The sequence below is a fragment of the Candidatus Poriferisodalis sp. genome (genome assembly GCF_965205175.1).
Classification (GTDB): domain Bacteria; phylum Actinomycetota; class Acidimicrobiia; order Acidimicrobiales; family Poriferisodalaceae; genus Poriferisodalis.
This window is the reverse complement of the sequence record NZ_OZ242038.1, coordinates 1,147,948-1,205,618: the sequence shown is the minus strand read 5'-3', so window position 1 is coordinate 1,205,618 and position 57,671 is coordinate 1,147,948. Positions and strand designations below refer to the sequence as shown.

44 protein-coding genes, 1 tRNA gene and 1 pseudogene (2 of these 46 only partly in view) are annotated in these 57,671 nt (G+C 67.9%); 14 read left to right on the top strand and 32 right to left on the bottom strand.

The annotated features are described in order from the left end of the window. On the bottom strand, window positions 1-177 hold the 5' portion of the coding sequence (locus ACOGI4_RS05360; RefSeq protein ID WP_419842894.1) for an Eco57I restriction-modification methylase domain-containing protein. It extends 1,479 nt beyond the left edge of the window; the window shows 177 of its 1,656 coding nt (coding positions 1-177); its start codon is at window positions 175-177; the stop codon falls past the left edge of the window. 329 nt (window positions 178-506) lie between these two features. On the opposite strand from ACOGI4_RS05360, the gene ACOGI4_RS05355 reads away from it, so the two are divergent. After that, complete coding sequence (locus ACOGI4_RS05355; RefSeq protein WP_419842893.1) at window positions 507-1,010, top strand: hypothetical protein; 504 nt, start codon at window positions 507-509, stop codon at window positions 1,008-1,010. A 58-nt stretch (window positions 1,011-1,068) separates the two neighbouring features. Here ACOGI4_RS05355 and ACOGI4_RS05350 read toward each other — a convergent pair whose 3' ends face one another. After that, the gene (locus ACOGI4_RS05350; RefSeq protein WP_419842892.1) at window positions 1,069-3,732 is read right to left on the bottom strand and encodes a CoA transferase; all 2,664 of its coding nucleotides are present in this window, start codon (window positions 3,730-3,732) and stop codon (window positions 1,069-1,071) included. 46 nt (window positions 3,733-3,778) lie between these two features. After that, window positions 3,779-4,915, bottom strand: a complete 1,137-nt coding sequence (locus ACOGI4_RS05345; RefSeq protein WP_419842891.1) for a serine hydrolase domain-containing protein — start codon at window positions 4,913-4,915, stop codon at window positions 3,779-3,781. Window positions 4,916-4,985: 70 nt separating this feature from the next. On the opposite strand from ACOGI4_RS05345, the gene ACOGI4_RS05340 reads away from it, so the two are divergent. After that, window positions 4,986-6,026 (top strand): LLM class flavin-dependent oxidoreductase, encoded by a 1,041-nt coding sequence (locus tag ACOGI4_RS05340; RefSeq protein ID WP_419842890.1) that lies wholly within the window; start codon window positions 4,986-4,988, stop codon window positions 6,024-6,026. Between the two features lie 418 nt (window positions 6,027-6,444). On the opposite strand, the gene ACOGI4_RS05335 is transcribed toward ACOGI4_RS05340, so the two are convergent. Then, the gene (locus tag ACOGI4_RS05335) at window positions 6,445-9,198 is read right to left on the bottom strand and encodes a fibronectin type III domain-containing protein (protein WP_419842889.1); all 2,754 of its coding nucleotides are present in this window, start codon (window positions 9,196-9,198) and stop codon (window positions 6,445-6,447) included. Here ACOGI4_RS05335 and ACOGI4_RS05330 point away from each other — a divergent pair. Both ACOGI4_RS05330 and ACOGI4_RS05325 read left to right on the top strand, forming a co-directional pair. Next, a complete protein-coding gene (locus tag ACOGI4_RS05330; protein ID WP_419842888.1) occupies window positions 9,179-9,481 on the top strand; it encodes a hypothetical protein in 303 nt (100 codons plus the stop codon). The genes ACOGI4_RS05335 and ACOGI4_RS05330 overlap by 20 nt on opposite strands. A 420-nt stretch (window positions 9,482-9,901) precedes the next feature. Next, on the top strand, window positions 9,902-12,559 hold the full coding sequence (locus ACOGI4_RS05325; RefSeq protein ID WP_419842887.1) for a M1 family metallopeptidase: 2,658 nt from the start codon (window positions 9,902-9,904) through the stop codon (window positions 12,557-12,559). 114 nt (window positions 12,560-12,673) lie between these two features. Here ACOGI4_RS05325 and ACOGI4_RS05320 read toward each other — a convergent pair whose 3' ends face one another. The 3 genes from ACOGI4_RS05320 to ACOGI4_RS05310 all read right to left on the bottom strand — a co-directional run bounded on the left by ACOGI4_RS05320 (window position 12,674) and on the right by ACOGI4_RS05310 (window position 15,873). Next, window positions 12,674-13,564, bottom strand: coding sequence for a cytochrome c oxidase assembly protein (locus ACOGI4_RS05320; protein ID WP_419842886.1), 891 nt, complete (start codon window positions 13,562-13,564; stop codon window positions 12,674-12,676). Window positions 13,565-13,580: 16 nt separating this feature from the next. Then, the gene (locus tag ACOGI4_RS05315; RefSeq protein WP_419842885.1) at window positions 13,581-14,282 is read right to left on the bottom strand and encodes an SCO family protein; all 702 of its coding nucleotides are present in this window, start codon (window positions 14,280-14,282) and stop codon (window positions 13,581-13,583) included. Window positions 14,283-14,556: 274 nt separating this feature from the next. After that, window positions 14,557-15,873 carry a transporter substrate-binding domain-containing protein gene (locus ACOGI4_RS05310; RefSeq protein ID WP_419842884.1) on the bottom strand — a complete coding sequence of 439 codons (1,317 nt, stop codon included), beginning with the start codon at window positions 15,871-15,873 and terminating at the stop codon, window positions 14,557-14,559. A 662-nt stretch (window positions 15,874-16,535) separates the two neighbouring features. On the opposite strand from ACOGI4_RS05310, the gene ACOGI4_RS05305 reads away from it, so the two are divergent. Beyond that, window positions 16,536-18,008 carry an HNH endonuclease gene (locus tag ACOGI4_RS05305; protein WP_419842883.1) on the top strand — a complete coding sequence of 491 codons (1,473 nt, stop codon included), beginning with the start codon at window positions 16,536-16,538 and terminating at the stop codon, window positions 18,006-18,008. 38 nt (window positions 18,009-18,046) lie between these two features. Here the strand turns inward: ACOGI4_RS05305 and ACOGI4_RS05300 are convergent. After that, window positions 18,047-18,119, bottom strand: a tRNA-Ala gene (locus tag ACOGI4_RS05300). 342 nt (window positions 18,120-18,461) lie between these two features. Between ACOGI4_RS05300 and ACOGI4_RS05295 the strand changes: the two genes are divergently transcribed. Next, window positions 18,462-18,953 (top strand): redoxin family protein, encoded by a 492-nt coding sequence (locus ACOGI4_RS05295; protein WP_419842882.1) that lies wholly within the window; start codon window positions 18,462-18,464, stop codon window positions 18,951-18,953. 147 nt (window positions 18,954-19,100) lie between these two features. Here ACOGI4_RS05295 and ACOGI4_RS05290 read toward each other — a convergent pair whose 3' ends face one another. Together ACOGI4_RS05290 and ACOGI4_RS05285 are read right to left on the bottom strand one after the other, a co-directional pair. Beyond that, complete coding sequence (locus tag ACOGI4_RS05290) at window positions 19,101-19,688, bottom strand: GGDEF domain-containing protein (RefSeq protein ID WP_419842881.1); 588 nt, start codon at window positions 19,686-19,688, stop codon at window positions 19,101-19,103. Window positions 19,689-19,902: 214 nt separating this feature from the next. Then, on the bottom strand, window positions 19,903-20,700 hold the full coding sequence (locus tag ACOGI4_RS05285; protein WP_419842880.1) for an SDR family NAD(P)-dependent oxidoreductase: 798 nt from the start codon (window positions 20,698-20,700) through the stop codon (window positions 19,903-19,905). Window positions 20,701-20,955: 255 nt separating this feature from the next. Here ACOGI4_RS05285 and ACOGI4_RS05280 point away from each other — a divergent pair, with 255 nt between their 5' ends. Continuing rightward, window positions 20,956-21,852, top strand: a complete 897-nt coding sequence (locus ACOGI4_RS05280) for an LLM class flavin-dependent oxidoreductase (protein WP_419842879.1) — start codon at window positions 20,956-20,958, stop codon at window positions 21,850-21,852. Between the two features lie 36 nt (window positions 21,853-21,888). Here ACOGI4_RS05280 and ACOGI4_RS05275 read toward each other — a convergent pair whose 3' ends face one another. The 6 genes from ACOGI4_RS05275 to ACOGI4_RS05250 all read right to left on the bottom strand — a co-directional run bounded on the left by ACOGI4_RS05275 (window position 21,889) and on the right by ACOGI4_RS05250 (window position 28,265). Next, entirely contained in the window at window positions 21,889-22,074 is a 186-nt protein-coding gene (locus ACOGI4_RS05275) for a hypothetical protein (RefSeq protein WP_419842878.1), read from the bottom strand. A 26-nt stretch (window positions 22,075-22,100) separates the two neighbouring features. Next, window positions 22,101-22,856: an ABC transporter ATP-binding protein gene (locus ACOGI4_RS05270; RefSeq protein WP_419843093.1), complete on the bottom strand. Its 756-nt coding sequence runs from the start codon at window positions 22,854-22,856 to the stop codon at window positions 22,101-22,103. 68 nt (window positions 22,857-22,924) lie between these two features. Next, window positions 22,925-23,722: an ABC transporter ATP-binding protein gene (locus tag ACOGI4_RS05265; protein WP_419842877.1), complete on the bottom strand. Its 798-nt coding sequence runs from the start codon at window positions 23,720-23,722 to the stop codon at window positions 22,925-22,927. Continuing rightward, the gene (locus ACOGI4_RS05260; protein WP_419842876.1) at window positions 23,719-25,680 is read right to left on the bottom strand and encodes a branched-chain amino acid ABC transporter permease; all 1,962 of its coding nucleotides are present in this window, start codon (window positions 25,678-25,680) and stop codon (window positions 23,719-23,721) included. Before ACOGI4_RS05260 ends, ACOGI4_RS05265 begins: the two co-directional genes overlap by 4 nt. Next, on the bottom strand, window positions 25,677-26,768 hold the full coding sequence (locus ACOGI4_RS05255) for a branched-chain amino acid ABC transporter permease (protein ID WP_419842875.1): 1,092 nt from the start codon (window positions 26,766-26,768) through the stop codon (window positions 25,677-25,679). Before ACOGI4_RS05255 ends, ACOGI4_RS05260 begins: the two co-directional genes overlap by 4 nt. A gap of 168 nt (window positions 26,769-26,936) precedes the next feature. Then, a complete protein-coding gene (locus ACOGI4_RS05250) occupies window positions 26,937-28,265 on the bottom strand; it encodes a branched-chain amino acid ABC transporter substrate-binding protein (protein ID WP_419842874.1) in 1,329 nt (442 codons plus the stop codon). Window positions 28,266-28,303: 38 nt separating this feature from the next. Between ACOGI4_RS05250 and ACOGI4_RS05245 the strand changes: the two genes are divergently transcribed. Beyond that, the gene (locus tag ACOGI4_RS05245) at window positions 28,304-29,179 is read left to right on the top strand and encodes an EamA family transporter (RefSeq protein WP_419842873.1); all 876 of its coding nucleotides are present in this window, start codon (window positions 28,304-28,306) and stop codon (window positions 29,177-29,179) included. A 78-nt stretch (window positions 29,180-29,257) separates the two neighbouring features. On the opposite strand, the gene ACOGI4_RS05240 is transcribed toward ACOGI4_RS05245, so the two are convergent. Together ACOGI4_RS05240 and ACOGI4_RS05235 are read right to left on the bottom strand one after the other, a co-directional pair. Then, complete coding sequence (locus ACOGI4_RS05240; protein ID WP_419842872.1) at window positions 29,258-30,058, bottom strand: rhomboid family intramembrane serine protease; 801 nt, start codon at window positions 30,056-30,058, stop codon at window positions 29,258-29,260. 91 nt (window positions 30,059-30,149) lie between these two features. After that, entirely contained in the window at window positions 30,150-31,292 is a 1,143-nt protein-coding gene (locus tag ACOGI4_RS05235) for a hypothetical protein (protein ID WP_419842871.1), read from the bottom strand. Between the two features lie 893 nt (window positions 31,293-32,185). Between ACOGI4_RS05235 and ACOGI4_RS05230 the strand changes: the two genes are divergently transcribed. Next, entirely contained in the window at window positions 32,186-32,905 is a 720-nt protein-coding gene (locus ACOGI4_RS05230; RefSeq protein WP_419842870.1) for a DNA alkylation repair protein, read from the top strand. A gap of 37 nt (window positions 32,906-32,942) precedes the next feature. Here the strand turns inward: ACOGI4_RS05230 and ACOGI4_RS05225 are convergent, their stop codons facing one another. Both ACOGI4_RS05225 and ACOGI4_RS05220 read right to left on the bottom strand, forming a co-directional pair. Further along, entirely contained in the window at window positions 32,943-34,661 is a 1,719-nt protein-coding gene (locus ACOGI4_RS05225) for a SulP family inorganic anion transporter (protein WP_419842869.1), read from the bottom strand. 49 nt (window positions 34,662-34,710) lie between these two features. Beyond that, window positions 34,711-35,547: a hypothetical protein gene (locus ACOGI4_RS05220; RefSeq protein WP_419842868.1), complete on the bottom strand. Its 837-nt coding sequence runs from the start codon at window positions 35,545-35,547 to the stop codon at window positions 34,711-34,713. Window positions 35,548-35,711: 164 nt separating this feature from the next. Between ACOGI4_RS05220 and ACOGI4_RS05215 the strand changes: the two genes are divergently transcribed. Continuing rightward, entirely contained in the window at window positions 35,712-36,560 is an 849-nt protein-coding gene (locus ACOGI4_RS05215; RefSeq protein WP_419842867.1) for an LLM class F420-dependent oxidoreductase, read from the top strand. Between the two features lie 77 nt (window positions 36,561-36,637). Further along, window positions 36,638-38,053 carry a M18 family aminopeptidase gene (locus tag ACOGI4_RS05210; RefSeq protein ID WP_419842866.1) on the top strand — a complete coding sequence of 472 codons (1,416 nt, stop codon included), beginning with the start codon at window positions 36,638-36,640 and terminating at the stop codon, window positions 38,051-38,053. Window positions 38,054-38,191: 138 nt separating this feature from the next. Here ACOGI4_RS05210 and ACOGI4_RS05205 read toward each other — a convergent pair whose 3' ends face one another. From ACOGI4_RS05205 to ACOGI4_RS05160, 10 genes and pseudogenes are all read right to left on the bottom strand, one after another. Next, complete coding sequence (locus ACOGI4_RS05205; RefSeq protein ID WP_419842865.1) at window positions 38,192-38,884, bottom strand: histidine phosphatase family protein; 693 nt, start codon at window positions 38,882-38,884, stop codon at window positions 38,192-38,194. A 135-nt stretch (window positions 38,885-39,019) separates the two neighbouring features. Beyond that, complete coding sequence (locus tag ACOGI4_RS05200; RefSeq protein WP_419842864.1) at window positions 39,020-40,246, bottom strand: ammonium transporter; 1,227 nt, start codon at window positions 40,244-40,246, stop codon at window positions 39,020-39,022. 154 nt (window positions 40,247-40,400) lie between these two features. Further along, the gene (locus ACOGI4_RS05195; RefSeq protein WP_419842863.1) at window positions 40,401-41,630 is read right to left on the bottom strand and encodes a cystathionine gamma-synthase; all 1,230 of its coding nucleotides are present in this window, start codon (window positions 41,628-41,630) and stop codon (window positions 40,401-40,403) included. Between the two features lie 146 nt (window positions 41,631-41,776). Further along, a pseudogene (locus ACOGI4_RS05190) lies at window positions 41,777-42,733 on the bottom strand (PLP-dependent cysteine synthase family protein); the annotation flags it as partial. A 59-nt stretch (window positions 42,734-42,792) separates the two neighbouring features. Then, window positions 42,793-43,722 carry a phenylacetaldoxime dehydratase family protein gene (locus ACOGI4_RS05185; protein ID WP_419842862.1) on the bottom strand — a complete coding sequence of 310 codons (930 nt, stop codon included), beginning with the start codon at window positions 43,720-43,722 and terminating at the stop codon, window positions 42,793-42,795. A gap of 10 nt (window positions 43,723-43,732) precedes the next feature. Continuing rightward, window positions 43,733-47,257 (bottom strand): indolepyruvate ferredoxin oxidoreductase family protein, encoded by a 3,525-nt coding sequence (locus ACOGI4_RS05180; RefSeq protein WP_419842861.1) that lies wholly within the window; start codon window positions 47,255-47,257, stop codon window positions 43,733-43,735. A gap of 140 nt (window positions 47,258-47,397) precedes the next feature. After that, window positions 47,398-48,654, bottom strand: a complete 1,257-nt coding sequence (locus ACOGI4_RS05175) for an MFS transporter (RefSeq protein ID WP_419842860.1) — start codon at window positions 48,652-48,654, stop codon at window positions 47,398-47,400. A 51-nt stretch (window positions 48,655-48,705) separates the two neighbouring features. After that, window positions 48,706-49,386, bottom strand: a complete 681-nt coding sequence (locus tag ACOGI4_RS05170) for a hypothetical protein (RefSeq protein ID WP_419842859.1) — start codon at window positions 49,384-49,386, stop codon at window positions 48,706-48,708. An 18-nt stretch (window positions 49,387-49,404) separates the two neighbouring features. Next, a complete protein-coding gene (locus tag ACOGI4_RS05165) occupies window positions 49,405-49,851 on the bottom strand; it encodes a hypothetical protein (protein WP_419842858.1) in 447 nt (148 codons plus the stop codon). Between the two features lie 43 nt (window positions 49,852-49,894). Then, on the bottom strand, window positions 49,895-53,011 hold the full coding sequence (locus ACOGI4_RS05160; RefSeq protein WP_419842857.1) for a glycosyltransferase: 3,117 nt from the start codon (window positions 53,009-53,011) through the stop codon (window positions 49,895-49,897). An 89-nt stretch (window positions 53,012-53,100) separates the two neighbouring features. Here ACOGI4_RS05160 and ACOGI4_RS05155 point away from each other — a divergent pair, with 89 nt between their 5' ends. Both ACOGI4_RS05155 and ACOGI4_RS05150 read left to right on the top strand, forming a co-directional pair. Then, on the top strand, window positions 53,101-53,988 hold the full coding sequence (locus ACOGI4_RS05155; RefSeq protein ID WP_419842856.1) for an ABC transporter permease: 888 nt from the start codon (window positions 53,101-53,103) through the stop codon (window positions 53,986-53,988). After that, window positions 53,985-54,740, top strand: coding sequence for an ABC transporter ATP-binding protein (locus ACOGI4_RS05150; protein ID WP_419842855.1), 756 nt, complete (start codon window positions 53,985-53,987; stop codon window positions 54,738-54,740). Before ACOGI4_RS05155 ends, ACOGI4_RS05150 begins: the two co-directional genes overlap by 4 nt. On the opposite strand, the gene ACOGI4_RS05145 is transcribed toward ACOGI4_RS05150, so the two are convergent. Then, entirely contained in the window at window positions 54,737-56,050 is a 1,314-nt protein-coding gene (locus ACOGI4_RS05145; protein ID WP_419842854.1) for an MFS transporter, read from the bottom strand. The two genes, ACOGI4_RS05150 and ACOGI4_RS05145, sit on opposite strands and share 4 nt — an antisense overlap. Window positions 56,051-56,348: 298 nt before the next feature. On the opposite strand from ACOGI4_RS05145, the gene ACOGI4_RS05140 reads away from it, so the two are divergent. After that, complete coding sequence (locus tag ACOGI4_RS05140) at window positions 56,349-57,092, top strand: SDR family NAD(P)-dependent oxidoreductase (RefSeq protein ID WP_419842853.1); 744 nt, start codon at window positions 56,349-56,351, stop codon at window positions 57,090-57,092. A gap of 126 nt (window positions 57,093-57,218) precedes the next feature. Here ACOGI4_RS05140 and ppk2 read toward each other — a convergent pair whose 3' ends face one another. Further along, window positions 57,219-57,671, bottom strand: the 3' portion of a protein-coding gene (gene ppk2, locus ACOGI4_RS05135) for a polyphosphate kinase 2 (RefSeq protein ID WP_419843092.1). It continues 318 nt past the right edge of the window; 453 of the gene's 771 nt are visible here — the last part of the coding sequence; its start codon lies beyond the right edge, outside the window; its stop codon occupies window positions 57,219-57,221.

Here is a 57,671-nt window from a genome sequence, read left to right as displayed (position 1 = left end):
TGCAGCCGAAGTCGGCAGCACGTCGATCTTGGCGATGAGCTGCGCTTCGGCTCGGCTCACCTCGCTGAGACATCCTTCTCGGGTGAGGGCCCACGCCATCGCGCACAGTCGCCGTTCATCGGCAATTTCAGCCCCCGGCGCGCTGTCATGTGCTGCTCGGGGCGCGGTCTTGGACATCTGTGAGCATGCTCGCACACGAAACCTCCCCGTCCGCGGTATGCCCCGACAGCCCGCTGGATCATGCTGATCGAGGGGTGTGACACCGACATGGCCGCGCGTCCAAGGGCGGTCAGCGATGCGTGCGATCGGGCGGCGGGCGGCTGCGTGGAGTTGAAGCCGTACTGGCGAGCGGCGGCTTGGGATCGAGCTGGCGCCACGGCTCACGCCTGCGAAACTGGCTGTACCGTCTGGCCAACTGCATATGCGGCGTCTGAGCGTCGAGAAGGCTTGGCTGCTGGACTGCGCGCCGCGACCAAGCGCCGCGGGACCTTGCGAGGTGGCAACGCATGAACGCTGACGATCGCTTGGCGATCATCCGGGCAATCCACGATTCACCGCTGCGAATCGTGCTGGCGGTGACGGGGGGCGGGATGCTGGCGCTCAGCGACCTGCTGACCACCCCAGGCGGCTCGCGGACCGTCCTCGAAGCGACCGTGCCGTACTCGGTGGCGTCGCTCTACGAGCTGATGGGTGCCGAGCTGGAGCCCCACGTCTCCGACGCAGCAGCCTTGGCGATGGCCGAGGGCTGCCTGTCGCGAGCGCAGCATCTGTTGGCAGCCTCTGCGACCGGCCGTCAGCAGCTGCCGCTCGCCGGCGTCGCGTGTACGGCGGCACTCGCTACCGATCCGCCCCGGCGAGGCACCGACCGGGCGCACATCGCAGCCGTCTGCGGCGACGGCGCACGCATCGCCCGCCAGGTCACCTTCAACACCAACGACGACCGCGTCGGCCAGGACCGCCGCACCTCAGACGCGCTGCTCGGCTTGCTGGCCGAGGCCGCAGCTCGCTGAGGCCACGACCCGTGCGCCGCACGCGCGTCGGAAGCGCTGCGTTGCGCACGAACCGCAGCTAAGCGAACAGGCCGTTGCCGATGCCTTCGGCGATCTCTTCTGGGGAGTAGCCGGCCTCAGCCCACACGTCGAAATTGTGCTCCCCCAAGTACGCAGGACTGAGCAAGCGCGGGCGCCAACGTCGGGCGTTCCACAGCCCGGCGAACGCGTCGGCGCTCCGTTCGCCGAAGACGGCATGCTCGACCGTTTGCCAGAAGCCCCGGGCCGCATGCTGAGGGTCGTGGGCGAACAGCTGGTGTGCGTCCTGCACCGGTCCCGCCGGCACACCGGCGCGCTGCAAGGCATCGGCCGCGTCGGTCGCAGCGCGCTCGGCGGCCCACTCACTCAGCGCGCCATCGATCATCGAGCGGCGACCCCGGCGGGCTGCTTCGGTGACCAGCGTCGGATCATCCAGCCGGGCGTCGTCCAGCAGGCTGACCAATGCCAGCCACTGCGCCGGCTCGGTCACCGTCACCGCCACGAAGCCGTCGGTGCAGGCGTACACCTCGTTGGGCACGTGGTCCGCAATGCCGTCGCGATTGCCCTGTGGACACGGCGGCGACACACCGGCGGATTGGCTGATGAGCGCCGGGCCGATGGCGTAGGTCCCCACTTCCAGTTGCGCAAGATCGATGCGCTGCCCCTTGCCGGTGCGTTCTCGGGCATACAGCGCGCCGACCGTGGAGACCGCAGCGGCGAACCCTGCGAGGTGGTCGTTGAGCGAGTAGCCGGGGCCCACATCGCCGCGGTCGGCGAAGTTCGTCAGATACGTCATTCCGCTCACCGCATGCACGGTCGGCGCGTAGGAGATGACGTGACGCCACGGTCCGTCGTGGCCGCAGCCGGACATGGTCACGTAGACGAGCCGCGGATTCCACTCCCGCACCGTGTCCCAGTCGAGGCCCCACGAGTCCAGCACGCCGGCGCTGAAGTTCTCGATGAGCACGTCGCAGGTCTCGATCAGACGCCGGGCCGCCGCCAGCGCGTCTGGGTGCTTCATGTCGAGCGTGGCACTGCGCTTGGAACGGTTCCACACGAAGTAGTACGGGAACTCCGGCGAGTTGACGATGGTGGAGTGCTCCTCGCACTGGATGCGGATCACATCGGCGCCCAGGTCGCCGAGCAGCCGCGTGGCCGACGGCCCAGCCAGCACCCACGTGAAGTCCGCTACACGAAGGCCGTCGAGCGGCCGTCGGTCGTCGCCGCGCAGCCGCCGTGCCTCGTCGGGTGTAGCGCTGTCTGCGTGGCCGTATGCGCCGGGCTGTGCGCCGCTGCTGTCGGTGGCATCGTCGCTCACCGCCTCGGCACCGTGGCTGCGAGGGGCGCTGTCAGGCAGCTCGGCCCACGACGCCAGCACGTCGTCGATGGTCGTGCCGGAGGCTGCCGGCGGGCGCGGCGGGACCGTTCCCGCCTGCCCGTCATCGCTCCAGCGGGCCAGCCGGCCCGGCATCTGCACCGTGCCCGAACCGGCGGAGGACGCGCTGGGATGCGCATCGACGCCGCCAGCAGGTGAGCTGCCATTCACGGGCGAACTGCTACTGCTGTCGCTGGCATCGTCGGCAGGCACGCCGGCACCCTCCGCCGGCGCACTGTCGGTGCCTCCGGCCGGAACCTCGGCCAAGAATCCGCGGTGCGCGAACTGCGGATTCGCGCAGACCTCTGCGATGTTCAGCACACCGCCGAACGCCACGTGGCGCTCCTGAGCTTCCCACCAGACGCGACGTGGGTCGGCAGGCGCGATCCAACGACGCACGGCATCCATCACGTCGTCGATGCCAAGCAGCACCTCGGCCGGATCGGCGCCGAGCCAGCGCTTCGCCTCCGTGCCGCTCCCAGCGGGGTCGGTCTCGATCATCCATTCCAACAGCCGGTCCGCGGCCGGCGTGGGGGTGATCATCACGTAGCCCCCGTCGCCGCCTCGGCACTCTGCCAAGTCGTACGCGCGCAGCCAGTGCAGCGCGCCCTGCCGCTGGGCCACCTTGGGCATGGGCAGCAGGTCGTCGAAGAAGTACTGCATGAACAAGTTCTCGATCGAGCCGGTGACCGTCTCGTGGATGGAGAGGTCCACGTGCGCCCCCTGGCCTGTCGAACGAGCCGAGAGCGACGCCGCTATCGCGCAGGTCGCCGCCACGAAGCCTGCGCAGTTGTACGCCTGGCGGCCCCACACGTTGAGCGGCCTGTCCGGCAGGCCCGTCAACGCCATGATCCCGCCCATCGCGGCTGCCACGAGGTCCGACCCGAGCCAGTGTGCCCGCGGGCCAGTGCGCCCGAACGGCGTGATCGACACCTGCACCAGCGCCGGGTTGTCGTCGCTGACGTCGCCGTAGTCGATCCCCAAATCAGCCAAGCGACCGGGGCGTTCGCTCTCCACGATCACATGGGCTGCGGCTGCGAGCCGGCGGTAGGCATCGCGGCCATTGGTCGTGCTCAGGTCCACTGGGCAGCGCCGCTTGCCGCCGTCGTACCACCAGTCAGCGACGCCGCCCAGCGCCGCAGCATCCGGTGCCGCCAGCGCCAGCCCCTGCGAGCCAGTGCCCAGCCGGACCACATCGGCACCCAGCTCGACCAGCAGCTTGGTTGCGAATCGGCCGGCGTCGCCAGTCAGGTCGACGACGCGCAGTCCCGACAGCGCACCGTACACCGTCGTGGCGTCGCGGCGCTGGGCGTCAGCGGGCCGGCTCATGCCGACTCGAAGCTAGTCCGCTGCGGCTGAGAGCCCGTAGCCGGCCTCAGGGGGTAGTGCAGAGCCCGGCGAGGCTGCAGATTGCGGTGTCGCGGCGAGGCTGGCGAACTTCGTGCTCGTCGTAGCCATTCGTGGTGTAGCCCAGCGACAGGCCGGTGGCAGGATCGGCCCAGGCCAGCTGCCCGCCCGCACCGTTGTGGCCGAAGGCCGAAGGCGACACCGTGCGGCCCAGCCCGCGCAGGTTCGCCATGCCGTCGTCACCTGCTACGAACAGCCCGATCGACCGATTGGCGGGCATGCCCATCGGGTCGGGCATGGTGTTGCGCACCTCGCCGGTGCCCTTCGCCAGCATCGCCGGTTCCCACAGCTCATCGGGGTTGTGGAGCAGCCCTTGGTAGAAGAGCGCCAAGTCGGCTGCCGTGCCGTAGGCCCCGCCGCCTGGAACGCCCACCTCGCGCACCGACGGCTCGTTGAACCGCAGGATCACCTCGTTGGTGACCTCGGTGGGAGGCAGTTCACGCACACCGAACGTCGCCTCGAGCTCGTCGGGTGTGGCCGGATCCCCCACCAGCACCAGTTCCGCAATGCCCTTCTGCTCGTCACGCGCCAAGCCGAGCAGCCGAGGCAGCCCCAGCGGCGCGGTCACCCGGTGATGGACTTCGTCGCGGAAGTCGTTGCCGGTCACCGCAGTGATGATCTCTCCCAGCACCCAGTGCGCCGAGGTCGGGTGGTACTCGTAGCGGGTGCCGGGTGCCCAGTTCAGTCTCCAGTTCGCCATGGCGACGAGGCGGGACTCCGAGGTGTCCCACTGCGGCGGCCCGAGCGGTGCGTGCGGGAAGCCGCTGGTGTGCAGCATCACCTGCTCGACGGTGATCGCCTCCTTGGCGTTCTCGCCGAACTGCGGCAGATAGCTGGCGACCGTCGCGTCGAGTTCAACCAGCCCTTCGCTGATGAGCTGCCACATCGTGGAGGCAACGAATGGCTTGGTGGCGGAGAAGACGCAGTAGCGGGTCTGGTCGGTGGCGTCGCCGAAGGTGGCTTGGGCCACGATGTCGCCCTCGAAGCCGACGGCGACTTGGCAGCTCGGCAGCAGTCCTGCGTCGACCTCTCGCCTGCAGCGGTCGAGCAGCGTGTCGATCCGGGCCTGTTGGACGGTGGTTGAGGAGTCAGTTGTGGTGCTCACGGGACTGGCCTAGCACCTGCGGCTACCTTCGCGCACGCCTCGGACACCACCGATCAGCGGGAGCGATGCCATGACGAACGATCCCAACAGCACCCACAGCGGCGACGCCGGGGCGCGTGGCGAGATGCCGAGCGGCGAGGCTGTTGAGGACAGTGCACGCGAGGGCACTGCAGTTGAGTTCGGACTGGTGATCCGCAGCAGCGATGACATCGCACGCCAAGCCCGCGACATCGAAGCACTGGGCTACGACTACGCCACTACCGGCGAGCATGTCTTCTTCCACGTGCCGACTTCCAACGCGTTCGTCTCGCTGGCCGTCGCAGCCGGTGCCACGACCACGCTCCGGCTGATGTCGTCCATCACGCTGGTGCCGCTGTATCCGGCTGTGCTGTGCGCCAAACTGGCCGCTTCGCTCGCCGTCGCCTCCGGCGGTCGCTTTCATCTCGGAGTCGGCGTCGGCGGCGAAATGACGTCGGAGTTCGAAGCGTGCGGCGTGCCAGTGCGCGAGCGCGGCGCACGAACGAACGAAGCGCTGGACATCATGCAGCGGCTGTGGACGCAGGACGAGGTCAGCTTCGAGGGACGCTTCAACACGCTGTCGGGCGTGACGCTTGCACCCAAGCCGTCACCGCCGCCGCCGGTGTGGGTCTCGGGCCGCCAGGACGCAGCCTGGCGACGAGCAGCGCTATTCGGCAGCGGCTGGCTCCCCTACATGTACACCCCGGAGCGCTTGGCCGAGTCCATCGAAGCCATTGGCCGCTATCGCGACGAGGCCGGCAATGCCACGCCGGTGCGGCCCGGGCTGTTCGCGTTCTTCTGTTGCCATCCCGACAACGACACCGCTGTGTCGTACGCCGCGCAGCGACTCTCCAAGCAGTACGCGCAGGACTTCTCCCAGCTCGTCCACAAGTACGCCATCGCCGGAGACCCGGACCGCTGCACCGAACGACTGAACGAGTACATCGACGCCGGGGCGCGCACCATCGTGCTGAGCGCCGTCGCCCCGGCTAGCTACATCGAACAGTGCGAGCGCCTGATGGCCGACGAAGTGCTGCCCCGCATTCGCATCGCGCGCGCGGAGGCAGTCAGCGTGACGGTGGCCGATGCTTGAGGTGCTGATGCGCGTGTCCGGGCGCGGTGCGGGCAGGGGCCTCCTTGCCGCGCATCGTGTGGCCGTGGCAATGGCGCGTCCGGGCGGGGTGTGGGCAGGGGCCTCCGTGCCCGAACAGCTGCGACGCACCTGTTGAACGCGCGGGGTGCGTGGCGGCACGGCTGCCAGCAGTGTCTCGTCCGGGCGGAGTGCGGGCAGGGGCCTCCGTGCTCAAACAGCTGCGACGCATCTGCTGGGCGCGCGGGGTGGGTGGCGTCGCAGAACTGCGCGCGGAGGCCCCTGCCCACACCCCGCCCTGGTTGGTGAGATGATTCGCCGCCTGCTCGTTGGGGGCTCGCGGTGGTGGCAGCGACCTGTCGAGCTTTGGGCTGCGGCTGGCGCGGGCGCGCTCGGCCGGTACGGCGGGCGGGCGGGGATTTTATGGGGTGGTCCACCAGGCGGTGCGGCGTATGGGTGACCAGCGTTTGCAGGCCTCGGAGTACGCCACGACGCTGACACGCAGCCGGTACCCGGCGCCTGCGGCTGTGCCGGTGAGGGCGACGGTGCGTGTCAGGGTGGGACTGTTGGACTCGAAGGTGCCTGCCGCGACGCGTTCGCCGGTGGTCATGTTGTACACCTCGTACGCGTAGCGGACGCGTTTCGCGAAATGCGGCTCCCCCGGACGGGTGTACGCGCAGCGAGAGTCGCGTCGCGCGTCGCTGATCGCGGCCGGCTTGGCCCAGGTGAGGGTGACGCGGTCGCGTCTGGACGTGTCCACGCTCAGGTCCCGCACCGGCGTCGGCGCCGCCAACGGCCGCTTGGGCGGATCTGGCGGGTCGCCTGTGGCGGTGACGGTGAACGTGCGGGCTGCGGGCGGGGAGAAGCTCCAGCACGCTGCGCTGTAGGCGTGCACCTCCACCGTGTACCCGACGCCGGGCGTCAGTCCGGTGACCAGCCAGCTCGTGACGCCTGAGAGCACCAGCGACTCCGCCACCACACGCCCCGCGCTGTCGCGTACGCGCACCAGATACCCCGACGCCCCGCAAGCGCCGCCGGCGGGCGCAGACCACGACACCAGCAGCACGCCGCCCCCCGACACAGTGCGCACCCCCGACGGCGCCCACGGCCTCCCAGACACCGACACACCACCAGAACCGCCCGAGCCTCCGCCAGAACCGCCGCCCGAGCCTCCGCCCCCGCCGCCAGAACCGCCTCCGCCGCCGGAGGGGACCCTCGGCGCCGTCGTAGCAGTCGCAGCAGTCGTCGTCGTAGCACCAGCCGTCGTGGTCGTCGCAGCAGTGGTGGTCGTTGTCGTGGCAGCAGTAGTCGTGGTGGTGGTGGTTGTTGTGGCGCCGACGGTGTGGGTGGCCCAGTCCGACCACGGTCCCCACCCGTTGGTGTTGCGGGCCTGGATGCGCACCCGCCACCTGCCGTTGCCGATCGCCCCGACCGGGCCCCACGCCGCGGACGTCGTGGAAGCACCCGAGCTGGTGATGTTCACCTGCCCCGACCGCGACCCCGCCGGGGTCTCCCACTGGCGACGGTACAAATTGATCGTCGCATCGTTCGGGTTCGTCCACGTCATGTCGAACAGATTCGACCCCGCACGCCGCGAGAACGACAGCCCCGTCGGCTTCGCCGGCACCCCCGCCGCAACCGTCGTCGACACAGAAGTCGTGGACGTCGAGGTGGACGTGCTGCTGGTGGCGGACGTGGTGGTGGTGGCGGTCTCGCCCTCGCCTATGCGGGCGCTCACCCAGTCCGACGCGGCGCCCTCGCCGTTCGCGTTGAGGGCCTGCACACGCGCCCTCCAGGTCCCGTCGCCGATGCCCCCGCTCGGAGTGAACGCCACCGTAGTCGTCTCCGCGTCCGAGCCCGACACCGTGAACCACCCCAACTCCGTCCCGTCCGGTTTCCGATACCTGTACCGCCAGCTCGTGATCGACGAATCACCCGGATCGGACCACGACAGATCGAACGTGTTCGTCCCCGCACGCCGCTCCAAGGTCACCCCCGACGGCTTCGGCGGCAACCGATCCGACGAACCCCCGCCCGAGGAGCCCTCGTCGTCGTCCACGATCGCGAACGCCGCCACCCCCAGCACCGAGGTGTCCCCGTCCGAATAGCCCGCCCGCAGGTACACCGACTCGTGCCTGTCCTCGTCGACCTCGTCGCCCAGCACCCCCAACACCAACGACCCCTGCGTCTCCCCCGGGGCGATGCTGATCGTGTCCCCGTTCGGCCAGCAGTAATCCGCACCCGACGACGGCGAACTGCACGACGTCGACGAATCGTAATTCGAGTTCACCGTCGCCGTCTGACCCGACACCGCCCTCACCCTCACCGACCGGCCCCCCACCGGCGCAACAGCAGGCAACGTCACCGACAGGGTCACATTCGTCGTCCCCGAATCGCCCTCCGTCACCAACACCGGACTCGCACGCGCCACGATCACATTCGCGGACGTCCCCGGCGCGTCGCTCTGCGGATCCGACTCCTCGCCGTTCCCCGCAGCGTTCACCGCCCGAATCTTCACCCAACTCGCCGCAGACGCAGGCGCCAAAAACGTCACCGTCGACGCACCCGAACCCGCCATGTCCACCCACCCCGTCGCATCCCTCGCCGCCTGACGCGAACCCTGCGTCACCACATACTGATACTTCTCAATCGACGAATCACCAGGATCCACCCACAACAACCGCAACCCACCCACACCCCGCACAACCACAAAACCCAAAGGCTGCTGCGGCACCGGCGAATTCGCACCATCATCATCCACGACGAACAGCCGAAAAGCGCCGCTCATGTAGGTCGGGCCGGAGCCGGACTTCGCGTGTATCACATACGCTTCCCGTCTGGCCTCCTGGGTCGTGTCGCCCAGCACACTGAACACCAGCGTTCCCGACGTGGCCCCCTCAGCGATGGTGAACGTCGTCCCATTCGGCCAGCAAATGTCCGCTGTCGCCGGACTCGGCTCAGAACACGACGTAGCCTGTGTGTAGTTGTCGTTCCCGGTCACCGCATCGCTGCCAGGGGAGGGCACCAGAGCATCGACCCGCACACTTCGACCCCCCTGCGGCGCCGCGGACGGCAGCGTCACCGTCACAGTCACATCCACCCGGCCCGAGTTGCCCTCCGGCACCTCCGCCGGCGCCGCCGACACCGTCAACGTATTGGCAGCAGTCTGCGCCACAGCAGAAAACACCCCAGACGCCGCACCCCCGCCCGACCCGTTCACCGCCCGAATCTTCACATACCTGAGGCCGCTCGACGTCAACGTGAACGACGTAGTGCTGGCACCAGAATTAGCCATAGCCACCCAAGACGTCGACGCCGACACCGTGTCGGGGGCGGCGCCTGCCACGTACTCATACCTCGTGATCGACGAATCCCCCGGATCGTCCCAAAACAACCCCACCCCACCCGCAACACCGAAAATCACCAAACCCTTCGGCGCAGCGGGCGCCGACGACTGACCGGCCACACCCACCGGCACCACCGCCACCACCGACGCCGCAACAACGACTACACCAACCAGCCCCCACAACACACCGCCACGGCGCCCACCAACCCCAGCCGCGGCACGCGGCCGCTCAACCAGCCAACCAGGCACCCGACCCCCCCCCCCCCCGCAGAGGTGGCTCACCAAGCTCGCAGCACGACCACGACCCGACATCGACACTCCTTCAGCGCCCCTCAGCGTCTTCGACGCAACACGCGCAGACTAGCCACATCCCGACTACAGCACGCCCAGCAGCGTGATCATACCGTTGCAGCTCAAGCAGTCGGAGACGCAACGTGCATCGCCATCGCGACACCAGGGCAGGGTTGGAGCGGGCGCCTCCGCTTGGTCCACCGCCTGAACCGGGTGCATCCGCATCGGTAGCGTGCCTGCCGTGACAAGCCCGACGGTCAGCACCAACAGCGCAGCTGCGAGCGACAGCTCCCGAAAGCGTGACGCGAACCCCTATCGGCTGCCTCGGGACGTGCAGCCGATTCGCTATGACCTCGTCATCGAGCCGGACCTCGACGCAGCGCGATTCGCCGGCCAAGTCGCCATAGCCGCGACCGTGCAGGCACCCGTCGACAGCGTCACGCTCAACGCCGCCGAGCTCGAATGCCGCGACGCAACCCTGTGCCAGGGCGATCGGACGACGGCGGCCGAGATCTCCTTCGACGCCGAAACCGAGCGGATGACGCTGCGCCCAGCCGACGGTCGCCCGCTGACGCCCGGCAGCCTGCGCATCGACTGCTCGTTCGCGGGAGTGCTGAACGATCAGCTGCGCGGCTTCTACCGCTCCACGTTCGTCGACGAGGCGGGCGTGACGCGCACGATCGCCACGACTCAGTTCGAGTCCACCAATGCGCGGCGGGCGTTCCCGTGCTTCGACGAGCCCGACTTCAAGGCAGTCTTCGGCGTCACGCTGATCGTGCCGGCCGAACTGATGGCGGTCAGCTGCGGGGAGCTCGTGACCTCGGAGCTGATCGATGGCGGACGACGGCGCGACACCTTCGCCGACACCATGACGATGTCCACCTACCTGATGGCGTTCATCGTCGGCGACCTCGAAGCCACCCCGCCCGTCGACGTCGGCGGAGTCCCGCTGCGGATCGTGCATGTGCGCGGCAAGGCAGCGCTGACCGAGTTCGGATTGGAGGCCGCCGCGTTCGCACTGGAATGGCTGGTCAGCTACTACGGCATCGACTATCCCGGCACCAAGGTGGACCTCATTGCCGTGCCGGACTTCGCCTTCGGCGCCATGGAGAACATGGGCGCCATCACCTTCCGGGAGACACTGCTGCTGGCCGATCCGCGCACGGCCACCACCGCCGAACTGCTGCGCATCTCCGACGTGATCGCGCACGAGCTCGCGCACATGTGGTTCGGCAACCTCGTGACGATGGACTGGTGGAACGGCATCTGGCTGAAGGAGGCGTTCGCTACGTTCATGCAAGTAGCGACCACCGATGCCTTCAGGCCGGAGTGGAAGCGCTGGGACGAATTCTCCATCGAGCGCGGAGCGGCGTTCGACGTGGACGCGCTGCGCACGACCCGCCCCGTCGAGTACGAGGTGGTGTCGCCGGCAGATGCCGAAGGCATGTACGACGTGCTGACCTACGAGAAGGGCGCCGCGGTCGTGCGCATGCTTGAGCAGTACCTCGGCCCGGAACGCTTCGCTGCGGGTGTGCGGCAGTACCTCGTCCGCAACAGCTACGCGAACACCACCACCACGGACCTGTGGGATGCCCTCGAAGCCTCCAGCGGCGAACCGGTCAGGGCGGTCATGGACGGCTGGATCTTCACCGGCGGGTATCCGATTCTGACGGTCGCATCACACCGTGACGGACTGCAGATCGCCCAGCAGCGCTTCGTCTACGAGTCCGGGAATGCAGCGTCAAGCGATGCCGGCGCCTCTGGCCAACCGGACGCAGCCGGCCAATCCGTCGACCCGCGCCCGCCGGAGGCCTGGAGCGTGCCGGTCATGGCCCGCGCCCGCCTGCTGGACGGCAGCACCGTTGAGCGACGGTTCCTGCTCAGCGATTCCTCTGCCACCCTGGACCTCGGCGGACCTGTCGAGTGGGCAGTGGTCAACTCTGGCGGCCACGGCTACTACCGCGTGCGCTACGACGGCGAGCTGCTTGCCGCCGTCGCACGGCAAGCCCTCGAGGTGGCCGACCCCATCGAGCGATACGGCCTGGTGGACGACACCTACGCGGCAGTGGTTGCCGGCGACGCCAGTGCTGCAGAGTTCATAGAGCTGGTGACCGATCTGGGGGCCGAGTCCGACCTGCACGTATGGCAGCGGATGATCGGCGGGCTCAAGGGCCTGCATGCGATCGCCGAGCCGGCCGGACGAGATGCGCTTGCCGTGCTCATGCGTGACCTGACCACGACCGCTCTCGGAGTGCTGGGCTTCGAGCCTCAGCCGGACGAACCCGATCTGGACCGCGAGCTGCGGGGGGTGCTCTTCGAGGCGGCAGGCGGCCGTGGACGCGATGAGCTGGTCCGCTCCCGCGCACGCGAACTCTTCGAAGCAGCAACGCAGGGCGGGGCCGCGGTGGAGCCGAACTTGGCTGCGGCGGCGGTGCAGGTCACCGCGGCCGCCGGAGACCACACCGACTACGAACAGATGGTCGAGCTGTACCGATCGGCCGACACGCCGCAGAGCGAACTGCGCTACCTGCAAGCGCTCCTGCTGTTCGCAGACGCCGATCTGTTCGGGCGTACGCTCCGTCTGTTCGCAAACGAGGTTCGCACACAGAATGCGCCGTATCTGCTCGGTGCCGCGATGACGCACATCGACTGCGGGGCCCTGGCTTGGGCATTCATTCGGGATCGATGGGCGGAGCTGACGGCCAGGTTCCCGCAGAATTCGATCCCACGGATGGTGGGCGGCGTGCGGGGGCTGCACACACGTCAGCTGGCCACGGAGGTCGCAGCCTTCTTCGCTGAGCACCCAGTGCCCCAGGGGACGCTCACCGTGGCCCAGCACATCGAGAAGATGTGGGTGAACGTGCGACTGCACGAGCGCGAAGGCACCCGCATCGGCTGATGTTCGGCCGCCCGCCTCGACGGCCCATGCGGCCCGGCGACGAACTGTGGCTGTCGGTGCGAGCGCTGGTCGCGTCCGGCGCGCTGATCGTCGCGGTGGTCTACTGGGCGCTGGTCATCGCTGACTGAGCGGCGGCCTGGTCTGCGGCGGCCTGATCCGTGGCGGTGTGGCCCGCTCGGGAGCGGCATGCTTCGACTCGTCGGCCCATCGCAGCATCATGGCGATGATGGTTCCCCAGACAATGGGTATCCCGCCCAGCTTCATGATGAGTCCCGCCAGCTGCTGGTCCGTCGCAGCATCGAGGCCATAGAAGCGCGGCGCCAGTTCGTACGTGGCATAGAGCGGGAAGCCCGCAAACGTCAAGAAGCCCGCCGGCACCGCGGGGACGACTCCCAGCGCCAAGAACAGGTAGGTCATCTTCGACGGGTAGGCCCGCAGCCGGTGTTCGGCGAGCGGCGAGCAGATCGGCAACCACACGAGCAGGCCAGAGGCCAGCCACACCGCGTCCATGGCGAACGAACCGAACTGATTGGACCGCAGCGTGTCGGTCACCCACGGCGAGTGCGTAGCCACCAAGCAGCCGTTGAACACCAGTGCTGCGACGACCGGTCTGCTGAGCCGTGAAGTGAAACGGTAGAGCCGCAGCTTGGCCAGCATCCTGCGGGCCATCGGCTCGGGCATGCCCAGCACCAGCAGCGGGGCCGAGACCAACGTGTACAGCATGAACTGCACCATGTGAGCCGATGCCAGGTAGCCGGTGCCCAGCACGCCGAGGGGCCAGTCCGATGCCACCCAGAACGCGGCCACTCCGGCCAAGAAGCACCGCGTCTGCCGACGCGCCGCCGCGGACTCAGCCAGATCGAGCGGAGCTGTGCGCTGCGTGTTTGCCTTGCGCCGAGTGGCCAAGTACGGGATCGCGAGCGCCAGCGACGCTGCCCACACGCCCGGGTAGGCGCGCCACGCCCACGTCCAGGGCACCTCCAACGCCGAGCACCAGAATCGCACCGGGTGACAACCTAGGTCACAACCCGGCGTTGGCCGGTGCGTCGGGGGCGATGGCCGCGAGGATCGGCAGGTCGTGGTCGAACTGAGTCTGGCGCGTCGGATGCGGGTACTGCGCGTAGCCGTAGCCGTTCGGGGCAAAAGCGAAGACGCGGGCGTCGTGAGCGATGTCGTAGTCGACGTCGCCGTGGGCCATGTCGCCGTGGGCCATGTCGTGGTCTGGGGCGGCATCGCCTCCTGCGGACGCTGGGGCAGCAGTGGTGGTCGTGTCGAAGACCTTGATGGAGGCCAGTGCTCCCAGCGCGTTCTGCAGGTCCGTCAGCTGCTGCTCGCTGCCGGGTATGAGCCCCACGAAGTCCTTGCTGAACTGGTCGAGGTACGCGCGCAGCACCTCTGGCGTGTCCCGCTGCGGGTCCACCGTCACTGCCAGCACTTGCACGTTCGGGGGCGCTCCTGGACGGCGCAGCACGCTCGCCAGCTGCGCCAGCTGCACACCGCAGATGTCGGGGCAGTTGGTGAACATCTGGTACACGAGTCGGACCTGTCCGGGCGTGTCCGCGGCCAGACGGAACTCGTCGCCGTTGGTGTCCGCAAACGTCATCTGGGGCACTTGGCGCAGCTGGGATGCGGGCACGGCCAGTCCTTCATAGCGCGACGCGCGCTCGCCGCCGTTCCTGCTGCCGCACGCGGCCGCCATCAACACGACGAGCACGAGCGCCACCGTCGCAGCACCCCGCGGATGCGCACCGCCGCGAACGCCGCGACGCATGTCTGCGCTTCCGCGAGCGCCGCTTGCTCGGTCTTTCTCGGCTGGTTCTCGCAGACCGGGCTCTTGCTGCGTCCGCCATCGCTCCATGAGCCGGCTCGCACACCATCGCATCGCCGTCCGAGGATAGGCAGCGGCAGTCCGGGCGCAGACTCGGCCACCGAAGCACCCCGCTGCTCGCCAGCGCAGATCGGTGCATGCCTGTGCAGGCACCTACCGAGGGCCACGCTCAGCGCGCCGGCGGCGCGTAGATCAGCCCTCCTTGGGTCCAGCGTGCGTTGGGTGTGCCCGCCCGCTGCAGCCCCACCGGCGCGAGGTTGCGGGCGTAGATCTCGTCGTAGTTGCCGACCTGTCGAACTACCTCGTAGAACGCGTCCGCCGCCACGCCCATCTTGGTCTGCAGCTCGCCCTCGCCGCCCAGCAGTCTCACGGCCTCGGCGTCGAGCTCGCCGGCGCCGAGCAGATCATCCACGTTCCGCGAGGTGATGCCCTTCTCGTCGAAGATGATCGTGGCGTAGATGGTCCAGTTGACGATGTCGCCGAACGTGGACTGGTTCCGCACATACACGGGGGCCAGCGGTTCTTTGGAGAACGGCGCCGACGGGAAGATCACCCACTGCTGGTCGCCTTGCTGGCGGGCTTTGCGCCCCACGAGTCCCGAGCCGTCGGTGGTCATCAGATCGCAGGTGCCGTTGACGAAGCTGTCGGTGGTGATGTCCAAGTCCTCGTAGGTCGCGAGCTTGATCTCGACACCTGCAGCATCTGCGGCGTCCGCGATGTTCTTCTCCGTGGTGGTTCCCGCTGTGGCGCAGACCCTTGCGCCGGCGATGTCCGCGACGGTCGAGGCAGCGGTGAACCCGTCGCTGACGCGCCCCATGAGCTGTTGGCCGTCGTAGAAGGTGACCGGCGCGAAGTCGAAGCCCAAGTCCCCGTCGCGGCTCTGCGTCCAGGTCGTATTGCGCACCAGCACGTCGATCAGTCCCGTCTGCAACGCCGTGAAGCGTTCAGCCGACGTCAACGGCACGAATCTGACCGCATCTGCGTCGCCGAGCATGACGATTGCCAGTGCGCGGCAGTAGTCGGCATCGAAACCGGTGGTGCTGCCGTCGGGCTGCGTCTCTGAGAACGCCACCGCAGCGCCGTACACGCCGCAGTTCAGCACGCCCCGCGACTGCACCGTCTGGAGCAGATCTGCATCCTGGGTCGCTCCAACCGGCACCGGTGCGAGCGGTGATGCGTGCCGTGACGCGTCTGGGTCAGCATCCGGAGCGCCAGCGCCGTGCCTTTCGGCGTCTGCGTCTGCCGCAGCACCGGTGCCACAGCTCACCGCCAGCAGCACGGCCGCGATGGCGAGCCCCCGGCGCTGGGCGGTGTTTCGCCAGCACCGTCGCGCTGCGTCTACAGCCGCAGCGCCTTGAGTACGAGCTTCGGCGCGCTGGGCCACCACGTGGACCGTGTCCGCTCGGTTGGTGGTCCGAACCCAACGCAACGACATCGCCACATGAGGATACTGCTGTCTCGGATGCGCCGATGCCCATTCGGACATCTGATGTACCTACTCTCGTCGACTGACTCGGGCAGCCGATGACACGCAGAGCATTGCCGCATCACCATATCGACAGCGATGATATCGACAGCGATGAACTGACGATTTGGCGGTGAATTCAAGCAGGAACAACCATCGCAACGGCAGCCGGCAACACTAGGAGCTTCGCAATCAGATTTAGCGACTCGACAGGCGAACTCATTGACAATACGGGGAGGAGGTGCATGCGTATTTCAGCCGTGGATTTGGTGTCATTGCCTAACGTCTCTCGTAGCGTTTGGTTCCCGTGCTGAGCTGGGCTGCCGAGAACTGGCCTGGCGAGCACTGGCCTGGCGAGACTTATGTGTTGCGAGCGCGCCGAGGCTGTCAGCGCGGCATCGTCTGGCATCGCGCAAGCGACCGATAAAGGTTGCTGCACCTACTTGATCGTAGCCGATTTCGCCGTAGCCTGTGTCCAAGTATGCAGCTGCTGTAGGTGTGCAGTAACGGGTATACTCTTTTGGCCGGCCGTCGGGCGTAGATCAATGTGAACGAGCAGTCGTGCGGGACTGTTGGTGGCGTGTACAAGCTCGATATTGTTGAACTCAGGCGAATACCATTTCCATCGATATTGTGTGGCGATTTGGTGTGTGTCATTGTGAAGTTGCTGCTAGAGTGTTTGTGTGTTCTCGCATGTAGAGCAGGCGCTCGATGAGATCGGCTCGGCGCTCGACGCGGTGGAGGACGCGTCCACCGGGGAGCTGCGCAGAGCGTTGTCGGCGGCGAAGTCGCTGCGCAGCCGTGTTGAGCTGCTCGAGACCAAAGCAGCGTCTGTGGTGGCGTCTCGTGAGCGTCACGGCGACGGCGGCGTCGGCTTGTTGAGCCGGCTCGGCGGGCTGTCACGCTCAGAGGCTGTCCGCAAGGTGCGCACCGACGCTCAGCTCGCACAGTTGCCCGCGGCGCGCCGAGCGGTGTCGGCGGGCGAGATCAGCTTCGCGAACGCGTCCAGGCTGACACAGGCGGCACGCTGCGCGGGGCCTGCGGCGGTGCAGGGCTCCGCCGATCTGATGCAGTTGGCCAGGACTTTGCCCGACGACGAGTTCGCCCAGGCGGCGCAGCGCTGGACCGCGCGGCAGCTCACCGCCGAAGCCGCAGCCGAACGGCACGCTCGGCTTCGGCGCAGCCGCAGCGTGCGGTTCTGGAACGGCGACGACGGGTCAGTGCAGATGCGCGGCGCGTTCGACCCCGAGACCGGCGCCCGCATCCAGCACACCCTGCGACACCAAGCAGAACTGTTGCGCCAACACGACCGCCGCCAACACCAACACCAGCAGCAGCACGGCCAACGCCGCACCTCGGCCGACCACGGCGCCACAGCCGGCGACGCAGCAGCCGGCACCGCTTTGCGCACCCCTGATCAGCGCATGGCCGACGCGCTCGACATCCTCGTGACCAGCACTCGCCCGTACCACGATCCCGGCGGCCACACGGCTGACGCGAACACCGACTCAAGCAGCGCCTGCGCTACGACCTCGATCACGACACCGGTCCCCTCACAAGCCAGCGCACCGGCAACAGCTTCTCCCCGCACGGCCAACAGCCCAACCACCGCCGCGTCACCAGCACCCAGCTGCGGCAGTCCCGTCACAGACCGACCGCGACACGGCGCCCCGGCTCGGCTGCCGGCCGGCATGCAGGGGCGCCGTGAGGCGCAGATCATCGTCAGGGCCGACCTCGCAGCACTGCTCGGCGGGCCCGGCGGCGTCGCCGAGATCCCCGCCGGCGGCCCCGTCCCGCCAGCAGTGCTGCAACGCCTCGCATGCAACAACGACCTGTCACTGACCATCTTCGCGGACCAGCTCACCCCGGTCTATGAGACCACCCCCAGCCGCGCCCCCACCGCAGCCCAACGCCGCGCGCTCATCGCACGCGACGGCGCCTGCATCGGCTGCAACGCACCCCCCGCCGACTGCGAAGCCCACCACATCACCCCCTGGTCACACGGCGGCGCCACCCGACTCGACAACCTCGTCCTCGTGTGCTGGTCCTGCCACGACCGCATCCACCAACACCCAAGCATCGAGCCCCGCCACCCCCCGACCCATAACCGCCCCAAGCAGCTGCTCAGCCACTGGCTCGCACTGCTGTGCTTGTAGTGAGCAGGTGGCTGGGGATCACCGGCACGTGGAGGGCGTGGAGGTGAGGGGAGTCGAACCCCTGGCCTCTTCGATGCGACCGAAGCGCTCTACCAGCTGAGCTACACCCCCGACTGCACCACGAGGCCACATAGCGGACGGGCACGGGCGGGTGCCGACACCCCGACACCAAAGCCCCACAGCTCCCGACCCATTACCGCCTCCTGCCGACCTGGCCGGTGTGTGCGCGCCTCGCACGACGGCTGCCGCGCCACCTCTGCCAGAACTCGCATGTCGGGGTGTCCAACACGGCAGCAATGGTCGGCGCTGTGCGGCCATGTCGGCGGGCTCGGCGGAGTCGAACCAGCTGCTCGGCTAGCTGCCCGGGGGCGGCGCGAATCGCCCGGATTTGCCCCGCTGCTTGTTGGCCCGGACGCTGCTGTGACTGGCGTGTTGGGCGGTAGCTTGCCTGCCGTGCCTGACTCGCCGACGGCGGACATCAAGCTGGAGACGCTCAGCGGCCACACCCACACCGTGGCCGAATGGCTGGTGGTCTTCAATCTGATGGGCGTGGTCATCGACCCCTACACCCACCAGAGCGGCTGGATTCTGCCCACCGCCGCACGTCTGTTCGCGGTCTACGAGGAAGCTGACGTGCGCTGTGCGTTCGTGGTGTGCAGCGATGCGCAGGGTGCGCGCAGCTTTCTGGGCCGCTTTGCCGACGACTACCTCGTGCTGCTCGACCCTGAGCGGGAGTTCGTGCGATCGCTGGGTCTTGAACGCCTGCCGGCACTGGTGCATGTCGCCCAAGACGCCAGCGTGGTCGGCGCCGCCCAGGGCTGGAAGCCCGAGGAATGGACCGCAGTGATCGACGGCATCGAAGAGGCCATGGACTGGCGGTCACGCCCGGTGCTGCCCACCATCGACGATCCGGGAAACTTCGAAGGCACTCCGGCTCTGGGCTGACCAGCCACCGCGCCAGCGGTGCCGGGCCGGTCGACTCCCTCGCAGTCGCCATTCTGCATCGCCGCAGCACGCGAGCGGCCGGGCCGCCAGCGCCTCGGCGGTGATGCACCAAGCTCGGAGATCTGCAATGACCGGATTGCGACAGAACTAGCGCTGTCGGCCCTTCTGGCGGTACATCGCGCGGTCGGCGGCGTGGAGCAATGCGCCGGGCGTCACGTCGCCACCGCGGCCCACGGCGCTGCCGATGCTGACGGTGACATCCATCCCGGTCAACGGGTTGCCGTCTTCGAGGTATCCCGGCGCGGGGGCGAGCGTTGCATGCAAGCGCTGCGTGATGGCCTCCATGTCGTCGGCACTGCGCAGCCCGCCGCACACCACCACGAACTCGTCCCCGCCGACACGGGCCACCACATCGGACGGCCGCACTGCGTCACGCAAGCACTGCGCCACGGTCACCAGCGCCAGATCGCCGGCGAGGTGGCCGTGCCGGTCGTTCACCTGCTTGAAGTCATCGACATCGCAGTAGGCGACACCGACGACCCGGCCGTTGCGTGCAGAGCGCGCCAGCTCAGCGTGCAGGTGGCGCCAAGCCCGGTCGCGAGCGGCGACTCCGGTCAGCGGGTCACTGCGCCAGATTCGGCGTTTGAGGCCAGATGCCAACCACAAGCCGCCGCCGCAGCCTGCGACCACAGCGGCCGCTGCAACCCGCAGCCTCGGGGGGACCAACCGGCTCAACGGCGGTTCCGGCTCAGTGAGTTCGGGCGGTTCCCGCTCAGCAAGTTCCGGCGCGGCGAGTCCCGGCTTGGACGCTGCGCTGCCAGACCGTCTCCATCAGCCAGCCAGTCTCGAGTCATCGGCATCGTCCGAACGGACCGGCTCGAGCCGTATCGGAACACCAGGCAGTCCACGGTCGACAGGCCGTGGTCATCGAGCGGGCTCATCGAACGGGTCATCGAGCCGTCCAGCCTCCGTCGACCATCAGCGACGTGCCGGTCACGTAGCTGCTGGCGTCGCCGGCCAAGAACAGCAGCGCCCCGTCCAGCTCGTGCGGAGCGCCGGGCCGCCTCATGGGGGCATTGCGGCTGATCCACGCCATCGAGCGGTCGTCGTCGAACATCGGTGCGGTCAGCTCCGTCTCGAAGTACCCCGGGCACAGGGCGTTGACCCGCACCCCCTTCGTCGCCCACTGCACGGCGAGGTCCCGCGTGAGGTTGACCAATCCGGCCTTGGACGCCGCGTACGCAGGCTGCAGGTTGGGCGCAGAGGCCACGTGACCATGCACCGAGGCCACATTGATGATGCTGCCGGCGGATTCTCTGCCGATCATGTCAGCAGCCGCGAGCCCGGCCAGCAGAAAGCACGCGTTCAGGTTGATGTCCACGACGCGCCGAAAGCTCTCGATGTCCGCTTGCTCGGCGGGGTTGACGGCGTCACTGGTGCCCGCGTTGTTGACCAGCACGTCGACCCTCCCGTAGTGGTCGACCACGCGGGCGATGAGGTCATGGCAAGCGTCATCGTCGCCGACATCGCACGAGACTGCAATCGCATCGGGCAGCTGCGACGCCAGCCGTTCGAGCCGGTCTGCGCGCCGCGCCGCCACCACGACCTTGGCGCCGGCGGCGGCGAACACCTCGGCAAATCGCACCCCGAATCCGCTCGACGCGCCGGTCACCACGCACACTCGCCCGTCCAGCCGGAACGGCGAGATCAGGTCCAGCGGGCCGTCGATACGCCCGTGGGAGCGCACGGCACTGTCGCCGCTCGCTGCTCGCCTGGTTGCCGGCCGGCTGCTTGCCGCCTGCGTGCTTGCTGGTTGCCTGCCTGCTGCGGTCTGACTCGCTGCGGTCTGACTCATGGACGGCCCTCGGGATGCCGGAACGCCAAGACGGCACCTCGATGCGCGAGCGTAGGACCGAACGGGGCAAGTTCGCGAGATGCAGCACTGGCGATCGGTCCGGCGGCATTGGGCAAGCCAGCGCGTCCGTGCCCTAGCGTGACAGCCATGAAGATCCGGATCGGCTTCGGGCTGGGCACCCGCAGCTTCACCAACGATCACGCCACCTTCGATCCGTTCGTGGACGCGCTCGAGGACTTGGGCTTCGACTCCTTGTGGTTGAGCGAGCGGCTCGGCGGGGAATGTCCGGACCCGATCGTCGGCCTTGCGTACGCGGCAGGACGCACAAAACGCATGAAGTTCGGCATGTCGGTGCTGGTGCTTCCCGGCCGGAACCTCGCCGTGCTGGCAAAGGAGCTTGCCAGCCTGGATCGGTTGTCGAATGGCCGCCTGCTGCCCGCCTTCGGGCTGGGCGTGGCCGATGCGCACGAGCAGACGGCGTTCGGGGTCGAGCGCCGCCAGCGAGCCAAGATGTTCAACGAGGCGCTGCCGCTGCTCAAGCGATTCTGGGAGGAAGAGTCGGTCACGCACCACGGCGACTGGTACAGCTACGACAACGTCTGCCTGCTGCCCAAGCCGATCCAGAAGCCCTTGGACATCTGGCTGGGCGGCGCCGCTGAGGTGGAACTGCGCCGCTGCGGACGCTTCGGCGACGGCTGGCTGCCGTCGTTCTGCACGCCGGACATGGCAGCGACGGGCTGGAAGACCGTGAACGACGCCGCCGAAGCGCACGAGCGGTGGATCGATCCCGAGCATTTCGGCGTGCTCATCCCCTACACCCACGGCGACATCAACCCCGGCTACCGAGCCATCTTGGATCGGCGGGCGCCTGGCATCGACCCCGGGGACATCATCCCGACCGGCTGGGATGGCCTGGGCGACCAGATCCGGCGATTCATCGACATCGGCGCGTCCAAGTTCGTGCCGGTGTTGGTGGGCGAGCCCGACGACTGGTTCGCCGAGCTCGACGGCGTCGCATCCGCTGTGCTGTCACTGCAGAACTAGCTGTGATGCCGCGTGAGGCCGCGGCACAGTTGCGGCTCAGCAGGTGCGCTCGCTCAATGCTGCAGCACCCCGACCCAAGAGTGCATCGATCACTTGGTACACGCTGTCGGGCTCAGCATTCTTGAACACTGCCAGACGATCGAAGGTCTCGGCTGCCGCGTAGGCCATCTTCAACGCAGAGGCGCTGCCGACGTGGGTTTCCCCCTGTTCGTCGAAGAGCACGTGGGGCGTCAGCGGCGATTGGGCCTTCAGGCGAGCATTGGGCGGGGCGCCGTCTCGCCGCCGGCATCGGTTCCCTGGGCGCCCCGATTGCCGCCGAGGTAGGAGGCGCGCAGCGCAGGGCTGGCCAGCAGCGCCTCGGCGGTGTCGTCCAGCACCACCCGGCCGGTCTGCAGCACCCAGCCGCGGTCCGCGATGCTCAGCGCCATGTTGGCGTTCTGCTCCACCATGAACACGGTCATGCCGGTCTCGTGAATCTGGGAGATCAGCTCGAAGTTCTGTTGCACGAGCGCCGGCGCCAGCCCCATGGACGGCTCGTCCATCAACAACACCCGCGGCTGCGACATGAGCGCCCGCCCAATGGCCACCATCTGCTGCTCGCCGCCCGACAGCGTGCCCGCCTTCTGGCCAAGCCGTTCCTTGATGCGGGGGAACAGCTCGAAGACCCGCTCGAGGTCCGCCGCGACGGCATTGCCGTCGTTGCGAAGATACGCGCCGAGCTGGAGGTTCTCGCGCACGCTGAGGCGCTTGAACAGGCGCCGGTTTTCCGGAACCATGGTGATCCCTCTGGCGACGCGGTAGCTGGTCGGCCGGTCGTTCACCACTTCGCCGTCGAGCACGACCTCGCCGGAGGTGGGCGTGAGCATGCCCAGCAGCGTCTTGAGCGTGGTCGACTTGCCGCTCGCGTTGCCGCCCAGCAGGCACACCAGCTCGCCCTCGTAGATCGCCAAGTCCACGTCGCGCAGGGCATGCACGGCGCCGTAGTGCGCGTTCACTGTGCGCATCTCGACCAGCGGAGTGCGATGGGCGCTGTCGGTCGCGGCGCCATCGGCGGTTCCGGCGTCGGCACCGCTCACGATGCCGCCCCACGGCCGAGGTACGCCTCGATGACCTGCGGGTCCGCTGCGACGTCGGCGTAGGCGCCCTCGGCGATCTTGACGCCGTGGTCCAGCACCACCACACGGTCCGAGACCTCGCGGACGACCTCCATGTCGTGCTCGATGACCACGATGGCGAAGCCCCACTCGTCGCGCAGCCGCCCGATCAACCCGGTCAGCTCTGCGGACTCCGTCGGGTTCATGCCGGCGACCGGCTCGTCGAGCAGGATCAGCTTGGGATCGGTCGCCATGGCTCGGGCAATCTCGAGACGGCGCCGGTTGGCATAGGAGAGGGTGTATGCCGGCTGATCGAAGCGGTATCCCGTGAGCCGGCCGCCGAAGAAGGACAGCACCTGCTTGCCCCGCTCGGCGATCGCAGCCTCCTCGACTCGGAACGCCTTGGTACACAGCAGTGCCGCGAAAACACCTTGGCGGGTGCGGCAGTGTTGAGAGACCATCACGTTCTCCAGCACCGTCATGTTGGCGAACAGCCGGACGTTCTGAAAGGTGCGAGCGATGCCGCGCGAGGTCACGCGGTTCGGATCCGAGCCGATCAGCGACTCGCCCTCGAAGAGGATGTCGCCTTCGCTGGCAGCGACGGTGGCCGTGATGGCGTTGAACAGGGTGGTCTTGCCCGCGCCGTTGGGGCCGATGACCGAGACGATTTCGCCGGGGCACACGAAGAAGTCCAGCCCGTCGAGCGCCGTCAGGCCCCCGAAATCGACGCTGAGACTGCGGGTCTCCAAGATCGGCTCGGCGGCAGCTTCGCTCACTGCGGCCCGCTCACGGTTGCGCTCGGACGCCGCCTGGTTTCGCCGATTTCGCCGGATTCTCCGATTTCGCCGACGGCAGCGGGCTGGCCGGCTGCGGCGTCGTCGTCGGCTTGGCCTCGCAGCCACGCGTCCTGGGCCATGTCCTCTTGGTGCAGCTCGCGTGTGCGTCTCACGCTCGGAATGAGCCCTTCGGGCCGCGCCAGCATCATCCACACCAGCAGTGCGCCGTAGATCAACAGCTTGAACTCCGAGAACTCGGCCAGCAGACCCGGCTGCTTGGGGCCGCCCAGCACTCCGATAAGCACCGCAGCACCGGCGATGACGCCGACGATGTTGACCATTCCGCCGAAGATGACCACCACCAGAATGACGATCGACACCAGGATGAGAAAGCTGGCAGGGAACACCGAGCCGACCTTCGCCGCGAAGATCGCCCCGCTGAACGAGCCCAGCACTGCACCCACCACGAACGCCAACAGCTTGATGTTGACCGTGTTGATGCCCATGGCTTCGGCCACCGTCTCGTCTTCGCGTACCGCCATCCAGGCCCGCCCGATGCGCGAGCGCTCCAGCCGCCACGAGACGTAGACCGCCAGTGCGCAGAATGCCAGCACCAAGTAGAAGACGCTGCGGGGATCGGTGCCGGACACCTCGGCGAGGCCGAAGATCTCCGCGCCCGGGATGTTGGTGATGCCCTGCGAGCCGCCGAACCAACCCGACAGCCAGTCCGACAGGAACAGCAGCCGGATGATCTCGCCGAAGCCGAGCGTGACGATGGCCAAGTAGTCGCCGCGCATGCGGATCACCGGCGTGCCGATGAACAGCCCGACCAGTCCGGTCACGATCACGACGCCGATGAGCGCCACGAGCCACGGCAGTTCCGGGTTGATGCGCGGCGAGGAGGCGGCGGTGAGCACCGCGGCGCTGTAGCTGCCGACCGCGAAGAACGCCACGTAGCCCAAGTCCAAGATGCCGGCCAGCCCGACCACCACGTTGAGCCCGAGCGCCAGCAACACGAACAGCCCCACGTTGGCCAGCAGCTCGTTGGTGAGCTTGCCTGCGAACATCGGCAGTATCACGAGCATGGCACCGGTCGCCACCATCATCCCGAGCTGTGCCCGACGGCGGGCGGGCCCGTCCAGCGATTCGATGCTGGCTCGCGCCCGTCGGATCCGACCGCGCCCCGCCACGGCCAACGCCGCCGAGCCGACCGTCAGTGCGATCGCGCCGCTCACCGTCAGGCCGCCCCGAGGCGCGTAGAACCAGTCGACCAGACCGTCCACACCCAAGCCTTCGGCGAGGTCGGTCGTCAACGATTCGAGCACCGCGACGCCGAAGAGCGTGATCGCCGCCGTAGCGACGGCTCGTCGCCCGAGCACCGGCATGACGCGTAGCGAGCCGCCGACGGCACCGATCACGGCGCCCAAGACGAGCCAGACCGCCGCTGCGAACGCGGTGCCGCGCCGGAAAGCCAGCAGGTCGGCCAAGATGGGACTCCAGTTGACGAGCGGATCGCGCAGATCGAAGTTGGCGATGAGGACTGTCAGCAGCGACACTCCCGCGCCGGCCACCGCACCGCACGCTGCTCCGCCGACGACCTCATGGGCGCCGGGCCGATGCGGTCGCACGCCGTGGCGGCGCGCCTGATGGCCCACTCGAATGCCGACCGCCAGCGGCGCCACCACAAGCGACAGGTACCCCAGGCTGAGCACCCCCTCGACGAGCACACGGCCGTCGAGCTTCACCGGCATGCCCGACAGCGAGACGAAGATCTGCGCGACAGCACCGATGGCGCCGAGGCGAGCGATGCGGCGCCAGTTCTGCGCGAGGGCGCGACGGGGGGGTGCTTGGTCGTCGCCGGCAATGGCGGTCGGTCCGGTGCGCGGCACGTTCGCCGGCGCAGCAGCGGGTGCCGGATCTGGCACCCAAACGCGCTGCGAGGGCACGGCTGGGCTCACGTCCGGTCCTGCGCCGGCAGCCGTTCCCCGAACAGGCCGGCCGGTCTCACCAGCAGGACGATGATGAGCATCGAGAACGCGACAGCGTCGCGAAGCTGCGACACGCCTCGCACGCCGAGCGGCTCCAAGATCAGCAGCGGTCCGACCGATTCTGCAACGCCGATCGACAGCCCGCCGGCCATGGCGCCGCCCAAGTGGCCGATGCCGCCGACGACCGCAGCGCTGAAGGCCTTGATCCCCGGCAGGAAGCCGGTGGTGTGGACGACGCTGCGGAACAGAATCCCCCACAGGATCCCGGCCATGCCCGCCATCGCACCGCCCAAGGCGAACACCTTGACGATGGTGCGGTTGACGTCGATGCCCATCAGCGCCGCGATCTCCGCATCCTCGGCGACCGCGCGCATGGCCTTGCCGGTCTTGGTGCGATCGACGTAGTACCACAGCGCCGCCATCGACACCGCTGCCACGACCACCACGAGGATCTTCGCTCCCTCGATCTGCAGGAACGTGTGCTTGGCTGTCGCCCAGTTCGGCACGTCGGGGTAAGCCTTGCTGGCAGGGCCCAGCAGCACCACGGACACGTTCTGCAAGAAGAAGGACACGCCGATGGAGGTGATGAGCGGGATCAGCCTCGGCGCACCGCGCAGCGGCCGATAGGCGACACGCTCCATCACCACCGCAGTCAGCGACGACACGATGATCGACACCACCACGATGAACACCAACGAGCCCACGAAGTTGGACTCCCACAAGCCGGCGTCTGCCAGCTTGTTCGAGGTGATCATGCCGGTCATGGCCCCCACCATGAACACCTCGCCGTGGGCGAAGTTGATGAAACCGAGCACGCCGTACACCATCGAGTAGCCGAGCGCTATCAGCCCGTACATCGACCCCTGCGCGATGCCCGAGACGATCAGTCCACGGAGCTGTGCTCCGGTGAGGCCGGTCGCATCGGGATTCGCCCAGCGGGCGAAGGGGTTTGCGGGATTGATCTGCTGGGCGACGAAGGCTGTCAAGCCGACGGCGAGCAGTGCCAGCAGCGCCAGCCGCAGGATCGTGAGGAACCAGTCGACTCTGGTGCGAGGCACCCAGAGGCTGCCCCCGAGCCGACGCCGGGTGCGGCGCCGGGAGTGCGAGGCAGTGCGCCGCCGCGGCGTCAGAGCATGGGACGCTCCGGTGCGGGGCGACCCTCGTGATGACACCGTGGCGACGCTAGACGGCCACGAGTTGTAGTGCTAGCGCGAAGTCTGAGCGCTTCAGGGTGTGTAGGAGAAGACGACGTTGGTCATGCTGGCGCCGACGTTCTCCTCGCCGCCGATGTTCTGGACGACCGTGATGCGCCCGGCACCGCAGTCGCCGAAGTCGTCGCAGCTGATGGTGCCGATCATCCCGCCGTAGCCCTCGACGCCATTCAGGTGGTCGCGGATGCCTTGGCGGTCCACGTTGAGGTTGCCGTCGGAATCGACCCACGACGCTGCCTCGATGGCGTCCAACAGCAAGGTGGTCGCGTCGTAGCCGTGTGCCCAGAATGCCGCCGCCGGCGCCTCGCCCCAACGCTCCTCGTAGGTGGCCAAGAACTCCTGCGCCGTCCTGCCGGTGCTCTCGTTCTCGTTCTCGCCGAAGCGTGTGTCCGGACCCGAGAAGTACATGTCCGCGGTCTGGGCTCGCGCCAGGTAGTTCGTGTTCAACAAGCCGTCAGCGGCGAGCAGCACGGTGTCCTCCAGCCCGGGCACTCCCGGCGCCTGATCGGCCATGAAGTCGCCGGCAGGCTGGAAGATCGGGAAGAACAGCGCTTCGGGGGCGCCGGTGGCGATCTCGGTCAGCACCGGCACCATGTCGGTGTCTTCTTTGTTGATCGCGGAGATCCCTGTCACCGTCCCGCCCAGTGCCTCGAACGCATCGGCGAACGCCTGCACGAGACCTTGGGTGTAGGGGTCGCCGTCGTGGACTGCTGCGGCGTCGGTCAGCCCCAGCTCGTCGAAGACGAACTCCGCCATCGCGGCACCTTGGAAGAGGTCGTTGTGCGCGGTCCGGTAGTAGCCGACGTTGTAGTTCTCGCCTGCCGTGCCGGCCAGATCAGAGGTCAGCGCCGGCGATGTGTTGCTGCCCGAGATCAGCACCATGCCTGCGCCGGTGATGAGCGGTGCCGCGGCGACCGCCGCTCCAGAGCACGAGGTGCCGATCACGCCGAGCACGTCTTCGTCAGCCACGATGGTCTGGGCTGCGGCTTGGCCGCCGTCATTGGAGCACAGATCGTCGAGCGTGGTGCCCAAGTCCACCTCGAAGCCGTGAATCGGGCCGTAGTCCTCGATGGCGAGCATCGTGGCCCGTTCGATCGGCAGGCCCAAGAAGGCCACGTCGCCGGTGATCGCTTCGAGCGAGCGGATCTGAATCGCACCGCCCGGCTCTACTTGGACCACGCCGAGCGAGCCATCGCCGAGGTGGTCGGTCGTCATCGGCGCTGCGGTAGTCGCGGATGACGTGTCGTTGTCGTCGTCGCCGCCGCACGCCGCAGCGAACAGCGCGAACGCGAACAGTGCCGCGAGTGCGGTCACCAGTCTGCCATTACGAGTCTTCGTCCTCATGCGAAACTCCTTCAATCCGCATCTAGTTTCGTCATCGTATGCGCTCGCCATGGCCTCCCCATCCACTCCGAGCGCCTAGGGAATGGCTCTCGCCTGAGGCGCTGTTCACCGTCGGGGCAGTATCGCAGTACTTGGGCGCCGCCACGGCGTTCACGCTCTTCGACGAACTTGGGGCCGGCACCGTCGCTCTGCTCAGGGTGGCAGGTGCCGGAGCAGTGATCGTGGCCTTCAGACGGCCATGGCGACGGCGCTGGTCCCGAGTCGCAGTGGTGTGGGCCGGCGCATTCGGAACGGCGCTGGCTCTGATGAACCTGTTCTTCTACCTCGCCATCGAGCGCGTGCCGCTCGGCAACTCTGTCGCCATCGAGTTCGTCGGCCCGATTGCGGTGGCAGCGTTCGGCACTCGCACTGCCCGGTCGGCTGCTGCATTGGCGCTGGCTGTCGCCGGTGTTGTCGCTCTGGCCGGGTTCGCGCCGCCGGGCGCACAGCTCGGCGCACTGTTCTCGTTGATCGCCGGGGCGCTGTGGGCGGGCTACATCATCCTCGGACATCGCGTGGCGCGTTCGGGCTTGGCAGTGGACGGCTTGGGCGTCGGCATGCTCATCGGTGCCGTGGCGATCGGTCCTGCCGGCGCCGGCGGATTGGGCGCAGCCGCGGCGACACCGCTGCTGCTTGCGGCCTGCGTGGGTGCCGGCGTGCTGTCGAACGTCATCCCCTACGGAATCGACCAGGTGGTGATGCAGCGTCTCGCGCGGGCGCGGTTCGCGCTGCTGCAAGCGCTGCTGCCCGCCACGGCGACGCTGGTCGGGTTGGTGTGGCTCGCTCAGGTGCCGAGCCTGCGCGAAGCGCTCGGCATTGCAGCCGTGATCGCCGCAATCGCCATCAACCGGACCACTGATCGGCCGACTGGCTGACCGACGAGGACCTCGCCGCCTCAGTCAAGTCTCGGACCAGTCTCGGTGGCCGCTCTGGGTGCCGCGTCTGTCAGGAACTCACAGCAGCGGGTCGCGCCAGGTGGATGCCGCGGCCAAGGCCACCACGAACATCGCCGCCGCAATGAGCGTCAGCAGGCCCCACACCACCAGCGGCGACCGTCGCATCCGGGCGTCGACCACGGGGGCGTTCGAGAGCCGTTCGGCCAGCGTGGGCGGATGCCGCCTCCGGCTGGTGTCGCCGATGGCCAGGCCGGCCAGCACCCCTGCCACCAAGCCGCCGAGATGTCCGCCGATGGAGATGCCTGGAATGAGAAACGACAACACGACGTTGATGACGATGAGGCTGCCCAGCCCGTCCCGCCACGGGTTGCCGCCGCGCAGGAGTTCCACCAGGTAGGCCGCCCCCATCACGCCGTACACCGCCCCGGACGCTCCCACCACGTAGGCGTCGGGGCGATGCAGCATCGCGCCGGCGGACCCGCCGATGAGCGAGACCACGTAGACGCCGGCCAGCAGGCCAGGGCCCACGGTTTGCTCAAGACGCCGCCCGAGCAGGAACAGCACCAGCATGTTGAACAGCAGGTGGCGCAGGTCCGCGTGCAGGAACGCACCGGTGAAGATCCGCCACCATTCGTGTTGCAGAAATGCGCCAGTGACGAGCTGCCACGCGTCGTCGCGCTCTGCGATGTAGGGACCGACAGTGCCGAAACGGTCGAGGGCCGAGAAGCGCAGCGTGTTGCCGGCGAACGCCGCGAGACGCGTCAGCTCGTGAGTCAGCACGAAGACCAGCACTGAGATGCCGCCGAGCGCGACGGTGGCTGCCGGCTGCCCGCCCGTCCGAACACCAAGCCCACGCACGATGGTTCAAGCTAGCTGTTAGTTGGCGCTCAGAGGTGTCGGCGTGGGGACGGCGCAGCTGTGGCCGGTCTTGGCGCGGACGTGTGGGCAATCAGCCACCCCAGTTGCCGGCAACGTAGTTGAAATGGCGGTTCACCTTCTCCGCATAGACGACGGTGAAGGGAACATCAATGAGGGCATCCAGCTCTGCAGCGATAGCAACATAGAGTCTGTTGTCCGCCAAGCCATGACGGTCAGCGTGTTCTGCGCCACCTTTGCCATTCCGAGCATCGACATGCTGCTGCCAGTCGCCGACATCAGGAACCCGATGACGGTCTAGCCCAATGGTGAGCCGATTGGCACGATGATCGATCCATGTCCATGCGACGGCTTCGGACAATTCGAACACGGAAGCAGATACACTGGACGAGTCAAGGGGGAGATGTATCCCACGCCCGTCATCGAACTGCTCTTGGGCCGACTTGAGCGCTGTGTAACTCGTAGTAGCTCCATTGCGTATCTCTATATCGCCGTGCAATCCGGCCAGCATCTCTGCCTGCCGACTCGGCGGCTGGTCGTCCGTCAGAAGCAACCACGCAACAAAAGCATCTCCGTCACGTGCATATGAGCTGGCGTTGTCGATCCCCCAGCCAGCGATGCGCACTGATTCAAGAGAGCGCAGCTCCGAGACCACTGACAGCATCTCCGGGATACGCTGCAGGCGGCGACGAGCTTCCGACCATTGCACCCCATGAGTGGACACATACGCTTCGGTTGCACAGGCGAGGTGATAGAGGTTGTCTCGATGTCCGCATGTTTCGATCCAAGAACCTGACATCACGAAGTTATCGCCACACGCCGAGCTGCGAACGTCCCGTTCCGACGCGGCGAAGACGATCACTTCATCACCCGACCGGAAGGGTCCTTCGGCACCCTCGCGAAGATGAAACCAGAGTTTGCCCTTAAGTCGGTCATACTGTATGAGATCTTTCGGTAGCGACAGCACTCTCACCGGAGACGTATTCCAGTTTGTCGGCATCTGATTTTCGGGCACTTCATTGGATGGAAGTCGCAGATACAGGCAATTCCCTTCAATCCAAAGCGTTCCGATGGCCCAGTGCAAGATGTCTTCGACGGAGATCCCAGCTTCAGCAACACGCTCATACCCTTCTTCAAATTCGACCCACGGGATGGGCAAGCGATCTTCAGTTCTTGGCTGCCACAAATGCACCGTGCTCGCCGAGGCAGGCGACACTGCAGCGGTGGTCGAAGTAACCGCAGTTCGCGGCGGAATGTGGAACGTCGTCGTGGCAGTTGCGGAAACAGACTCGCTGGATTGCGATGTCCTCCTTACTTCGCGGTCCGCTGCAGGTTCGGACCTGCTCGGCTCAGAGCCATCAGCAGCGCATGCGAACACGAACAGCAACAATGGCAGGACTGCGTAAGCTACATCGGCGCTGAGTGTGTGCGCATCATGAAGTCTCAGATTACGCCGTTCTCCAGCCTGTCTGATGATCACAAGACATCCGATGGCCATCTCGTCACGACAACTACTCCGAGGGCTGTCTGAACTTGCCGAATCGCACTGAAGAAGATATGCGACGTCACCTCGCTACATTTGTTGCCTAATCCACTGCCCTTGTATATCCCATAAGCTGCGCTGTAGCTGTAGACGGGTCCGCCGCTACGGCATGCGCCATATAGGTAGCGGCGACCGGATGCGCTGGCTCGTCGGCTAGTGTTGGCGGCACCCCCTCCCAGCGGCATCAGTGCTATGAGCCGCGCAGCGAGCGTCAGTGTGACAACTCGATGCCGCAGTCTGAGAGTCCACCGAGTGCCCCGGTGCTGTTGGAGCCGTTGGTCGTGCATGAGTGGCCTCCCTGCAAGCAAAGACGGGGCTCGGCGAGACGGCTCGCCGCGAGCCTTCACTGCGACCATGCGTACCACGTCGCCCGCAGCGAACTTGGTCACCGTGTACAGCCAGCCCGCCGCGACTGTCGCCAGTGCCCGATACAGCTCAGACGGCCGCAGTCAACTTCTGCTGCTCCCGGCGACGCCGCGCGATAGGTCGCCCGTACGATCCTCTGTTGCAGATGTGGTGCGGCGGATCGGGCGCTGCGTACGCTGCTGGGACGGGGGCTGAGTGCGATGTCGATGCTGTCGGACGTGATGGCGCAGCTGCGCGGAGCCGGCACGGCCCAGAACCGCAAGGTGTACGCGCGTCACGGTGCTGCTGAGCCGATGTTCGGCGTGAGCTACAAGGACCTCGGCCGCATCGCCAAGCCGCTGCGCACGAACCACCAGCTTGCAGGCGAGCTGTGGGACAGCGGCAATCACGATGCTCGTGTACTGGCGCTGCGCATCGCCGATGCCGCTGCGATCACCGCGTCACAGGCGCAACGCTGGCTCGGCAGCGTCGACAACTACATCTTGGCCGAGGGGCTCGGCGGACTGCTCGCGCATTCGCCGCATGCCCGCGCGCTCAGCGAGCAATGGCGTGACTCCGCCAACGAGTGGCCTGCTTCAGTCGGCTGGTTCATCGTGACATGCACCGCCGAACAGCCTGATGTGTGGTCTGTCGACGAGCTGCGCGGCTTCGTGACTCAGATCGGCACCGAGATCGCAGAGCGGCCCAACCGGGTGCGTCACGAGATGAACGGCGCGCTCATTGCGATCGGGCTGCGAGGCCCCGAGCTGCGGCGCGCCGTGCTCGACGTGGACGCTCGCATCGGCCCGGTGCAGGTCGACCACGGCGAGACCGGCTGCAAGACCCCGGCCATTGCGCCCTATATCGAGCGGACGTTGGCGCATCGAGACAAGATGGCCGCACGCCGAGCGGCGAAGGCTGCTGCGAAGGCGAGCAGGTAACTGCCTGTCGGTCCGACATGGCGCCGGTGCCACACGGCTAGCCAGCAGCGGGACGGTCATGGGATTCGTGGAGCAGCCGACGAGCGACGGCCCGAGCGGCGTCGAGATCTTTGACGTGCTGGTCGGCAGGGACGCTGCGGAGCACGTTCAGCTCCCGAACGCTCGTCGCACCTGATCGGTCCAGCCCCATCACGATGCACCTGGTGCCCGACTCCACCGCGACCTCGACGAGCTGGCCGACCATGTAGGCGGCGCTGTCGTCCATGTGACGCGTCTGCGTGAAGTCGAAGATCACCACCTCGTGCTCCTCCACGTCTCGGTTGATGGTGTTGAACAGCTTGATCGACGACGCAGCCGTGAACGTGCCCCGCAGCGACAATAGGCCGGTGCGCGCAGCGAACGGGTCGAGTCCGTCGAGGTCCGGACTGCCAGAGCTGTTGGCGCCGTCGGTGCGCTCCGCCGAGCGGGAAGTGTCGGTGGCCGGCAGGGCAAGGAATGTCACGTCTAGCAGCGGAGTGGAGACCACGTTGTCCAGCTCGAGGCGCTCGACCTGCCGCGACGCGGTCATCGCTGCGGCCAGCAAGCCCGCGCCGACTGCCAACAGCAGGTCGGAGACGATCGACAGGCCCAAAGTGAGCCCCATGACGGCGTACTGATCGAACTGCGTTCGCCGCACACAGGCCAAGTAACGCCAGTCGATGATGTCGAAGCCGATCTTGATGAGAATGCCCGCCAGCACCGCGTGCGGGATGACCTCTGCAAAGCGTCCCAGACCGAGCACCAGCGCGCCCAGCACCGCCGCGCACAACACGCCGGAGGCTCGTGAGCGCCCGCCGGCTTTGACGTTGGCCACCGTGGCCGATGTGGCGCCGGCACCGGGAACCGCGCCGATGAACGCAGCCAGCAGGTTGGCCGCACCGACTCCGATGAGTTCGCGATTGGGATGATGCGAGTCGCGGGTCATCGCATCGGCCACGCGCGCAGTCAGCAAGCTGTTGATCGAGCCGAGCAGTGCGAGGGTGACCGCCGGCGGCAACGCGCCGCCGATGTCAGCCCAGTCGAAGCTCGGCATCACCACGTCCGGCAGTCCCGATGGCACGCTGCCGATGACGGCCACGTCGTCGATCCAGAACGCGCTCACGACCGTGGCGACCACCAGAGCAGCGACCGAGGCCGGCAAGAGCCGCCGCAGCGGCCGAGGCCACAGCAGGCACACCGCAATCGCGAGCACGCCGAGCGCAGCAGCGCTGGTGTCGATGTTGTCGACGGCGTCTGGCAGTGCGCCCAGCGAGGCCGCCACGCCGCCGAGTACCACCTCGTGGCCCAGCAGCGGAATCAGCTGCACCACGATGATGATCACGCCCACCGCGGACGTGAAGCCCGACACGACGGGATACGGGGTGTAGGCCACGAAGCTGCCCAGACGCAGCACGCCGAGCAGGATCTGCACGATGCCTGCAAGCACGATGATGGACAGCGCCTTGTTGATGTCCTGCTGCGCGTAGTCGACGACCACCACCGACATCGCCACCGACAGTGGTGCCGTCGGACCCGAGATCTGCGTCTTGGCGCCGCCTCCCAGCGCAGAGAGCAGGCCCACTGCCACGGCCCCGTACAGGCCGGCGATCGCGCCGAGCCCCGAAGCGAGGCCGAACGCCAACGACAGCGGCAGCATCACCACCGCCGCAGTGAGACCGCCGAAGACGTCGTCGCGCAGCCGTGCTGCGCTGTAGTCGAGCGTCGGCAAGCTCGGCATCGGCAACTCAGCGACAACCCAGCGCCGTGCTCAGCCGAACGTGGCGCAGCTACTGGCCGAGGAAGCTGTCGAGCGCCGCCAGCACGATGGCTGGGTCCGGTTCGAGGAACACGCTGGTCAGGCCCGAGCTGTAGATCGAGTCGCCGACACGGACGACGACGCCATAGCGGTTGACGGCCAACCCTTGGACCGTGGCGGTGAAGTCGGTGCCGAACGACTCGTCGCCGAGCTCAGGGTCCTCCCCGGGTCTGAACGATCCGACAGCACCGGTCTCGGCTTCGGGGAACTCGCCGCAGGCAATCAGCTCCTTGCGGTAGTTGTTCAGCGCTGTCGATGCCGCCTCCACCGACTCGAATCGGGCGATGTAGATGTCGAGGAACGGCCCCGTCAGCGCGTTGGAAGCCCACGTTGACTCCGAGTACGCCACCGGGCCGATTCCACCGAAGGATGCCGTGCCCGGACAGGTCTCGGCTCGCGGAATGTTCGTATCGGTTTGCAGGATGTCGAAACCTTGGGGTACCTCGCCCTCAAGCAAGGTGCCTTCCACAGCGGGTGGCAGTGCCGTGCCGGCCCGACCTGGGGCTGCGGTGGTGGGCGGCGGCTGCGTTGTGGGCGCTGTCGTCGACGCAGTTGTCGATGCTGGTGTTGGCGTTGGTGCGGCGGTTGATGTGGCCGGCGCGGCTGCGGTGGTGGCAGGCGGCGGCTGAGTCGCGGGCGCAGTCGTCGGCGGTTCGGTCGCTGTGGACGGCGCTGGCGTCTCGGCCGCAGCCGGTGCAGTGTCAACGGCCGAGGCATCGTCTCCGCCGTCATCGCTGCACGCCGATGCCGCAAGGGCGAGCAGCACAGCGATGGCAGACAGAAGCAAGGCAGCTCGGGCACGGCGCATGCGGGCAGACTATTCCTCACCGCAGCACTGCCCAGTGCAAGACCGCCCGATGCAATGCTGACCAGTGCAATGCTGCGCTACGGCAGTGCGACAGCGCGGGACCGTGCAAGACGAAGAGGACACCAGCAAGTGAACCAGTCAGCACCAACACAAGGAGACACGCAGTGAAGTTCGGCATGACACTCGCGAACACCGGTCCGCAGGTCCACGGCGAGGGAGCGATCGCCTATGCGCAAGCCGCTGAGGCGGCGGGATTCGAATCGCTGTGGACGGTGGAGCACGTCGTGGTGCCGGAGGGATACGCCACGCCCTACCCGTACTCCGAAGACGGCAAGATGCCGGGCAAGCGAGACGACATCGACATCCCCGATCCGCTGATCTGGATGGCCTACGCCGCGGCGGCGACCTCCGAGATCAAGCTCGGTACCGGAATTCTGATTGTGCCTCAGCGGAACCCGCTGGTGACCGCCAAGGCCGTCGCCACCTTGGATCGACTCTCGGGCGGTCGCGTGATGCTGGGGGTCGGCGCCGGCTGGCTGGCCGAGGAGTTCGCTGCACTTGGTGTCGCGTTCGACGACCGTGGCGACATCACCGACGACTACCTAGAGGCGTACCGAACGCTGTGGCGCGACGACGTGTGTTCCTACCACGGTCAGCACGTCTCGTTCGACCGCGTGTACTGCCGGCCGCAGCCGGTGGGACCGGTGCCGATCGTCGTCGGCGGAGACAGCAAGCGGGCAGCCCGGCGAGCCGGCGAGCACGGCGACGCGTTCTTCCCGGTATCTGGCAACTTCGAGGACATGACCGCGCTGCACGAACACGCGAAGCGCTGCGCGGAACGGGTCGGGCGCGACCCCGGCCAGCTCGACTTCATGACCCAGGGACCGGCGACGCCGGAGTTCATCGAGCAAGCGGCGGCGGCAGGCATCACTCGCCTGGTCACCTTTCCCATGTCGCGCTCCAAGTTCGACGACTTCAGCCGAGACGTCATCACCGCGTACGCCGACGCCTAGCAGTCGTGGGAGCACAGCTCGGCAGATCGCTGGGCACCGCTGAGCACCCGCACTGGGTACCTCTGTTTGGAGTAACCGTGCTGGACTCGCTGCTGGCATTCATCGAAGCGTCGCCTTCGCCGTACCACGCTGCTGTCGCCGCGGTGGATCGACTGCGCGCAGCCGGCTTCGCCGAGACCGAGCGCAGCGCTTCGTGGCGCGGGCTCGATGCGGCACGCGGCATCGTCATGCGGGACGGTGGCACGGTGGTTGCCGTGCGAACCGCCCAGCGCGTCGATCCTGATCGACTGCGCTTCGGCGTGATCGGCGCGCACACCGACAGCCCCAACCTGCGGTTGCGCCCGCAGCCCGATGCGATTGCGTACGGCTACCGCCAGCTCCGCGTGGAGGTCTACGGCGGCGCACTGCTCAACTCCTGGCTGGACCGCGACCTCGGCCTGTCCGGGCGCGTCGTGCTGCGCGGCGGCGACGGGGTCGTACCTCGCCACGACAGGCCCGCCAGCGATGTGCGTGCCAGCGAACTGGCTGACCGCGGCTCGACGGCGGTGCTGTGGCGCAGCGACCGTCCGTTGCTGCGCGTGCCGCAGCTCGCGATTCACCTGGACCGAGAGGCGAACGACGGCCTGACGCTGAACCGCCAGCAACACCTGACCCCGGTGTGGGGACTCGACGAACGCAGTGCAAACGAGCCCACGGGCAGCGAAGCCAAGGCCGGCGAACCCGAGGCCAGCGAACCCCGTGCAAGCAGACCCAGTGCAGGCGGCTTCCGGGAGTTTCTGGCCGACGAACTCGATGTCGAACCAGATGCGGTGCTGGCGTGGGACATAATGGCGCACGACCTCGCTGCGCCGACCCGGCTCGGCCGCGACGGCGAGATGTACGCAGCAGGCCGCATCGACAATCTGGCTTCGTGCCATGCGGCAGTGGCGGCACTGTCGGGGCTTGGCTCGCCGCCCGACCACACCGCCGCCGTCGTCGTACTGTTCGACCACGAGGAGATCGGCAGCGATTCGGCCACGGGTGCGGGCAGTCCGATGCTGAGCGATGCCCTCGAGCGCATCGCCGGCTGGCTCGGCGCCGACCGAGAGCAGTACCTGCGGGCGGCGGCTCGCTCGGTGTGCGCATCGGCCGACGGAGCACATGCGGTACACCCGAACTACCCCGAGCGACACGAGCCCGGGCACGTGCCGCTGCTGAACGGCGGCCCGGTCATCAAGTCGAACGCAAACGTGCGCTACGCCACCGACGCTCGCACCGGCGCCCGCTTCATCGCGGCGTGCGAGGCAGCCAGCGTGCCCTACCAGCTCTACTCCCACCGCGGCGACCTGCCGTGCGGCACCACCATCGGGCCGATCACGGCGTCTCGGCTGGGCATGAGCGTGGTGGACGTGGGCTCGCCGCAGCTGTCGATGCACTCGGCCCGCGAACTCGGCGGCAGCGACGACCCTGCCATGCTCACTGCCGCACTGACCGCGTTCCTCGCAGACGCGTGAGACTGAGCCCGCATCCGCTCGGGCACCCGCACGGCTAGCTGTGTCTGCTGCTGCCGCATCGACCACGAGGGCTGAACAAGCTGCAAGGGACAACGGTCTGTTGGCACCGAGACCGACGCCTGGCCGGCGGCGCTGGGTTCAGGCGTGGTGAAGCTGGTTGTCGAGGTGCGAGCAGTCGTTGAATCGGCGCAGCACCCAGTCGCCGTTGCAGCGCACGACCTGGCTGATCGAGCAGTTGTCCGATCCGCCGAAGGAGAACGGTGAGGCACCCACGATGTGCGCCAGCACCGCACCGATCACACCGCCGTGGACGCAGGCGGCCACCAGCTGGTCGGGATGGCGGTCGGCGATGCGCCCCAGCGCACCCATGCAGCGATCCGTGAGCTGCTGGTTGGTCTCTGCTCCAGGGATGACATCCCAGCGTCGTTCGAGGTGCAAGCGCTCGTACAGCGGGTGATTGTCAGCCGCGAACTGGCGGATGCGGCCGCCGTCCCACTCGCCCAGCGCCACCTCGCGCAAGTCCGGCTCGATACCCGGGGTCAAGCCCAGCCGGTCGGCCAGCGGCGCGAAGGTCAGTTGGGTGCGCTGCAGCGACGATACGTACAGCGCAGCGATCGGCTCGTGCGCCAAGCGGTTCGCCACGGCAGCGGCTTGCGCGTGCCCGTTCGGCGCGAGCGCTGGGTCTCCCTGCCCGTCGAGCATCGGAAACGGCTCGCCGGGGACGAAGGCCTGGGAAGCACCGTGGCGCACCAGCAACACCTCGGTTGCGCCCGGCGGCCGCGCCCACCGTTGCTGTTCGAACTGGCGCACCTCGGTATCGGAGGCAGCCAAGTCGTCATCGTCGTGGGTCTCGACTGTGCCAATCTCGTTTGGGCCAATCTCGTTTGGGCCAGTCCCGTTTGGGCCAGTTTCATTTGGACAGGTTGCAGCCTGTGCCGCGGTATCTGATTCGGTCACGGCGGCAAGCTAGTTCAGCTGGTAGGCCGCTTCCCCGTGGTCGCTGACATCGATGCCGGCCATCTCGACCTCCGACGAGACGCGGATGCCCATGGTGGCCTTGATCACCGTGGCGATGATCCACGTGACAGCGAACGAGTATGCCGTGACCACCACGATCGAGAGCACCTGGTTCCACAGCAGCACGCCGCCGCCGAAGAGCACCCCGTCGATGAAGTCGCCGCCGGGGACTGCGGAGGCATCGGCGAAGAACCCCACCAGCACGCCGCCAACCGCACCGCCCACCCAGTGGATGCCGACGACGTCGAGGCTGTCGTCGAAGCCGACCCTGAACTTGGCCTCGATGGCGAAGAAGCAGATCACGCCGGCGATGGCACCGAACGCCAGCGAGTGCATTGACCCGACGAAGCCCGCCGCTGGGGTGATGGCCACCAGTGCGGCAACCACGCCCGAAGCGATGCCGATGGTGGACACACGCTGGTGCCGGGTGTACTCCGCCAGCGCCCAGCCGACCATGCCCGCAGCTGCGGCGATGAACGTGTTGACGAACGCCTGTGCGGCAGCGCCGTCGGCGGCCAGCGCGGAACCGGCGTTGAAGCCGAACCAGCCGAACCACAAGATGCCCGCGCCCAGCATGACGAACGGCACGTTGTGCGGAACCGGTCGGTTGTCGGGCCAACCGGAACGACGGCCGACGACCAAGGCCAGCGCCATGGCCGCAGCGCCGGCGTTGACGTGAATCGCCGTTCCGCCGGCGAAGTCGTGCGCTGGAAGATTGAAGATCCAGCCGTCCGCGCCGTAGACCCAGTAGACGACTGGTGCATACACCAGCAGCGACCACACCGGCACGAAGACCATCCATGCGGAGAACTTCATGCGGTCCGCCACCGCGCCGGAGATGAGCGCAGGGGTGATCGCGGCGAAGGTCATCAAGAACCCGAACGTGGCCAGTTCGCTCGCGTCGTCGATGCCGGCCATGCCCATCAGCGAGAAGTCTCCGATGATCGGCAAACCGCTCTCGCCTGCTGCGAGGCTGTAGCCGACCAGCACCCAGATCACGGGCACGACGCCCAGGCACCACATGTTCATGTTGAGCATGTTCAGCGCGTTCTTGGCACGGACCATGCCGCCGTAGAACAGCGCCAAACCCGGCACCATGAACAGCACCAGCGCCGCAGCGGTCAATATCCACGCGGTGTTGCCTGCGAGTTCGCCTGCGACCATCGTGTCGTCCATCACCATCCTCCTCGTCGCGCCACGACGCGCCATCGGACACCCTGCATCGGGCATCGGGGGCTGATCGGGCTACATCCTTGCACGCCGAGTCCGCTCGCACGTGCATTGCGCGGCGCTGCTGCCGGGGGTCGGCTCAGTGGGATCAGCGCTGGGCTCAGCTCACCGGGTTCAGTTCACTTGGGCTCGCTGGTGCGCACTCGAGGGCGGCGTCCAGCGCAGTGCCGAGGTCGTCCGCCAAGTCCGACGCCGTCTCAAGCCCGACCGACAGCCGTACCAAGTCGTCGGGCACCTCCAAGGCCGAGCCTGCGGCCGAGGCGTGGGTCATCGCACCGGGATGCTCGATCAGCGATTCCACCGCGCCGAGCGACTCGGCAAGCGTGAAGACTCTCGTCGACGAAGCCACGCACTCCGCCGCAGCACGCCCTCCGTAAAGCCGGAAAGACACCATGCCCCCGAAGCCGCTCATCTGACGTCGCGCGATGTCGTGGCCGGGGTGATCGGGACGCCCCGGGTACAGCACGGACCGCACCGCCCGATGAGCGTCGAGCACCTCGACCAGCGCTTGCGCGCTCGCCTCGTGGCGGTCCATGCGCACGCCGAGCGTCTTGACGCCGCGCAGCGTCAGATAGCAGTCGAACGGGCTGGGCACCGCGCCCACGGCATTCTGCGTGAACACCAGATGGTCGGCCAGCCTGTCGTCGTCGGTGGCCACGAAACCGCCGACGACGTCGCTGTGACCGCCGAGGTACTTCGTGGCCGAATGCACGACGGCGTCGGCACCGAGTGCGAGCGGCTGCTGCAGGTACGGCGTTGCGAAGGTGTTGTCCACCACGACGATGCCGCCCAGCTCGTGAGTGACCGCGCAGACGGCTTCGATGTCGACCACGGTGAGCAGCGGGTTCGTGGGCGACTCCAGCCATACCATGCGGGTGCTGGGCGTCCACGCGTCGCGGAGCTTGTCTGGCGCAGTGAGGTCGACCGCTGCGTGCTCCACGCCTGCGTTCCCGAAGACGCTGTCGATCAGCCGGAACGTTCCGCCGTAGGCATCGTCGCCGAGCAGCAGGCAGTCGCCCGGTCGCAAGACCCGCAACAGCGCATCACAGGCAGCCAGCCCGCTCGCGAAGGCGAATCCGTGTCGGGCCCCTTCCAGCGATGCCACGCACACTTGGTAGGCGTGCCGGGTCGGGTTCCCCGTGCGGCCGTACTCGTAGCCATGCCGGGGCCGGCCGACCGCGTCTTGAGCGAAGGTCGTGGCGAGCGAGATCGGCGTGACGACCGCCCCGGTGTAGGGGTCGTGGGGCTGGCCCGCACGGATGGCGCGGGTCTCGAAGCCGAATGCGCCGGGATCCTCGAAGCCGGAGACCTGCGGGTCGCCGCCCAGCATCAGCCGTCACCGCCGACCGTCACGGCAGGAACAGCACGGGCACCGGCATCGTCGGGGCTGACCTGGCGGGAGTCGACTCCAGCACAGACGTCATCGAGACAGACTGCGCCGCAGCAGACGTCACAGACCTCGTGGTCCGGTCGCAGACCGTGGGACTCCAGCCAGTCGTCGTCGAAGACACGGCTCAGGTACAGACGGCCCGAATCCGGAATCAGCGTGACCACCAGCGACTCAGCTGCGCGCCCCGCGGCGTCCAATTCGCCGGCCACTCGCAGCGCGCCGGTCACCGCCGTTCCGCCCGACCCGCCGACCAGCAGACCCTCGGCGGCGGTGACCCGACGTGCCATGGCAAACGAGTCGGCATCGGTGACCGCAACCACTCGATCCACGATCTCCGCGTGGTAGGTCTCGGGCCAGAAGTCCTCACCGATGCCCTCCACGAGATAGGGTCGCCCGTCACCGCCCGCGTACACCGACTCAGGCGGGTCGGCCACCACGATCTGGATTGCCGGGTTCTGCTCCTTCAGGAAGCGCCCGACGCCGCTGACGGTACCGCCGGTGCCCGCGCCGGCCACGAAGTGCGTGACCCGCCCGGCTGTCTGCGCCCAGATCTCCGGCCCTGTCGTGCGATAGTGCGCCAGCGGGTTGTTCTGGTTGGAGTACTGGTCCGGCGAGAAGGCTCGGGGCGTCTCGCTGCGCAGCCGCGCCGCTGTGGAGTAGTAGGAGCGCGGGTCTTGCGGGGCGACCTTGGCCGGGCACACCACCACCTCGGCGCCGTAGGCACGCAGCAGGGCGACTTTCTCCGGCGCGACCTTGTCGGTACACACGAAGATGCAGCGGTAGCCGCGTTGGGCCGCCACCATCGCCAAGCCCACGCCGGTGTTGCCCGACGTGGGCTCCACAATGACGTCGCCAGGCTTCAGGTGCCCAGCGGCCTCGGCAGCATCGATCATGGCGACCGCAGCTCGGTCCTTCACCGAACCGCCGGGGTTGACGGTCTCCAGCTTCGCGACGACCGGGGTGGCGAGGTGCGGTGCGACCCGCCCCAGCCGAACCATCGGCGTGCGGCCCACGAGATCGAGCGCGCAGGACGCCACATCCAAGCCGTCCACCGGATCCGGCACCGGCGCAGTGCCACGCATCGTGTCCCGGGACAGCCGACTCACGTCACCAGCTCAGCCAGCGGCGACAGTGCGGGCTGGTGCAGCTGCACGCCGCCTTCGGGCAGCACCGACACCTCGTGCCACAGGCGCAGCTTGGGCGGGCGTCCGAGCAGCTGAACCGTCGAGAGAAACGTGTGGAAGATGGCCAAATGCGTGGAGTGCGAGCGAGACCACGCCTCCAGCGAGGCCAAGTCCTCGAACCAGCCCACGAAGCTGGTGGACTCCAGGTCGTCCCCGTCGAGGTTCTGCTCCCGCAGGAAGCGGCCGCAGATGCAGCCCGTGTCCCGGTTGCGGGCCAGAAAGTCGATGCCGGCCCGCAGCTTCGGCTCGATGTCGGCGAAGTACCGCTCCCGCTCGTCGGCGAGGCACTCGTCCCATTTCTGACCCGAACGGATCAGACACAGGTTGGCCGGCAGCGGCGAGCCGGGTGTCGCTTCGAAGCGATCATGCTCGCTCGCCGCCATGCGGTCCCGCGCTGCGCCCCAGTAGTCGTGCAGTTCGGTGAACTTCACCGAGGTCAGGTTGCGAACGCCGGGCAGCGGCCGCTTGGTGCCGGCAATGGTCTCCCAGCGCTCGGCGGGAATGAGGGCCGTCTCGCAGTAGACCCCGGCGCGCCTCAATGCGTCGCAGCTGTCGCAGAAGCGCTTCCACACCTGTGGGTTCACCCAGTAGGCCAAGAACACGGTCTCGACTGCGCCCGCAGCCTGCGCCGCATCGTCGCCGTCGTCGGTGAAGTTCACCACCCTCGCTCGTTCGAGGTGGTCAGGTGCGTCCTCGCTGTCGGTCAGCGCGGCCCGCAGCCCCGCCAGCACCTCGGCATTGTCCGGCCCCCGCGAGAAGATCATCGAATACGCGGTGACCTCGGGAAAGTCGACGGCACACCATGCCGGAGCGCTCGGCGTATGCCCTTCGGGCCGATTGGCAGCCACGTGAGGCCGGTCAGGCGCCGAGTTCCGCTGCCCGAGCCCGGAACTGCTCCACGTTGCGCTCCTTGATGTCCTCGTACCCGCGGATCACATCAGGCAGCTCCGCGATCTGCACAGCTCGCTCGTATGCGGCATCATCGCCCGCTGCGAGCGTGTCGAGCGCCCGCTCGACCATGCCACGGTACTCGTCGATCAGCTCCCGTTCCATCCGCCGATGAGCGGTCCTGCCAAAGACGTCCAAGGCACCGCCGCGCAAGCCCTTCATCCGCTCCAGCAGTGCGAAAGCGACATCGCCCGAGCGGCGAAGGCCGATCTTGCGAGACACACCCATGCGCCGCATGAACGGCGGGTGCAGCTTGTAGGTGACCGTTGACTGGTCGCCGAACTGGTTGCGGACTGCGTGCTGGAAGGACTTCGAGCGGTGCAGGCGCGCCACCTCGTACTCGTCCTTGTAGGCCATGAGCTTGTAGAGGTAGCGAGCGACGGCTTCGCCCAACGCTGTCTCGCTGCCCGCCGCAGCCTCCGCCTTGCGCACCTTCGCCACAAACTCGGCGTAGGCCGCCGCATAGGCATGGTTCTGGTAGGCCACCAAGTCCGGGACGCGGATTCGCAACAGCCGAGCAAGCTCCTCGGACTGGTCGGGTACGGCATCCATCAGATGCTGCTCGCGGCGGGACGGACCCTCGGAGCGCTTGGCCCTGCCGGTCCGATCCACCTCCAAGGTCGCGAGGAAGTCCGGGTCGAGCACGATCTTGCGGCCGATACGAAAGGCTTGGGTGTTCATCTCCACTGCCACGCCGTTCAGCTCTATGGCGCGCTCGATCGCGGCTGCGCTGATCGGGATCACCCCGGCTTGGTATGCGGCGCCCACCACCAGCACGTTCGCCGGCATATGCGAGCGGAACAGGCTGTCCGCGAGCGTTCCCGCATCGAAGTACACGTTGCGCTCCGGGCTGGTGGACTCGTCGATGACCCGCTGGAATGCCGTCCACTCGGGAAACTCGGCAGCCGTATCGCGCACCATCGAAGTGGTGGGCACCTTCGAGGACGACACCACGGCCACGGTCTTGCCTGCCTGCGCTTTGTCGAGATTCGCCGGATTGGTACCGGTCAGCAGGTCGAACACGATGTAGGCATCGGCCTCGCCGACGCCGACCTTGTTTGCCTCGCTGTTTGCCTCGCTCGCCTCGTCGCCGGCGGCATCGTCGACTGCCGCGTCGAAGCGTCGAACCTTCAGGTTGGACAGCACCGGTCCGCCCTTTTGGGCCAGCCCGGTCTGATCGAGGCCGTTGGCGACCTTGCCGTCGAGCAGCACGGCTGTCGCGAGCATCTGGTTCACGGTGACGACACCGGTGCCGCCGATGCCCATCATCAAGATGTTGCCTTCGTCGATGCGGTCCGGCTCGGGCAGATCGTCGCCGATGTGAGCGACGGCCACCGTGGCCTTGGTGGCGACCTTCCCGGCAGGGACCACTTCGATGAACGCCGGGCAGTCGCCGTCGAGGCAGGTGAAGTCCTTGTTGCAGGAGGACTGATGAATCTGTGTCTTGCGGCCGAACTCGGTCTCGACCGGCTGCACGCTCAGGCAGCTGGACTTGACGCCGCAGTCGCCGCAGCCCTCGCAGACCGCCTCGTTGATGAACACCCGGATGCTGGGCTCAGCCACCTTGCCCCGCTTGCGGTCGCGCCGCAGCTCAGCAGCGCACGCCTGGTCGTAGATCAGCACGGTGCAGCCTTCGATCTCGCGCAGCAGACGCTGCGCCTCGTCCATGCGGTCGCGGTGCCAGACGTCGGTGTCAGGGGCGAACTGCGCGTCCGCGGGGTACTTGGACGGGTCGTCAGTGACCACCATGACCTTGGCCACGCCTTCGGCGTGCACGGAGCGGGTCAGCTCCGGCACTGCCATGCCGCCGTCCACGTCCTGGCCGCCGGTCATGGCGACCGCGCCGTTGTAGAGGATCTTGAACGTGACGTTGGTGCCGGCGGCCACCGCCTGGCGCAGTGCCAGCGAACCGGAGTGGTGGTACGTGCCGTCGCCGATGTTCTGGAAGCGGTGCTGCATCGTCACGAACGGCGCTGCGCCCACCCACTGGCAGCCCTCGCCGCCCATCTGGGTGGTGCCGCGCACGTTGCGCGTGGGCGTCATGGCCGCCATGCCGTGACAGCCGATGCCGCCGCCTGCTTCGGAGCCTTCCGGCACCCAGGTGGAGCGGTTGTGCGGACAGCCCGAGCAGAAGCCCGGCGTGCGTCCGGCGGCCTTGTCTCCCTTGGAGGTGGTCACGGCGAGCGGGATGGTGATGCGCTCCGGGACGGCCGGCCCGATGCCGTCAGGTCCGAGCCGATCGACGAGGAACGGCCGAATCTTGCGCGCGATGAGATCAGCGTCCATCTCCCCGTGGCCGGGGAACCAGAAGCCGCCGTGCTGGTCACGCTTGCCGAGCACCGCCGGCGCATCTGCGACGCCGTAGAGGCTCTCCTTGATGAGCGTCTCGACGACGGAGCGCTTCTCCTCCACCACGACGACGACGTCGAGTCCGTCAGCGAACTCCCGCAGGCTCGTCGGCTCCAGCGGCCACACCACCGCCGGCTTCCAGATGCGGACCCCGCGACGCTCCAGCTCGAGGTCGTCGAGGCCCATGCGGTCGAGCGCCTCGCGCAGGTCGTAGTAGGTCTTGCCGGCGGCGACCAGACCGATCTTCGCGTCGCGTGTGGGGAGCGTCTGGCGATTGAGCCGATTGGCCTTCACGAACGCGTCCACGGCGACCAAGCGGCCTTCGTGCATCTCCAGCTCCATGCGCACGGCGTTGGGGCCGAACAGGGCATCCTGCTGGGTGTGGGCCCAGGGCTTGCCTTCCCACTGGAACTCGGGCCGCACTGCCGACACCCGGCCGGGTCCGACCTTGGTGGTGGCGTAGCCGTCGGCCACGTTGGTGATGATCTTGAGCGCCGACCACAGGCCGCTGTAACGGGACAGCTCGTAGCCCCAGCGCCCGTAGTCGATGACCTCCTGGACCGAGCCCGGGTACAGGATCGGCGTCTGGAAGTGGATGAGCACCGGCTCGGACTCCGATGCCAGCGTGGAGGATTTCGACGCCGGGTCGTCTCCGGCGACGAGCAGTACGCCGCCCTTGGGGTCCACGCCGCAGACGTTGGCGTGCCTGATGGCGTCGCCCGAGCGGTCTACACCAGGCGCCTTGCCGTACCACATGCCCAGCACGCCGTCGTAGCGGCCCTCGAAGTTGCGGTTCGCCAGCTGGCTGCCCCACACGATGGTAGCGCCAAGGTCCTCGTTGAGGCCGGGCTCGAAGGTGATGTTGTTCGCCTTGAGCTCCTCGGCGTTGGCGGTCATCAGCGTGTCGATGCCGCCGAGCGGCGAGCCGCGGTAGCCCGATACCATCGCCGCGGTGTTCAGACCGTCACGGCGGTCGGCTCGGAGCTGATCGAGCAGCACGCGCAGCAGCGCCTGCACGCCCGACATGGCCACATCGCCCTCGACGCGATCGAAGCGATCCTCGAGCTTGAAGTCCGCGAGTGCCATCGAATCCCCCTCCTGCATCGTGAATGCAGCGTGACCACAGGCGCACTGCTTCACGCGAGCCGGCAACCAGCGAGGCTACCTCGCAGCCCGGAACACTGCCCAAGACGCAGCGTGAACTGCACCGGTGCCGCTTCGGGAGTTCAGCTCCGAGGCAGCAGCGCCGGACGCGGGAGCGTGAACGCCAAGGCGAGCGCGCAGGCATTCGACGCTGCTGCCAAGGAGAACGTCCAGCCGTAGCCACCGGTCGTCCCCAGCAGCAGCTGTGCGACGTAGGGACCCACCGCAGCGCAGGACCCTGCAGTGGCGAAGACGCGGCCCACGATGGCGCCGGCGTGGGCGCGCCCGAAGTAGTCCGCCACCAACGCCGGGAATACCGCCACGCTGCCGCCGTAGGACACGCCGAAAGCAATCGCGGAGACGTAGAGCAGCGCCAGTCCGTCCGCCGCCGCGATGCCCACGAATGACAGCGTCTCTATTGCCAAGGCCAGCATGACGGCGCGGCGACGGTCTATGTGGTCCGACAGGGGGCCGGTCACGATTCGGCCGACGAGTCCGCCGATGCCGATGGAGCTGATGACACCCGCGGACCACAGCGGTGAGAATCCGAGGCTGCGGGCGTACTGCACACCATGCGCGAACGGCACGAACACCACCACGAAGGTCAAGGCGAACATGCCGAAGATGCGCCAGAACACAGTGCTGCGCCACGCCTGAGGCGCCGTCCATGCGACGGCGGGCACGCCCCGGTGTGTGCCGGTGTGCGTGCGAGCGCCGCCTCGGCGCCCGGGCAGGCGCCCGTCGGGTTGCTGGCCGATCGACTCCGGGTCACGCTCGAACACCATGGCCGCAACGGCCATGAGGGCGCTGCCCGCCACCGCCATCACTCCAATCGCCGTGCGCCATCCGAACTGCCCGACGAGCCAGGCAGCGATCGGAGGCGCCACGATGCCGCCGGCGCTGCCGCCCGATCCGACGATGCCGGTTGCCAGACCTCGCCGCTCGACGAACCAGCGCACCACCGTGGCATTCGCCGGAACCCACGACGACGACATCCCCAACGGCGCGATCACCGCGAGGCCGACGAACACCATCGCCAAGCTGCCGGCAGCCGACAGCACCAAGTAGCCCGTCGCAAGCAGCACGGCGCCGACGGCGATGACCCTGCGGGGGCCGAAGCGATCTGTGAGCAGTCCAGCCCACGCGCTCGCTGCGCTGTATGCGCCGATGTAGAGGGCGTAGGCCAGCTGCAGCCATGTCGCCGACCAGCCTTCCTCGGCGCTGATGGCCCCCTCGAAGGTGCCGTAGCTGAACTGGATGCCGTACACGATGAACAGCACCCAGAATCCGGCCCATGCCACGCGCCAGCCGTGGAACGGCCGGCCGATCAGGCGACCCATGTCAGCAGGCTGCTGCTTCGCGTGTCTGCTTGGACAGCTGCAGCGCCGTCGCTACATGTCGCCGGGCGCGAGATAGAACCAGATGGGATGCGCCTCGCCTGCATCGGCCATGGCCTGGCGGGCCTCCATCACGGCGCGGCCGGCTTCGGTCGAAGCAAAGAACCAGCGTGCGCCGGCCCACGCCGGCGGTGCGTGCTCGGCCAGCGCCAACGCGGCGGTCTCGTAGTAGCCGCGAATGTCCTGGGCCACACGAGCAGGGATGCCCGGAATGCCTGCCTGCTTCCACGGCGTGCCCTCCGCGACCGCGACGAACGACTGCACCGCCGCTGGAATGTCCTCGGCCGTCACGACGCGACCGGCGCCTGACCGGTTGCCCAGCTTGGCCACGGCGCGCTCATAGGCGGGCAGCAGACCTCGGGCCTCGTCCACGGCGGGATGCAGGCCGGGGTCGTGGCGAGGCGGCAGCTCGCACGACATCACCGCAGTGCCGTCGTCGTGGATCGACTCGGCGAACGTCTCCACGACCGGCTCGGGCGCCCTCAGCAGACCGAAGGCATGCGCCAGCACCCGGTGCTGGAAGTCGGCGTCGTTGGGCTTGCCGAGCGGGCGTCCGAGCGGGAAGTCGCACCACAGCCCGCGCGGCGGCGCAGTGTCCTGAATGTGGTTGCCGATGGAACCCAGCGCCACGGTGGCGAGACCGGCTGCTTCGAAGACATGAGCGAGCGTACTCACGGTACGCGTGCACAGCGGTCAGACGGGCGTGAACAGCGCAATGTCCACCTCGCGGTCGCGCAGGTACCTGGCCCCCGCTGGGCCGGAGTCCATGCGCACTGCCGACAGGTCGAACTGGTTGCCCGCGTAGGAGAGGTGGACATCGGAAACTCGGCCGACGGTGCCGTCTGCGGCCAGCTCGTCGAGCCGGTCGATGGGGAACACGGTGTTGAGATCCAGCGCGATCCCGGTGGCGTCGAAGTTCGGGCTCCAGTGGCCGCACACGTAGTCTCGACGGCTGCCGTCGAGCACTCGATAGCCGGTGTCGGTCGGCGCGAAGTCGTCCTGGTCGGGATGGTGCAACGACGCCGACGTCACGATCGCCACCGTGGCCTCGGCCAACGGCGGCGCCGTCGTGAACGCCGTCGTGGAGAACTCGGGCACGTCGAGCCCGCCCGTGAGCGCCTTGATGTCAGAGTCAGCCATACCTCGAAAGATAGAAGCTGCGCAGACGGCTCGCTCGGCTGCTTCAGGCCGCTGCGACGCCTGCGAAGGCGAGGTCGCAGCCGTTGCGCACCTCGCTGGCGCGGCCGAGGAAATGGCTGTCGTCGACCTGCCAGGTGTGCTCGTCGCCGTGACGCACCCGCAGGTAGCCGGCACCGTGGGTCCAGTAGATGGAACCGCCTGCGAGCGTCACGTCGTGCGCCAAGGCGATGTCCACCCGGCGCGGTACCAGCCGCCAGCCGCCTGCGGCCTCGAGATCGTGGCGCGAGATCATGAGCACACCGCCCGACACGCCCACGAACGGGACGTAGCGCTCAGAGAACTTCTGGCGGTTCTGGTCTCGCACCGTCGTGTCGAGCCGTTCCAGGTAGACGTACTCGGCCGATTTGCCGACGAGCTCTGCCTGTGAGTACTCGTGGGCGAGCACGAGGTCCCAGATGTGCTCCGCGCCGTAGTAGTCGTCGTCGTCCATCTTGGTGAGCAGCGATCCACCGGCTGCTGCCGCCGTGGCCCGCAGGACGGCGCCCAGCGGCTCGGCACCGTCGACCCGGACGATGCGCAGCCCATGACCGAGGTCGTCGGCCAGCGCTTCGATCTCCGCGTCGGCATCGAATCCGTCGCCGTGCAGCCCCAGCACCAGTTCGAGGCGCGGGTAGGACTGGCCGGCGGCGGTCCGCACCACGTCGAGGACGCGGTCCGGTCGGCGTGTCGGCGCCAGGATCGACACTTCGGGTGGCGCCGCGCCGATACCGGTTGCCGAGAGGATCTGTCGCGCCCGGCTGCGCAGCGAGTGGTCGCGCAGGGCGCATCGGCGCATTTCGATGCTGAGCTGCTCCCGCCGGTGGGCGTCGGCCTGGGCTACGTCGTGCGATGCCATCAGGCCATGCAACTCGGGGCCGAGCGCCGCGGCGAGCTGCAGATCGGCGGCGTCGATGCGCACGACGACCCCTGCGCCGGCCAGCGCGGCCAGCGCGCCTGCGCGTTGCACGGCGTCACGGTGTTCGCCGGCGCTGTCGGTGAGATGGTGGCGGGAACGCAGTTCGGCGAGCAGTTCGCCGCCGAGGTGCAAGCTGTAGACCGAGCTGGTCGCGGGCGACAGCAGTGACTGCAGCGGTGCGGGGTCGACCACGCCATCAGCCGACCAGCCGATGGGGTTCACCGCCTCAGGATTGAACGCCTGCACTCGTGCCATCGGCGACAGATCGCACAGCGCGGCAACCACCGGCCGCCGTTCGCTCGCCACGTCCCGAAGCGCCGCTCGACCGACCGCAGCGGTGTCGGCGACGACGATGTCGACGTGATGGTCGCCGTCGTCGCCGACGTGATAAGCCACTCTCGTGGAGGCTGCGAAGACCGATGCGGCCCGGCGACCCGCGACGACGATCTCGGCGCCGAGCGGATAGCGGGCCAACCGCTGCACGTAGCGCCGGCTGCGAGACTGCAGGCCCAGCCAGATGCGCAGGCGCTTGTTGACGCGACGCGGCAGCCGCTTGCGCGTCCGTCGCAGCGCCCAACCTGCGCTGCGAGCCCCCCAGCCAGCGCGACGCACCAGCCAGCCAGCGCGTCGGACCAGCCAGCGAACGTTCTTGAGCCGCCACGCCATGGCTCGAGCAACGGTGTCCAGAAAACCGGCGACATCTGCGGGCCGGCGAATGCGGCGCGCTGCCTGGTGCAGCGTTGCGGCATGCCGGCGCGTTCTGGCCCGAAGCTGCAGGTAACGCAGCGCCGGGCCGTGCAGCATCGCGGCGAGACGGCCCTGGGGCTTCGCCTCCTGCGTGACCTGCAGGCTGTCCACGTCCAGCTCGACGACGCTGCCGAACTCAGCCACCGCGCGGCCCGTGCGACGCGCGCGTTGCACGGCCCAACTGCGGGTGATGCTCACCCTGTGGCCCGACGCCAAGTCCGAGCTGCCCGCAGCTGCAGTGCCGAGCTGGTTCTGCAGGCGCTCCACCATGCGGGGACGGACAACCGCGCCGGCTGGAACTCGCACGTGGAACGCCGCTGCCCGATGCGCAAGCACTGCGCCCCCCGCCGCGCCGACGCTGACACGGGGATCGGCACCCAGCAGGCTGTGCAGACGAGCGAAGGTCTCGCCGGGCCGTTCATCGACCCACACGACCAAGTCGTGGAGGCTGCCGGCGAGCACTTGCTCGGCGGTGCTGAGCACCTCGGACTCCTCTGAGTGTCCTGGCGCCACGGTTACCACGAACTGCGGCACCGCATAGGAGCGGCCGGGCGGCGAGTCGCGTAGCCGGCGGTCGGGAATGAGGTGGGACAGCTTGTCGCGCTGCTGAGCGAGGCTGATCGTCTCGTCTTCGCTGAGCACCGCCCCCTCGCCTTGGTGCCAGCACAGCGCCGAACGCTCGGGCACCAGCACCGCGCCGAGGGCGTAGGCACGCCAGCCGAATTCAATGTCCTCTGCACCCCATTGGGTGAAGGTCTCATCGAAGCCGCCGACCGTCCCGAAGAAGGCTCTCGACAGGGCGAAGTTGCCGCCGGTCACCACGCGGAACACGTCGTCGGCGTCCGAGGCGAGGTCGTCGGTCTGCTCCATCCGACGCTCGATCCACTCCGGTCGCTGCACCGGCCGCCCGGAGAACAGCTCTGCGAGCGTGCCGGGCCGCTCGAACACGTCGGCGGCTTCGACGCCGTCCACCTCGACGTGACAGCGGAATCCGAGCGTGAGCACGTCACTCGCGGCGTGGTGCCAGCGCGCGTGGGAGGCCAGCCAGTCAGCTTCGGGAACCATGTCGCAGTCCAAGAACACCAGCACGTCGCCCTGCGCGGCACGAGCGCCGTTGTTGCGCGCACGCGCCAGACCGAACCCGCGGTCGGGCTGGCGGATCACGCGCAGGTTCATGGCGGTGGGCGCCGCGAGCTCGAGGTCTGCCACATCGAGCGGCGGATCCGAGCCGTCGTCCACGACGACGACTTCGAACAGGTCCTTGGGGTAGGTCTGACGTTCCAGACCGGCGAGCGTCAGCGCCAGCGCACGGGGCGCCTCGTAGTAGGGAACGACCACGGTCGCTGCGAGCCGCGGCTCGAACATCTCCGGCGGGGCAACGCCCAGCGAACGCCAGTCGTTGCCCCGCACGTCAGCCGGCGGCGGCGTGGGTCGCGTCTGGTTTGGCTTGGGTCGCACCGAGGCCGGAGTATGCCCCGGCTGACGGTGCCGACCCCGCTTCGGGTGCCAACGGCACCGCCGCGAGGCGCCTTCGTAGGATGGCCGCCATGGACGCCGAAGGCGGCACGGCCAGCACCGACGCCGAAGGCGGCACGGCCGGCGAAGCGGGCGTCACGGCGCATCGACAGCTCATCGACTTGACGTCGCGGCCGTCAACGCTCGCCTACCTGCGCGAAGCGTGGCGCCGCAGAGAATTCGCCATCGTGGTACCCGCGCAGGACCTCCGAGCACAGAACATGGACACCACGCTGGGCCAGCTCTGGCACCTCGTGAATCCGGCACTGCTGGTCGGCGTGTACTTCTTGATCTTCGGCGTGATCATCGACACCCGCCGCGGCGTCGACAACTTCCTGGGCTTCCTCATCATCGGCGTCGTGCTGTTCCATCTCACCCAGCGCGTGACGCTGGAGGCAGCAGGCGCTATCTCGCAGAACCTCGGGCTGATCCGATCCATCCAGTTTCCTCGCATCCTGCTGCCCGCCGCGTCGGTCAACGGGCAGACGGCTGCGTTCGTTCCGGCACTGGCGCTGGCGCTGCTGGCGATGCTGGCCACCGGCGAGCTGCCGACGCTGCGCTGGCTCGTGCTGCCGGCGGTGCTAGTGGCCCAGTTCGCCTTCAATTTCGGAACAGCGCTGCTGGTGGCCCGCGTCGGCACCACGATGCCCGATCTGCGCCAGATCCTGCCGCACTTGTTCCGGTTGCTGTTCTACGGCTCGGGAGTGATCTTCAGCGTCGATGCGTTCGTGCAGCACGCGGCGTGGCGACGCGCCTTCGCGCTCAATCCGATCTATGACGTGATCACTTGCGCTCGTTGGTGCCTGCTGGGCGAGCCGGCTGATGTCTGGGCGGTAGCGGGTTTGGTGCTGTGGTGCCTGGTGATGCCGACGGTGGGGTTCGTGGTGTTCCACCGATCCGAACAACGGCTCGGCGCGTGAGCGATCCCGCCGTGACGGTCGAGGTGCGCGACGTACATGTGAGCTACCGGGTGTTCGAGGAGCCGGCCTTGGGCCTCAAGCAGGGCTTCGCTCGTGGCCGGATGCGTCGACGCTCCCGCAGGATCCACGCAGTCCAGGGTGCGACGCTGGATCTCTTCGAAGGCGAGACGCTTGGGCTGATCGGGCCGAACGGCGCCGGCAAGTCGACGCTGCTCGCGGCGATGACCGGGCTGTTGCCGCTGCGCTCGGGCAGCATCCGAGGACGTTCGCGGCCGTCGCTGCTCGGGGTCTCGTCGGTGCTGCGACCGGAGTTGTCGGGCAGGCGCAACATTCTCATCGGCGGGCTGGCGCTGGGCTTCACCCGCGCCGAGGTCGAGCACCGGATGGATGAGATCATCGACTTCGCCGGGCTGCGAGCCGATATCGACCGGCCGATGCGCACCTACTCCTCGGGAATGCACGCCAGGCTGCGCTTTGCCATTGCCACCGCTCGCATACCCGAGATCCTGCTGATCGACGAAGCGCTGACGGTTGGCGACGAGGAGTTCCGGCGGCTCGCGGCGCGGCGGATCGACCAGGTGCGCGCCGGCCGCGGCTCCGTCGTGCTGGTCACGCACAACATGAACGAGATCCGGCGCTTCTGCGACCGTGTGATCTGGCTGGACGGGGGCAGCATTCGCGCCGTCGGCGAACCTGACGACATCGTCGAGGCATACCTGGCTGCCCTGGCTGACCCGAAGCCGAGCCGTTAGCGCTGGCGCCGCATGGTCGTCGCAAGCGCGCACGCGCCGGCGGCGCAGACGACGAACGCCATCCAGACGGCGTCGTAGCTGCCAGTCCACTCGATGACGTAGCCCGCGGCGAGGCCGCCGATGCTGAGCCCGGACATGAAGCCGAGCATCACGATGCCCGACGCCCGCCCGGCCACGGCGACCGGCACTCCGGTGATGACGGCCAGCATCACCACGGCATTCCACGACATCATGGTGAAGCCGGCCAGCAGCGACATGGCCCAGATCAGGCCGCTGTGAATCGGCGCCGCGGCCAGCAGCAGCGCCATGGCCACGACCGTGAACGCGGACTGAACGACGAGCGCGCTCGCCGGAGGCACCCGAGCTTCGGTGAGGCGAGCCCACCAGACGCGCGAAACCGCCGCCGTGATGCCGGCCAGGGCGCTGGCCATGCCGGCCCAGAAGTTGGTCCAGCCCAGCACTTCCTCGGTGAACAGCACCTGAAACCGTCCGACGCCGCCCACCACGCTGCCCATCAGCAACGAGAACCATGCGATCTTGATGATGAACAGTCGTTCTGCATTGCTCATCTGCACGGGCTCGGGATGGACGCGCTTCGGGCTCACGGCGAAGACTGCACCCGCTGGCGCCTCGTAGCCGGCCTCGCTGTCGTCGGCCTTGCCATCGGCGGGGGCCGGATGGTCGGGACGCATCAGCCAACTGGTCCCCAGCGCGAACGCCAGCGCTGCAGCCCCGTAGATGCCGATGGCCGTGCGCCAGCCGAACCAAACGGCGAGGGTCGGCAGCGTCGCGCCCGACAGGAAGATGCCGAGCATCACGCCCGACTGCTTGAGCCCGGTGATGGTGCCGCGTCGCCCCGCCGGGACGCGTACTGCGATGAGCTTGTTGGTGGCCGGGTTGCACCAGCCTTGCCCGAGGCCGGCGAATGCCGCCGACGCCATGAGCACCCACAGGTTCGTGGCGAACGCCATGCCCAGCATGCCCACGCCGGCGGTGCCGACTGTAGCCACGGTGGAGAGCTTGGGACCGATCCGATCGGTCAGCCTGCCCGACAGCGGAGCGAACAACGCTGCCACGATCGTGTTGGCGGTCAGCGCCACGCTGAAGGCGCCGGTGGTGATGCCCAGCTCAGCGATCAGCTCCACCGCCAGCACGGCCGGCAGCATCATCGGGATCGGGCCGAGCACCATCGTGGCCACCAGCACGAAGTTCAGGCCGTGGCGTTGCAGCGGGCCGGCGGTGCGGTCCACGCGCATTTCCGCCGGTCTGCCGTCGCCCGCCGCTGCGCCAAGCTCTGCGGTTCTGCGCATCGCTGCGCACGCTATGGCTGCCGCTAGTCAGCCGTGCGACCGGAGCGATCCGACGACGACCCTGAGACGACTCCGCGACGGTCCGACGACCGTGGGCGCGGGCGAAGCCCCGGCGGACGCCATCACCGAATTCTCGTGTCGCCGCGATCTCGTATCGCGGTGGTCCAATGTCGCCGGGGCCTAGGGTCGCATTGGCCGTCGGCGCGAACCGCTGTGCGGGCCACGGCTGAGTTCGCTCAGCGAACGGCAGCGGCGAGGCTGCAGACGACGGCAGGCAGCCGCAGAGAGGAGACAGCAGATGGGCGTACTGGACGGACGGGTTGCCGTCATCACCGGCGGCGCACGAGGGCAAGGTGCCGTCGAGGGCCGGCTCTTTGCCGATGAGGGCGCGACCGTGGTGCTCACCGATGTGCTCGACGACGAGGGCGGGCAGACCGCAGCCGAAGTGGGCTGCGAGTACTTGCACCACGACGTCGCCGCCGAGGCCGACTGGGATGCGGTTGTCGCCGACGTCATGAATCGCCACGGCCGCATCGACGTCCTGGTGAACAACGCAGGCATCTTCCAGGGTGCTGGCCTGCTCGGCACGACGGTCGCTGACTATGACCGAATGCTGGCCGTCAATGCCCGTGGCGTCTTCTTGGGAATGCAGAAGGCGGGCGCCGCCATGGCAGAGGCCGCGTCGGGCTCGATCATCAACATCAGCTCGGTGGCGGGACTCATGGGCACCATGGGCTCGTTCGCCTACAGCGCCAGCAAGTGGGCGGTTCGCGGCATGACCAAGTCGGCGGCCAAGGAACTCGGCCGGCGCAATGTGCGCGTCAACTCCGTGCATCCCGGCTACATCGACACCGAGATGCTGGCCGAGACCAGCGTCTTCGACGAGGACGACGACCGCACGCGTCGGCGCTTGCGTCACGTCCCGCTGCGCCGCATCGGCGAACCGGGCGAAGTCGGCCGCGTGGTCCTGTTCCTGGCCTCGGACGCCAGCAGCTATTGCACCGGCCAAGAGTTCACGGTGGACGGGGGCATGTTCGGCTGAGCTTGCTCAGACGAACCGACCAGCACCGCGGCTGAGCTTGCTCAGACGAACCGACCAGCACCGCGGCTGAGCTTGCGCTGTGCAGCAAGTCTGCTCCGCACAGCCTCTGCTCCGCACAGCCTCTGCTCAGTACAGCCTGGGAACGAAGGTCTGATCAGACAACGGCGGACGCACGTAGCCGCCGGATGCACGCCGTTCGGGCAGTTCGACATGTTCCCACGGCACCGCTTCGTAGGGAATCTGCGACAGCAGGTGAGCGATGCAGTTGAGGCGTGCGGCGCGCTTGTCGTCCGCCTCGACCACCCACCACGGCGCCTGTTTGACATCAGTGTGAGCGAACAGCGTGTCCTTGGCCCGTGAGAACTCCACCCAGCGCGCACGTGCCTCGAGGTCCATCGGCGAGAGCTTCCAGCGGCGCGCCGGATCGGCGATGCGAGCCTGGAATCGGCGCTCCTGCTCCTCGTCGCTGACGGAAAACCAGTACTTGATGAGCAAGATGCCCGAGCGCACCAGCATCCGCTCGAACTCCGGACACGACCGCAGGAACTCCTCGTACTCGTCTTCGGTGCAAAAGCCCAT

Coding starts and splice junctions, on each gene's coding strand:
- ACOGI4_RS05355 (WP_419842893.1), top strand. CDS start 507: ATGAACGCTGACGATCGCTTGGCGATCATCCGGGCAATCCACGATTCA.
- ACOGI4_RS05350 (WP_419842892.1), bottom strand. CDS start 3,732: ATGAGCCGGCCCGCTGACGCCCAGCGCCGCGACGCCACGACGGTGTAC.
- ACOGI4_RS05340 (WP_419842890.1), top strand. CDS start 4,986: ATGACGAACGATCCCAACAGCACCCACAGCGGCGACGCCGGGGCGCGT.
- ACOGI4_RS05310 (WP_419842884.1), bottom strand. CDS start 15,873: ATGTCCGAATGGGCATCGGCGCATCCGAGACAGCAGTATCCTCATGTG.
- ACOGI4_RS05280 (WP_419842879.1), top strand. CDS start 20,956: ATGAAGATCCGGATCGGCTTCGGGCTGGGCACCCGCAGCTTCACCAAC.
- ACOGI4_RS05270 (WP_419843093.1), bottom strand. CDS start 22,856: ATGCGCACAGTGAACGCGCACTACGGCGCCGTGCATGCCCTGCGCGAC.
- ACOGI4_RS05250 (WP_419842874.1), bottom strand. CDS start 28,265: ATGAGGACGAAGACTCGTAATGGCAGACTGGTGACCGCACTCGCGGCA.
- ACOGI4_RS05245 (WP_419842873.1), top strand. CDS start 28,304: ATGCGCTCGCCATGGCCTCCCCATCCACTCCGAGCGCCTAGGGAATGG.
- ACOGI4_RS05230 (WP_419842870.1), top strand. CDS start 32,186: ATGTCGATGCTGTCGGACGTGATGGCGCAGCTGCGCGGAGCCGGCACG.
- ACOGI4_RS05225 (WP_419842869.1), bottom strand. CDS start 34,661: ATGCCGAGCTTGCCGACGCTCGACTACAGCGCAGCACGGCTGCGCGAC.
- ACOGI4_RS05220 (WP_419842868.1), bottom strand. CDS start 35,547: ATGCGCCGTGCCCGAGCTGCCTTGCTTCTGTCTGCCATCGCTGTGCTG.
- ACOGI4_RS05200 (WP_419842864.1), bottom strand. CDS start 40,246: ATGGACGACACGATGGTCGCAGGCGAACTCGCAGGCAACACCGCGTGG.
- ACOGI4_RS05195 (WP_419842863.1), bottom strand. CDS start 41,630: ATGCTGGGCGGCGACCCGCAGGTCTCCGGCTTCGAGGATCCCGGCGCA.
- ACOGI4_RS05180 (WP_419842861.1), bottom strand. CDS start 47,257: ATGGCACTCGCGGACTTCAAGCTCGAGGATCGCTTCGATCGCGTCGAG.
- ACOGI4_RS05175 (WP_419842860.1), bottom strand. CDS start 48,654: ATGGGTCGCCTGATCGGCCGGCCGTTCCACGGCTGGCGCGTGGCATGG.
- ACOGI4_RS05165 (WP_419842858.1), bottom strand. CDS start 49,851: ATGGCTGACTCTGACATCAAGGCGCTCACGGGCGGGCTCGACGTGCCC.
- ACOGI4_RS05155 (WP_419842856.1), top strand. CDS start 53,101: ATGGACGCCGAAGGCGGCACGGCCAGCACCGACGCCGAAGGCGGCACG.
- ACOGI4_RS05145 (WP_419842854.1), bottom strand. CDS start 56,050: ATGCGCAGAACCGCAGAGCTTGGCGCAGCGGCGGGCGACGGCAGACCG.
- ACOGI4_RS05140 (WP_419842853.1), top strand. CDS start 56,349: ATGGGCGTACTGGACGGACGGGTTGCCGTCATCACCGGCGGCGCACGA.